At 72.8% G+C, this 54,949-nt stretch carries 55 protein-coding genes and 1 pseudogene (1 of these 56 cut by a window edge); 14 read left to right on the forward strand and 42 right to left on the reverse strand.

Annotated features, from left to right (window positions below):
- Nucleotides 1-214: hypothetical protein (locus F9B16_RS15855; RefSeq protein ID WP_225991665.1), on the reverse strand; the 214-nt coding region annotated here is incomplete at its 3' end.
- A gap of 140 nt (nucleotides 215-354) precedes the next feature.
- On the opposite strand from F9B16_RS15855, the gene F9B16_RS15860 reads away from it, so the two are divergent.
- On the forward strand, nucleotides 355-1,290 hold the full coding sequence (locus tag F9B16_RS15860) for an NADP-dependent oxidoreductase (RefSeq protein WP_151540838.1): 936 nt from the start codon (nucleotides 355-357) through the stop codon (nucleotides 1,288-1,290).
- Nucleotides 1,280-1,714: a VOC family protein gene (locus tag F9B16_RS15865; protein WP_151540839.1), complete on the forward strand. Its 435-nt coding sequence runs from the start codon at nucleotides 1,280-1,282 to the stop codon at nucleotides 1,712-1,714. The genes F9B16_RS15860 and F9B16_RS15865 overlap by 11 nt, the downstream gene beginning before the upstream one ends.
- Here the strand turns inward: F9B16_RS15865 and F9B16_RS15870 are convergent.
- Together F9B16_RS15870 and F9B16_RS15875 are read right to left on the reverse strand one after the other, a co-directional pair.
- Nucleotides 1,711-2,076: a hypothetical protein gene (locus tag F9B16_RS15870; protein ID WP_151540840.1), complete on the reverse strand. Its 366-nt coding sequence runs from the start codon at nucleotides 2,074-2,076 to the stop codon at nucleotides 1,711-1,713. The two genes, F9B16_RS15865 and F9B16_RS15870, sit on opposite strands and share 4 nt — an antisense overlap.
- Before the next feature lie 83 nt (nucleotides 2,077-2,159).
- The gene (locus F9B16_RS15875; protein WP_151540841.1) at nucleotides 2,160-3,035 is read right to left on the reverse strand and encodes a LysR family transcriptional regulator; all 876 of its coding nucleotides are present in this window, start codon (nucleotides 3,033-3,035) and stop codon (nucleotides 2,160-2,162) included.
- Between the two features lie 103 nt (nucleotides 3,036-3,138).
- On the opposite strand from F9B16_RS15875, the gene F9B16_RS15880 reads away from it, so the two are divergent.
- The 4 genes from F9B16_RS15880 (at nucleotide 3,139) to F9B16_RS15895 (ending at nucleotide 6,337) form a co-directional block, all read left to right on the forward strand.
- Nucleotides 3,139-4,068 carry an MBL fold metallo-hydrolase gene (locus tag F9B16_RS15880; RefSeq protein ID WP_151540842.1) on the forward strand — a complete coding sequence of 310 codons (930 nt, stop codon included), beginning with the start codon at nucleotides 3,139-3,141 and terminating at the stop codon, nucleotides 4,066-4,068.
- 24 nt (nucleotides 4,069-4,092) lie between these two features.
- Nucleotides 4,093-4,536, forward strand: coding sequence for a MarR family winged helix-turn-helix transcriptional regulator (locus F9B16_RS15885; RefSeq protein ID WP_151540843.1), 444 nt, complete (start codon nucleotides 4,093-4,095; stop codon nucleotides 4,534-4,536).
- A 110-nt stretch (nucleotides 4,537-4,646) separates the two neighbouring features.
- Complete coding sequence (locus F9B16_RS15890; RefSeq protein WP_151540844.1) at nucleotides 4,647-5,504, forward strand: helix-turn-helix transcriptional regulator; 858 nt, start codon at nucleotides 4,647-4,649, stop codon at nucleotides 5,502-5,504.
- Nucleotides 5,501-6,337: an oxidoreductase gene (locus tag F9B16_RS15895; RefSeq protein ID WP_151540845.1), complete on the forward strand. Its 837-nt coding sequence runs from the start codon at nucleotides 5,501-5,503 to the stop codon at nucleotides 6,335-6,337. The genes F9B16_RS15890 and F9B16_RS15895 overlap by 4 nt, the downstream gene beginning before the upstream one ends.
- Here F9B16_RS15895 and F9B16_RS15900 read toward each other — a convergent pair.
- The 6 genes from F9B16_RS15900 to F9B16_RS15925 form a co-directional block, all read right to left on the reverse strand.
- Nucleotides 6,309-7,919, reverse strand: a complete 1,611-nt coding sequence (locus F9B16_RS15900; protein ID WP_151540846.1) for an AMP-binding protein — start codon at nucleotides 7,917-7,919, stop codon at nucleotides 6,309-6,311. The two genes, F9B16_RS15895 and F9B16_RS15900, sit on opposite strands and share 29 nt — an antisense overlap.
- Before the next feature lie 75 nt (nucleotides 7,920-7,994).
- Nucleotides 7,995-8,807, reverse strand: coding sequence for an SDR family NAD(P)-dependent oxidoreductase (locus tag F9B16_RS15905; protein WP_151540847.1), 813 nt, complete (start codon nucleotides 8,805-8,807; stop codon nucleotides 7,995-7,997).
- Complete coding sequence (locus F9B16_RS15910; RefSeq protein ID WP_151540848.1) at nucleotides 8,800-9,264, reverse strand: nuclear transport factor 2 family protein; 465 nt, start codon at nucleotides 9,262-9,264, stop codon at nucleotides 8,800-8,802. The genes F9B16_RS15905 and F9B16_RS15910 overlap by 8 nt, the downstream gene beginning before the upstream one ends.
- Entirely contained in the window at nucleotides 9,261-10,142 is an 882-nt protein-coding gene (locus tag F9B16_RS15915; protein WP_151540849.1) for an LLM class F420-dependent oxidoreductase, read from the reverse strand. Before F9B16_RS15915 ends, F9B16_RS15910 begins: the two co-directional genes overlap by 4 nt.
- A complete protein-coding gene (locus F9B16_RS15920) occupies nucleotides 10,139-11,626 on the reverse strand; it encodes an FAD-dependent oxidoreductase (protein WP_151540850.1) in 1,488 nt (495 codons plus the stop codon). Before F9B16_RS15920 ends, F9B16_RS15915 begins: the two co-directional genes overlap by 4 nt.
- A 4-nt stretch (nucleotides 11,627-11,630) precedes the next feature.
- A complete protein-coding gene (locus tag F9B16_RS15925; RefSeq protein ID WP_151540851.1) occupies nucleotides 11,631-12,539 on the reverse strand; it encodes a VOC family protein in 909 nt (302 codons plus the stop codon).
- A gap of 146 nt (nucleotides 12,540-12,685) precedes the next feature.
- Between F9B16_RS15925 and F9B16_RS15930 the strand changes: the two genes are divergently transcribed.
- Nucleotides 12,686-13,513 carry an SDR family NAD(P)-dependent oxidoreductase gene (locus F9B16_RS15930; RefSeq protein WP_151540852.1) on the forward strand — a complete coding sequence of 276 codons (828 nt, stop codon included), beginning with the start codon at nucleotides 12,686-12,688 and terminating at the stop codon, nucleotides 13,511-13,513.
- Between the two features lie 66 nt (nucleotides 13,514-13,579).
- On the opposite strand, the gene F9B16_RS15935 is transcribed toward F9B16_RS15930, so the two are convergent.
- The 4 genes from F9B16_RS15935 to F9B16_RS15950 are packed head-to-tail and all read right to left on the reverse strand — an operon-like array spanning nucleotide 13,580 to nucleotide 18,379.
- A complete protein-coding gene (locus F9B16_RS15935; RefSeq protein WP_151540853.1) occupies nucleotides 13,580-14,764 on the reverse strand; it encodes an acyl-CoA dehydrogenase family protein in 1,185 nt (394 codons plus the stop codon).
- A 20-nt stretch (nucleotides 14,765-14,784) separates the two neighbouring features.
- A complete protein-coding gene (locus F9B16_RS15940) occupies nucleotides 14,785-15,819 on the reverse strand; it encodes a ferredoxin--NADP reductase (protein ID WP_151540854.1) in 1,035 nt (344 codons plus the stop codon).
- The gene (locus tag F9B16_RS15945) at nucleotides 15,816-17,513 is read right to left on the reverse strand and encodes an FAD-binding protein (RefSeq protein ID WP_151540855.1); all 1,698 of its coding nucleotides are present in this window, start codon (nucleotides 17,511-17,513) and stop codon (nucleotides 15,816-15,818) included. The genes F9B16_RS15940 and F9B16_RS15945 overlap by 4 nt, the downstream gene beginning before the upstream one ends.
- Nucleotides 17,510-18,379 carry an alpha/beta fold hydrolase gene (locus F9B16_RS15950; protein WP_151540856.1) on the reverse strand — a complete coding sequence of 290 codons (870 nt, stop codon included), beginning with the start codon at nucleotides 18,377-18,379 and terminating at the stop codon, nucleotides 17,510-17,512. The genes F9B16_RS15945 and F9B16_RS15950 overlap by 4 nt, the downstream gene beginning before the upstream one ends.
- A 236-nt stretch (nucleotides 18,380-18,615) precedes the next feature.
- Between F9B16_RS15950 and F9B16_RS15955 the strand changes: the two genes are divergently transcribed.
- Nucleotides 18,616-19,215 carry a flavin reductase family protein gene (locus F9B16_RS15955; RefSeq protein ID WP_151540857.1) on the forward strand — a complete coding sequence of 200 codons (600 nt, stop codon included), beginning with the start codon at nucleotides 18,616-18,618 and terminating at the stop codon, nucleotides 19,213-19,215.
- A gap of 19 nt (nucleotides 19,216-19,234) precedes the next feature.
- Here F9B16_RS15955 and F9B16_RS15960 read toward each other — a convergent pair whose 3' ends face one another.
- A complete protein-coding gene (locus tag F9B16_RS15960) occupies nucleotides 19,235-20,128 on the reverse strand; it encodes an IclR family transcriptional regulator (RefSeq protein ID WP_151540858.1) in 894 nt (297 codons plus the stop codon).
- A 177-nt stretch (nucleotides 20,129-20,305) separates the two neighbouring features.
- Here F9B16_RS15960 and F9B16_RS15965 point away from each other — a divergent pair, with 177 nt between their 5' ends.
- Complete coding sequence (locus tag F9B16_RS15965; RefSeq protein ID WP_151540859.1) at nucleotides 20,306-21,181, forward strand: LLM class F420-dependent oxidoreductase; 876 nt, start codon at nucleotides 20,306-20,308, stop codon at nucleotides 21,179-21,181.
- Nucleotides 21,178-21,672 carry a nuclear transport factor 2 family protein gene (locus F9B16_RS15970; RefSeq protein WP_151540860.1) on the forward strand — a complete coding sequence of 165 codons (495 nt, stop codon included), beginning with the start codon at nucleotides 21,178-21,180 and terminating at the stop codon, nucleotides 21,670-21,672. The genes F9B16_RS15965 and F9B16_RS15970 overlap by 4 nt, the downstream gene beginning before the upstream one ends.
- 47 nt (nucleotides 21,673-21,719) lie before the next feature.
- On the opposite strand, the gene F9B16_RS15975 is transcribed toward F9B16_RS15970, so the two are convergent.
- The 7 genes and pseudogenes from F9B16_RS15975 to F9B16_RS16000 form a co-directional block, all read right to left on the reverse strand.
- The gene (locus tag F9B16_RS15975; protein WP_151540861.1) at nucleotides 21,720-22,775 is read right to left on the reverse strand and encodes a phosphotransferase; all 1,056 of its coding nucleotides are present in this window, start codon (nucleotides 22,773-22,775) and stop codon (nucleotides 21,720-21,722) included.
- Nucleotides 22,772-23,752 (reverse strand): DUF7064 domain-containing protein, encoded by a 981-nt coding sequence (locus F9B16_RS15980; RefSeq protein ID WP_151540862.1) that lies wholly within the window; start codon nucleotides 23,750-23,752, stop codon nucleotides 22,772-22,774. The genes F9B16_RS15975 and F9B16_RS15980 overlap by 4 nt, the downstream gene beginning before the upstream one ends.
- Nucleotides 23,753-23,779: 27 nt before the next feature.
- Entirely contained in the window at nucleotides 23,780-25,261 is a 1,482-nt protein-coding gene (locus tag F9B16_RS15985; protein WP_192808815.1) for a class I adenylate-forming enzyme family protein, read from the reverse strand.
- A 10-nt stretch (nucleotides 25,262-25,271) separates the two neighbouring features.
- Nucleotides 25,272-25,382: pseudogene (locus F9B16_RS52675) on the reverse strand (acyl-CoA dehydrogenase family protein); the annotation flags it as partial.
- A gap of 45 nt (nucleotides 25,383-25,427) precedes the next feature.
- Nucleotides 25,428-26,516: a hypothetical protein gene (locus F9B16_RS15990; RefSeq protein ID WP_151540864.1), complete on the reverse strand. Its 1,089-nt coding sequence runs from the start codon at nucleotides 26,514-26,516 to the stop codon at nucleotides 25,428-25,430.
- 116 nt (nucleotides 26,517-26,632) lie between these two features.
- Nucleotides 26,633-27,436, reverse strand: a complete 804-nt coding sequence (locus F9B16_RS15995; RefSeq protein ID WP_151540865.1) for a maleylpyruvate isomerase family mycothiol-dependent enzyme — start codon at nucleotides 27,434-27,436, stop codon at nucleotides 26,633-26,635.
- Between the two features lie 176 nt (nucleotides 27,437-27,612).
- Entirely contained in the window at nucleotides 27,613-28,464 is an 852-nt protein-coding gene (locus tag F9B16_RS16000; RefSeq protein ID WP_151540866.1) for an SGNH/GDSL hydrolase family protein, read from the reverse strand.
- A gap of 100 nt (nucleotides 28,465-28,564) precedes the next feature.
- Between F9B16_RS16000 and F9B16_RS16005 the strand changes: the two genes are divergently transcribed.
- The gene (locus tag F9B16_RS16005) at nucleotides 28,565-29,893 is read left to right on the forward strand and encodes a PucR family transcriptional regulator (protein ID WP_225991666.1); all 1,329 of its coding nucleotides are present in this window, start codon (nucleotides 28,565-28,567) and stop codon (nucleotides 29,891-29,893) included.
- 9 nt (nucleotides 29,894-29,902) lie between these two features.
- Here the strand turns inward: F9B16_RS16005 and F9B16_RS16010 are convergent, their stop codons facing one another.
- The 3 genes from F9B16_RS16010 to F9B16_RS16020 all read right to left on the reverse strand — a co-directional run bounded on the left by F9B16_RS16010 (nucleotide 29,903) and on the right by F9B16_RS16020 (nucleotide 34,884).
- Nucleotides 29,903-31,672 (reverse strand): hydroxysqualene dehydroxylase, encoded by a 1,770-nt coding sequence (locus tag F9B16_RS16010; RefSeq protein ID WP_151540867.1) that lies wholly within the window; start codon nucleotides 31,670-31,672, stop codon nucleotides 29,903-29,905.
- Between the two features lie 230 nt (nucleotides 31,673-31,902).
- Nucleotides 31,903-33,933: an elongation factor G gene (fusA, locus tag F9B16_RS16015; protein WP_151540868.1), complete on the reverse strand. Its 2,031-nt coding sequence runs from the start codon at nucleotides 33,931-33,933 to the stop codon at nucleotides 31,903-31,905.
- A 126-nt stretch (nucleotides 33,934-34,059) separates the two neighbouring features.
- Entirely contained in the window at nucleotides 34,060-34,884 is an 825-nt protein-coding gene (locus F9B16_RS16020; RefSeq protein WP_151540869.1) for an SCO6745 family protein, read from the reverse strand.
- 192 nt (nucleotides 34,885-35,076) lie between these two features.
- Here F9B16_RS16020 and F9B16_RS16025 point away from each other — a divergent pair, with 192 nt between their 5' ends.
- Nucleotides 35,077-36,381 (forward strand): phosphodiester glycosidase family protein, encoded by a 1,305-nt coding sequence (locus F9B16_RS16025; RefSeq protein WP_225991667.1) that lies wholly within the window; start codon nucleotides 35,077-35,079, stop codon nucleotides 36,379-36,381.
- An 18-nt stretch (nucleotides 36,382-36,399) separates the two neighbouring features.
- Here the strand turns inward: F9B16_RS16025 and F9B16_RS50895 are convergent, their stop codons facing one another.
- From F9B16_RS50895 to F9B16_RS16105, 17 genes are all read right to left on the reverse strand, one after another.
- Nucleotides 36,400-37,479 (reverse strand): FUSC family protein, encoded by a 1,080-nt coding sequence (locus tag F9B16_RS50895; protein ID WP_192808816.1) that lies wholly within the window; start codon nucleotides 37,477-37,479, stop codon nucleotides 36,400-36,402.
- A gap of 77 nt (nucleotides 37,480-37,556) precedes the next feature.
- A complete protein-coding gene (locus tag F9B16_RS50900) occupies nucleotides 37,557-38,354 on the reverse strand; it encodes a VOC family protein (RefSeq protein ID WP_192808817.1) in 798 nt (265 codons plus the stop codon).
- A 2-nt stretch (nucleotides 38,355-38,356) separates the two neighbouring features.
- Nucleotides 38,357-39,154, reverse strand: coding sequence for a VOC family protein (locus F9B16_RS16035; RefSeq protein ID WP_151540871.1), 798 nt, complete (start codon nucleotides 39,152-39,154; stop codon nucleotides 38,357-38,359).
- A 116-nt stretch (nucleotides 39,155-39,270) separates the two neighbouring features.
- Nucleotides 39,271-39,828, reverse strand: coding sequence for a hypothetical protein (locus F9B16_RS16040; protein WP_225991668.1), 558 nt, complete (start codon nucleotides 39,826-39,828; stop codon nucleotides 39,271-39,273).
- A gap of 41 nt (nucleotides 39,829-39,869) precedes the next feature.
- Nucleotides 39,870-41,123 (reverse strand): alpha/beta hydrolase, encoded by a 1,254-nt coding sequence (locus F9B16_RS16045; protein ID WP_151540872.1) that lies wholly within the window; start codon nucleotides 41,121-41,123, stop codon nucleotides 39,870-39,872.
- Nucleotides 41,124-41,361: 238 nt separating this feature from the next.
- The gene (locus F9B16_RS16050) at nucleotides 41,362-42,567 is read right to left on the reverse strand and encodes an MFS transporter (RefSeq protein WP_192808818.1); all 1,206 of its coding nucleotides are present in this window, start codon (nucleotides 42,565-42,567) and stop codon (nucleotides 41,362-41,364) included.
- 51 nt (nucleotides 42,568-42,618) lie between these two features.
- On the reverse strand, nucleotides 42,619-43,422 hold the full coding sequence (locus tag F9B16_RS16055) for an amidohydrolase family protein (RefSeq protein ID WP_151540874.1): 804 nt from the start codon (nucleotides 43,420-43,422) through the stop codon (nucleotides 42,619-42,621).
- 88 nt (nucleotides 43,423-43,510) lie between these two features.
- On the reverse strand, nucleotides 43,511-44,230 hold the full coding sequence (locus F9B16_RS16060) for a maleate cis-trans isomerase family protein (protein ID WP_151540875.1): 720 nt from the start codon (nucleotides 44,228-44,230) through the stop codon (nucleotides 43,511-43,513).
- Nucleotides 44,227-45,651 (reverse strand): MFS transporter, encoded by a 1,425-nt coding sequence (locus F9B16_RS16065; protein WP_151540876.1) that lies wholly within the window; start codon nucleotides 45,649-45,651, stop codon nucleotides 44,227-44,229. Before F9B16_RS16065 ends, F9B16_RS16060 begins: the two co-directional genes overlap by 4 nt.
- 108 nt (nucleotides 45,652-45,759) lie before the next feature.
- Nucleotides 45,760-46,620 (reverse strand): fumarylacetoacetate hydrolase family protein, encoded by an 861-nt coding sequence (locus F9B16_RS16070; protein WP_151540877.1) that lies wholly within the window; start codon nucleotides 46,618-46,620, stop codon nucleotides 45,760-45,762.
- A gap of 11 nt (nucleotides 46,621-46,631) precedes the next feature.
- Nucleotides 46,632-47,411, reverse strand: coding sequence for an SDR family oxidoreductase (locus F9B16_RS16075; protein WP_151540878.1), 780 nt, complete (start codon nucleotides 47,409-47,411; stop codon nucleotides 46,632-46,634).
- Between the two features lie 54 nt (nucleotides 47,412-47,465).
- Nucleotides 47,466-48,476 carry an amidohydrolase family protein gene (locus F9B16_RS16080; RefSeq protein ID WP_151540879.1) on the reverse strand — a complete coding sequence of 337 codons (1,011 nt, stop codon included), beginning with the start codon at nucleotides 48,474-48,476 and terminating at the stop codon, nucleotides 47,466-47,468.
- A gap of 27 nt (nucleotides 48,477-48,503) precedes the next feature.
- Nucleotides 48,504-49,436 (reverse strand): VOC family protein, encoded by a 933-nt coding sequence (locus F9B16_RS16085; RefSeq protein WP_151540880.1) that lies wholly within the window; start codon nucleotides 49,434-49,436, stop codon nucleotides 48,504-48,506.
- 17 nt (nucleotides 49,437-49,453) lie between these two features.
- A complete protein-coding gene (locus F9B16_RS16090) occupies nucleotides 49,454-50,368 on the reverse strand; it encodes a substrate-binding domain-containing protein (protein ID WP_151540881.1) in 915 nt (304 codons plus the stop codon).
- On the reverse strand, nucleotides 50,365-51,309 hold the full coding sequence (locus F9B16_RS16095) for an ABC transporter substrate-binding protein (protein WP_151540882.1): 945 nt from the start codon (nucleotides 51,307-51,309) through the stop codon (nucleotides 50,365-50,367). Before F9B16_RS16095 ends, F9B16_RS16090 begins: the two co-directional genes overlap by 4 nt.
- A gap of 11 nt (nucleotides 51,310-51,320) precedes the next feature.
- The gene (locus tag F9B16_RS16100; RefSeq protein ID WP_151540883.1) at nucleotides 51,321-52,181 is read right to left on the reverse strand and encodes an HpcH/HpaI aldolase family protein; all 861 of its coding nucleotides are present in this window, start codon (nucleotides 52,179-52,181) and stop codon (nucleotides 51,321-51,323) included.
- A 10-nt stretch (nucleotides 52,182-52,191) separates the two neighbouring features.
- The gene (locus F9B16_RS16105; protein ID WP_151540884.1) at nucleotides 52,192-53,232 is read right to left on the reverse strand and encodes a WD40/YVTN/BNR-like repeat-containing protein; all 1,041 of its coding nucleotides are present in this window, start codon (nucleotides 53,230-53,232) and stop codon (nucleotides 52,192-52,194) included.
- A gap of 203 nt (nucleotides 53,233-53,435) precedes the next feature.
- Here F9B16_RS16105 and F9B16_RS16110 point away from each other — a divergent pair, with 203 nt between their 5' ends.
- Both F9B16_RS16110 and F9B16_RS16115 read left to right on the forward strand, forming a co-directional pair.
- Complete coding sequence (locus F9B16_RS16110; protein WP_225991669.1) at nucleotides 53,436-54,095, forward strand: GntR family transcriptional regulator; 660 nt, start codon at nucleotides 53,436-53,438, stop codon at nucleotides 54,093-54,095.
- A 63-nt stretch (nucleotides 54,096-54,158) separates the two neighbouring features.
- Complete coding sequence (locus F9B16_RS16115) at nucleotides 54,159-54,701, forward strand: NUDIX domain-containing protein (protein ID WP_192808819.1); 543 nt, start codon at nucleotides 54,159-54,161, stop codon at nucleotides 54,699-54,701.
- Between the two features lie 16 nt (nucleotides 54,702-54,717).
- On the opposite strand, the gene F9B16_RS16120 is transcribed toward F9B16_RS16115, so the two are convergent.
- A protein-coding gene (locus tag F9B16_RS16120; protein ID WP_151540887.1) for a hypothetical protein crosses the window boundary here: on the reverse strand, nucleotides 54,718-54,949 show its 3' portion. 83 nt of this gene lie beyond the right edge of the window; 232 of the gene's 315 nt are visible here — the last part of the coding sequence; its start codon lies off the right edge, out of view — the gene reads right to left on this strand; the stop codon is at nucleotides 54,718-54,720.

Genomic DNA, 54,949 nt, shown 5'->3' on the forward strand with positions numbered 1-54,949 from the left:
CGTCGCTGCAGAACCGGGACGCGCCGGGCGGCAGCGGGCCCGCGCAGTGCTGGCAGATCCCGGGCTCGGGTCCGCCGGCGGCCGTTTCGCCGGCCGCCTCGGGGGCCGGGTCGTCGCCGCCCGCCGGGTCGTCGGGCAGCGGCCGCAGCGGCGCGGTCGCCAGGTCGAGGGCCTCGGTGCCGGCGGCCGGAGGGCCGTCTTGATCGTCGCGCACGGCAGCATCCTAGTGAGATATGACAAATCCGCACGTGACCGAGCGAATCGGGCATCACTGTTCCGGCCGGGGCGGCGGGGTTGACCTCAACATTGGTCGAGGTCCTAGCGTGCTGCGTGATCGACTCTGAGGGAGGAATCATGCGGGTCGCGGGGTTCGGCGCGCCGGGCGGACCGGACGTGCTGAGGACGATGGAGATCGCGACGCCGGAGGCGGGGCCCGGCGAGGTCCGGGTCCGCGTCCGCGCGGCGGGGGTGCAGCCGTTCGACCTGGCCGTCCGGGAGGGGTGGACGCCGCCGGGGACGCCGGAGGGGTTCCCGCGCGTGCCGGGCAACGAGTTCGCGGGCACGGTCGACCAGGTCGGCGACGGGGTCACGGGGTTCCGGCCGGGCGACGAGGTGATGGGCAACTGCCGGCTCAACGCCTACGCCGAGTACGTCGTCGTCCCGGCCGCGGCGGTGACCGCGAAGCCCGCGGGCATGCCGTGGGAGGTGGCGGGCGGCTTCCCCGCGGCGGTGATGACGCCGCACATCGCGCTGGAGGAGATGAGCGTCGGCAGTGGCGACACCCTGCTCGTCCACGCGGCGGCGGGCGGGGTCGGCGCGGTCGCCGTGCAGCTCGCGCGGATCGCCGGCGCGACCGTCGTCGGCACGGCGAGCGAGGCCAACCACGACTACCTGCGCTCGCTCGGCGCGATCCCGGTCGCCTACGGCGACGGCCTGGAGGAGCGCGTCCGGGACGCGGCGCCCGGCGGGATCGACGCGGCGCTGGACGGGGCGGGCGGCGACGCGCTGGAGGTGTCGCTGAAGCTCGTCCGGGACCGGAACCGGATCATCACGCTGGTCGAGCACGCGCGGGCCGCCGAGCTCGGCGTGCGCGTCACGCCGGACAAGCGGTCGTCGGCGCGGGTCGCCGAGGCCGCGCGGTTCTACGCGGAGGGACGGCTGAGCCTGCACGTCCGCGCGACGTTCCCCCTCGGCCGGGCGGCGGACGCGCACCGGGAGGTCGCGACCGGCCACGGGCGGGGCAAGGTCGTCCTCATGGTGCCGGACGAGGGCCGGGACGATGTGGCCTGAGCACCTGGACGTCGGGGCGGTGCGGTTCGCGAGACCGACGGCACGGTTCGAGGAGATCCTCGTCTTCTACCGGGACGTGCTGGGCCTGCCCGTGCTGGCCGAATGGCGGGATCACGCGGGCTACGACGGCGTGGTGTTCGGGCTGCCGGGGACGCCCGTACACATGGAGATCACCCAGAGCGGCGCGCCGCCCCGGATCCCTGAGCCGCACCCGGAGAACCAGCTCGTCCTCTACCTGCGGGGTCCCGAGGCGCGGGACGCGGCGGCGGCCCGCCTCGCCGGGCACGGGCACCGGCCGGTCGCGCCGGAGAACCCGTACTGGTCGAACCATGGGGCGGTGGTGTTCCAGGACCCGGACGGGTGGCAGATCGTCCTCGCGCCGTGGGTGTTCGGCGCGGAACCACCGCCGGACGGGCCGCGCTAGTGGGTGGCGTACCAGGGCGCCGACAGCAGATGGACCACGGCTAGGACGCTCGCGCCGGCCACCATGCCGGGGACGCGGCGCAGGACGCCGAGCGCCGCGTCCCCGGCCTGGATCACCCCCGCCACGACGAGGAGCGGCACGACGGCCGACGCGTCGGCGACGAGCAGCACCGCGACGACGGCGATGCTCAGCGGTATCGCGCGGATGGCGTAGACGCGGGCGTAGAAGTCGACGCCGGAGGTGACGGTCTCCCCCGAGGCCAGCATCAGGCCGGGGCGGGCGGCGCCCAGCACGCTGGAGGCGCCCGCCGCAAGGGCCGCGGCGGCGTTGGCCGCGATCAGCATCGTCTCGACGGCACTCATCTTTCACGCTCCAAATGATTCAGACTCTGAATGATTGAGGATGAGTATCGTCGGCGCCGTGGGCGGCGTCAAGGCCCGCCGGGCTACGGCTTCGCGGCCTCGGAGCGGAAGAGAGCGGCGGCGATCTGGACGAACGAGCGGATGAGCGGGCCGGGATCGTCCCCCGCCCACGCGACGACCAGCCGGCTCGGCGGCATGTCGGTCACCGGGACGGACGTGAGGCCCTCGGGCAGCGCGTCGGCGAGCGGGCCCAGCCCGATCGTCCCGCTCCACAGGACTGCTTGCAGGCACTCGTTAACGGTCCGCACCACGGGGCCGTCCGCCGGCGAGCCCGCCGCGGGACCCGTCCAGTAGGCGGACCAGATCGGGTCGGTCCCGTCCGGGAACCGGAACCACCGGCGGCCGGCGAGGTCGTCCAGGCGCAGGGCGCCGCGTCCCGCGAGCGGGTCGTCGGCGCGCAGGACGGCCCCGACGGGGTCGGCGCGCAGCTCGTGGACGGTGATGCCGGTGGTGTCGAAGGGCGTCCGGGTGAGTGCGACGTCGACGAGCCCGGCGCGCAGCCCGGTGGTCGGGTCGGTGAGGTCGGCCTCGCGGACGCGGACGTCGACGCCGGGATGGCGGCGGCGGAACGCGGCGGCGAGCCGCGTGCCCGCCTGCTGCGCGCTGTCGGCGAGCGTGCCGATCGTCAAGGCGGCGGCGCCGGACGCGGCGGTGACGCGGGCGCGCAGGTGATCGGCCTGCTCCAGCAGCAGGCGCGCCTCGTCGTAGAGGGCCGTCCCGGCGGCGGTCAGCGCGACCCCGGCGGGCGACCGGTCGAGCAGGACGGCGCCGAGGTCGGTCTCCAGCCGCCGGATGGCGCGGCTCAGCGGCGGCTGCGTCATGTGCAGCCGCGCGGCGGCGCGCCCGAAGTGGCGTTCCTCGACGACGGTCACGAAATAGCGCAGCGAGCGTAGGTCCATCACCGGCGACGATACCCGGACGGTATCGGGCGGACGGAACCGGTGTTGGACGCCCGCGGCGCCCCGGCGATGCACTGGAACCCCTGACGAAGGAGTTGTCGCCATGACTGAATCGCTGGAGCACACGGGCCCCGACCCGATCGTGGACGTCACCGGGGCGCGGGAGGTCGCCGACGACCTCGTGGTGATCCCGAACCACGGCGTGCAGCTGGTCCCGAACGTCGGCGTGATCGGCGGCGCGCATTCCGTGCTGGTCGTCGAGACGGGCATGGGCCCGCGGAACGCCGAGGCCGTGTTGAAGTTCGCCGACGAGTACGCCAAGGGCCGCCGGCTGTACCTGACCACGACGCATTTCCATCCCGAGCACGCGTTCGGCGCGCAGACGTTCGCCGGAGAGGCGACGTACCTGGTCAACGGCGCGCAGGCGGAGGACCTCGCCGCCAAGGGCGACGGCTACCTCCACATGTTCCGGGGACTCGGCGCATCGGTGGCCCGGCAGCTCGAAGGCGTCGAACTGCGCGCGCCCGATGTCGTCTACGGCGAGGCGCACGACCTCGATCTGGGCGGACGGGTCGTGCGGCTGCGCGCGACGGGCCGCGCGCACAGCCGGGGCGACCAGGTCGTGACCGTCCCGGACGCGGGCGTGATGTTCACCGGCGACCTCGCCGAGACCGGCCAGTTCGCGATCTTCCCGTGGTTCCCGCCGCACGACACCGACGTCTCCGGGACGCGCTGGATCGCGGTGATGCGGCGGCTCGCGGCCGAGGCGCCGCGCGTGGTGGTGCCGGGGCACGGGGACATCGGCGGCCCGGGGCTGCTCGCCGACGTCCGCGACTACCTGGAGCTGCTGCGCGACGAGACCTGGGCCCGCCGGGACTCCGCCGCGAGCGAGGAGACGATCGTGGAGGAGGTCCGGGCGCTGATGATCGAGCGGCACCCCGAGTGGGCGGGACGGGAGTGGATCGAGCGGGGCGTCGGCTGCCTCTGCGCCGAGCACCCCGACCACGACCCCGACGGTTCACACGCGGAATGATTCAAGCCGAGTAACATCGGCGCCATGAGCGATGCCGGCGGCCTGCCCGCGACGGTGGCGTTCCGGCTCGGGACGCTCGGCGCGATCTACGGCGACCGGCTCGCCGCGAAGATCGCCGTCCACGACCTGAAGCTCAAGCACGCCGGGCTGATGACGGCGCTGGAGGCGGGCGTCGCCGCGTCCCAGCAGGACCTCGCCGCGCGGATGGGCGTCGCGCCGAGCCTGGTCGTCGCGCTGGCCGACCACCTGGTGAGGCTCGGCGCGATCGAGCGGCGCCGCGACCCGGCCGACAGGCGGCGCCAAGTCCTCACGCTGACCGGCCACGGCCGCGAGCTACTGCGCCGGTGCGCGGAGGCGGCGCGGGAGGTCGACGAGGAGATCTCCGCGCCCCTCGGCGCGGACCAGCGCGCCGCCCTGCACGATGCGCTCGGCGCGATCGCCGAGCGCGCGGGCCTGCCGACCTCCTAAGAGCGGGCCTGCCGACGTCCTGAGGAAGGGCCCCGCACCGCGTGAGGGTGGGTGCGGCGGAGCCACCTTGACGGCACCGGAGCCGCCCGGCCGCGCCTAGCCTCGAAGGCATGGACAGGGAGAACGCGCTCGGCGAGTTCCTGCGGGCACGGCGCGGGCTCGTCCCGCCGGAGGACGCGGGGATCGAGCCCGGGCCGCGGCGGCGGGTCGCCGGGCTGCGGCGCGAGGAGGTCGCGCGGCTCGCCGGGGTCAGCGCCGACTACTACGTGCGGCTGGAGCAGGGCCGCGAGCGGAACCCGTCGGCGCAGGTCGTCGACGCGCTGGCGCGCGCGCTGAACCTCGAGGAGGACGCGGTCGCGCACCTGCACAAGCTCGCGGGCCCCCGGACCAGGGGACGCCGCGCGCCGCGCAGGGAACGGGTCAGCCCGAACCTGATGCAGATGCTGCACGCCTGGCCGAACACCCCGGCGGTCGTGCTCGGCCGCACGCTCGCCGTCCTCGCCTGCAACCCGCTCGGCAAGGCCCTGTTCGACGGCCACGCCTACAGCGGCGACCTCGTCCGGCTGGTGTTCCTCGACCCGGACGCGCGCGACTTCTACCCCGACTGGGACCGCGTCGCGGTCAACACCGTCGCCGGGCTGCGGGCGTCCGCCGGGCTCGACCCGGACGACCCGACGCTGGTCGAGACGGTCGGCGAGCTGTCGGTGAAGAGCGCCGAGTTCCGCCGGCTGTGGGCCCGCCACGACATCCGCCAGAAGACGCACGAGACGAAACGCTTCCAGCATCCGCTCGTCGGCGAGCTGACGCTGACCTACGAGTCGCTGACCGTGAACAGCGCCCCGGGGCAGCAGCTGGTCGTCTACCAGGCCGCCCCGGGCAGCGCGTCCGAGGAGGCGCTCGCCCTGCTCGGCAGCCTCACCGCGGGCGACGCGCCGGAAGCCACGCCAACGAAGGAAAGACAGCAATGACCGTCTGGTTCATCACCGGCTGCTCGACCGGGCTCGGACGGGCCCTCGCCGAGGCCGTCCTGGAACGCGGCGACAGCGCCGCCGTCACCGCCCGCGACCCGCGGGCCGTGGCCGACATCGTCGGCGAGCACGGTGACCGCGCGCTCGCGCTCCCGCTCGACGTCACCGACAAGGAGCAGGTCGCCGCCGCCGTCAAGCGCGCCGAGGACGCGTTCGGCCGCATCGACGTGCTGGTCAACAACGCCGGGTACGGCTACCTCGCCGCCGTCGAGGAGGGCGAGGACGCCGAGGTCCGCGCGCTGTTCGACACGAACGTCTTCGGGCTCGCGGACGTCACCAAGGCCGTCCTGCCCGGGATGCGCGCGCGCCGCTCCGGCCACGTCGTCAACGTCTCGTCGCTCGGCGGCCTCGCCGCGTTCGGCGCGACCGGCTACTACCACGCGACGAAGTTCGCGGTCGAAGGGCTCTCGGAGTCCCTCGCCGCCGAGGTCGGGCCCCTCGGCATCCACGTCACGATCGTCGAACCCGGAGCCTTCCGGACGAACTGGTCGGGGCCGTCGATGCGGCAGTCCCCCGTCTCGATCGACGACTACGCCGCCACCGCCGGGACCCGCCGGACGTCCACCCTCGCGACCTACGGCAGCCAGCCGGGCGACCCGGCGCGCGCCGCGCAGGCGATCATCACCGCCGTCGAGGCGGACGAGCCGCCGCTGCGGCTGCTCCTCGGCCAGGTCGCGTTCGACGTCGCCAACGCGCGGCTCGACCGGCTCCGCACCGAGTTCGCCGGCTGGCGCGACGTCACCCTCAGCGCGGACTACCCGGCGACCGCCTGACGTAGCCGCCGCCGCGGCGCTCGTAGACGGGCTCGGCGGTGTTCCACGCCTCGTCCCGCAGCGGCCGCTTGATCACCTTGTTCGTCGGGGTACGCGGAAGCTCCGCGACTATCCGGACGTAGCGCGGCGCCCACTTCGTCCCGAGGTCGGGCTGGGCGGCCAGGAACGCGGCGAAGGCGGCGGGGTCGAACGCGCGCCCCGGCGCCATCGCGACCGCCGCCATCACCTGGTCGCCCACGTGCTCGTCCGGCACCGCGTAGACGGCGACGTCGGCGAACGCGTCGAACCGCGCGAGCAGCCGCTCGACCGGCGCGGCGGCGAAGTTCTCGCCGTCCACCCGCAGCCAGTCGCTGTCGCGGCCGGCGAAGTACCAGTAGCCGTCGGCGTCGCGGTAGGCGAGGTCGCCCGACCACGTCCAGCCGTTGCGGACGCGCTTCGCCGTCGCCTCGGGGTTGTTGTAGTAGCCCTCGAACTTGGCGGCGCCCTTCATGTCGACGATCTCACCGATCGCCTCGTCGGCGTTCAGCAGCTCGCCGTGCGGGCCGAACTTCGCGGGCGGGCATTCGCGCAGCGTGTCCGGGTCCATCACGACGGTGCCCGCCTCCGCGACGCCCAGCGAGCCGGGCGGCGTGCCCGGGACGCGGGTGAGCCGGATCTCGCCCTCGCTCGACCCGTACGAGTCGATGACGGTGCAGCCGAAGCGGCGCGCGAACTCCTCGATGTCGCGCTGCGCCGCCTCGTTGCCGAACGCGATCCGCAGCGGGTTGTCGGCGTCGTCCGGCTTCTCGGGGACGGCGAGGATGTAGTTCAGCGGCTTGCCGACGTAGTTGAAGAACGTGACGCCGTAGCGGCGGACGTCCGGCAGGAACCCCGACGCGGAGAACCGGCGGCGCAGCGCCACGCATCCGCCGGTCGCGACCGCCGGGGCGATCCCGGCCATCAGCGCGTTGGAGTGGAACATCGGCATCACGACGTAGAACACGTCGTCGCGGGTGAGCCTCCGCCGGTCGCGCTGCTGCACCGCGATCCGGCCGAGCCGGCCCTGCGTGCAGACGACCGCCTTCGGCGCGGACGTCGTCCCGGACGTGAACACCAGCGAGAAGATCGTCTCCGGGGCGACGGGCCCGACCGCGCCGGGCCGGGCGGCGGCGAGCGCCTCACCGTATTCGGCGGAGTCCACGGTCAGCACCGGGACGTCCGGGACGAGTCCCTCGACCAGCGGCGCCCGGGACGTCTCGGTGACCAGCAGCGCGCAGTCGGTGTGCGTGATGTCGCGGGCCAGCTCGGCGCCGCGCCGCGTCGGGTTCAGCTCCACCACCGGAATGCCCGCGAGGGCCATGCCGAGCAGCCAGAACAGGTGCTCCGGGCCGTTCTCCAGGAACAGCCCGACATGCCAGGGCCCGGGCCTCCGCGCGTCGAGGGCGAGCCCGGCGCGCAGCCGCGCCTCCGCGACGACCTCGCGCCACGTCCACGAGCGGTCCTCGAACCACAGGCCGGTCCGGTCGTCGTCCGCGCGCGCGGCGACCAGCTCCGCGAACGTGACCTCCTCGGGCGGCCGGTCGTCCCCCAGCACCTCTGCCATCGATCCCTCCCAGCACCCAACCTCGACCAACGCCCGCCCCGGCCACGCCCCGCGTCCCACTCACCGGGACCCGGGTCAGGCGCGGTGGGGGCGGTTCGTCCAGCCCTGGTCGTCGGCGCGGACGAACCAGCCGGACGCGGCGAGCGTGCCGCCGTCGACCGGGATCGTGTGGCCGGTGACGAAGCGGGCGTCGCCGGACGCGAGGAACGCGACGACGGCCGCGTAGTCGTCGGGCTCGCCGAACCGGGCGAGCGGCACCCAGGTGTGCTCCAGCCCTTCGTCGTAGCCGCGCCGCATCCACGCGACCGGGGTCTGCTCGGTGTTGGCGAGGTCGGGCGCGATCGCGTTGACGCGGACGCCGTGCCGGCCGACCGCGACCGCGAGGCTGCGGGTGAACGCCGACACGCCCGCGTTGAACGCCGAGTACACCGGGTGCTGCGGGATGCCGCGGAACGCCTCGACCGTCGAGTTGTTGACGATGCTCCCGGCCTTCTGCTCGATCATCGTGGGCAGGAGCGCGTGGGTCAGCTTGAAGACGTGCAGCAGGTTCAGCTCGTAGAGCCGCTGCCACTGGCCGGGCGTGCTGTCCTGGAAGGACGGGGCCGACGGGCGGAAGTCGCCGACGTTGTTGACCAGCACGTCCACGCGGCCGTGCTCCAGCGCGGCGGCCGTCACCCGCGCGACGGTGTCGTCCTCGGCGATGTCGCCGATCACGGTGACGCAGTGCCCGCCGGACGCCTCGATGTCGCGCCGCGCGCGCTCGGCGGCGTCCGCGTCGATGTCGTTGAGGACGACGAGGTCGCCGCCGGCGGCGAGGCGGCGGGAGATCGCTCCCCCGATGCCGAGCGCGCCGCCGGTGACGACGCTGATCCGGGTGCCGTCAGCCATCGCGGCGCCTCCGCACCGGCCTGGTCTCGATCGAGTCGATGCGCTGCTCGCGCCGGGCGATCCGCCACGTCCCGCCGTCGAGCCGGTAGGCGTCGGTGTAGCGGCAGTTCCACACGAGGTCCGACGTCGTGCCGTCGTCGCGTTCGGTCAGGTGGTGCGCGACGCAGGCGATCTCCCCGGTGGCCGTGCCGGGTTCGGCGCCCGCGTCGAAGACCTGCCCGACGAGGGCGTGGAACGTGACCGGGATGCCGTTCAGCACCGACAGCGTCGCGGTGATCTCCTCGCGTCCGGTGAAGGTGCGCACCGGGTCGAGCACGTCCGGGGCGGACGGCAGGACGAGCACCGCGTCGCCGGTGAACAGGCCCGCCATCGCGCCGATGTCGCAGCGGTCGGCGTACAGGGCGTAGCGGGCGACCAGATCGCCGAGGGCGATCCGGTCGCCGGTTCCCAGCGTCATGACAGGCCGAGGCGCTGGGCGCACGCCGACAGCTCGTCCTTCGCCTCGTTCAGGTCCGTCGTCACGGTCCCGCGCAGGACGAGCCGTCCCGCGCCCAGGTCACCGAGCCGGCCCGCCTTCTCCGGGGTGACCGCCGACAGCGAATGGCCGAGCGTGAGCTCCAGCGCGTCCGGGTCGCGGCCGTTCTTCTCCGCCTCCTCGCGCATGAGCGCGACCAGGCCGCGCAGCTCATCGCCCGCGACGCCGAGCGGCTGGAGGCCGTCGCCGTAGCGGCCGGCGCGCCGCGCGGCGGCCTTCGTGTGGCCGCCGACGTGGATCGGCACGCCGCCCTCCTGCACCGGCTTCGGGTAGCTCATCGCCCCCTTGAAGTGGAAGAACTCGCCGTCGTGCGACGCGCCTTCCGGCCCGGTCTCCGCCCACAGCTTCCGCAGCACCTGGAGCTGCTCGTCGCCGCGCCGGCCGCGCGAGTCGAAGTCGGCGCCGCACGCCTCGATCTCCTCGCGCATCCAGCCCATGCCGACGACCAGCCGCAGCCGCCCGCCGGACAGCGCGTCGATCGTCGCGAGCCGCTTGGCGAGCACCACCGGATGGTGGTTCGGCAGGACGAGCACGCCCGTGGCCAGCCCGATCCGGCTGGTCCGGCCGGCGAGGTACGCGAGCAGGTCCAGCGGATCGGGGATGTCCAGGTCGTCCGCCAGCTCCATCCTCCCCGAGCTGTCATAGGGGTAGACGGAGGAGTAGCCGCTCGCCACCACCGCGTGCTCGACCGCGCCGACGGACTCGTAACCGCAGTCCTCGGCGTGCCGGACGTACTCCCCGATCCACGCGGGATCGGCGGTCACGCCCGCCGCGACCGGCAGCAGGACGGCGTACTTCATGCAGTCTCCTTGTTCGTCGATGCGGCGGCGGCGCGCCCGGCGCGGCGGCCGAAGAACGTGCCGTCGCCGAGGGACGTCCCGCTGACGTATCCCTCGCCGTGCATGCCGGACGCGGCGCGGCCCGCCGCGTACAGGCCCGGCACCGGCTCGCCCGAGTTGTTCAGGACCTCGCCGTCGGCGGTCGTGTGCAGCCCGCCGAGCGTGAACCCGGACGCGCCGCTCGCCGGCCCGCCGGTGCCGCCGAAGAAGCCCGCGCCCGGGTCGATCGCCGCGAACGGCGGCTTCAGCGGCCGCAGCCACTTCGGGTCCTTGTGGAAGTAGGGGTCCTCGCCCTTCGCGGCGTGCCGGTTGTACGTCTCGACCGTCGCCTCCAGCGCGCCGGGCGGCATGCCGAGCGACTCCTCCAGCTCGGCGAGGGTCTCGGCGGCGTACTTCGGCAGCACGCCCCACCGGTCCGCCTCGGGGACGGACTCGTACCCCTCCTCGTCGATGATCGTCCAGTAGGGGCCGGGCTGGTCGCGGACCGCGTGGACGCTCCAGTGGCCCGGGTAGACGTCCTCGTTGAGGAACCGGCGGCCGAGGCCGTCCACGAGCATGCCGCGGCAGACCATCGCGGGCAGCGCGGTCAGCGCGATCTCGACCACGCCCATCCGCCGGGTCGCCGCGCCGATCGCCGCCGCCATCCGGATGCCGGACCCGTCGTCGAGGCCGTCGCTGACCTTGCCGTGCCCGAGCAGCACCGGCGCGTGGTCGGCGAGCATCTCCTCGTTGTCGACGAACCCGCCGGTGGTCAGCACCACCGCGCGACGCGCCCGGTAGGTGACCCGCTCGCCGTACTTGCGGGCGACGAGCCCGGCGACGCGCCCGTCCGCGTCCAGCACGAGGTTGGACGCGACGGTGTCGACGTGCGTGACGGCGCCCGCGGCGGTCGCCGCCGCCGACAGCTTCTCCATCAGCACGGCCCCGCCGAACCCGCTGGCGGCCGGGCGGTGCCCGCGCGGGACGGGACGCGCGACCGTGTTGTACGGCCAGGAGTTCTCGCCCAGCCACATCAGCCCGTCCTCCGACATGGGCATCCACGTCGGCTGGTCGTAGAAGCTGGGGTTGAACGTGACGCCGCACTCGCGGAACCACTCGAAGTGCTCGACGCTCCCGTCGCAGTACAGCCGGATCTTCGCGGTGTCGGCGTTCGGGCCGAGCGCCTTCACCAGGTAGGCGTACATGTTGTCGGGGTCGTCGTCGAACCCGCAGGCCTTCTGCACCTCGGTGCCGCCGCCGAGGTACAACTCGCCGCCGGACTGCGCCGACGACCCGCCGGGCCCGCTCGCCCGCTCCAGCACCAGCACGTCCGCGCCGGCGCGCGCCGCCTCGAAGGCCGCCGCCGCGCCCGCGCAGCCGAACCCGACGACGAGCACGTCGCACTCGTGGTCGAACGCGCCGATCTCCGCGACCGGGACGGGCTCGACCGAGGAACGAGGGCTCACCGGCTCACTTCCCGGGCGGGACGAAGGCGGCCAGCGGCTCGGACCCCGACCAGTCGTGGCCCCAGTAGCTGTCCTTGGTGATCTCTTCGGCGGTGTAGTACGCCTCGTCGACGAGCATGCCCTCGCAGCCGTACTCGATGTCCCAGCCGCCGGGGGCGCGCACGTAGAACGACACCATCTTGTCGTTGGTGTGCCGGCCGAGCGTCGAGGAGATCGAGAAGCCGCGCTCCTTCACCGCGTCGAGCGCGATGCCGACCGCGTCGAGGGAGTCGACCTCCACCATCAGGTGGACCAGGCCGGGCGCGCCGTCGTGCGGGGCCGGGCAGATCGCGGCGCTGTGGTGCCGCTGGTTGACGCCCATGAAGCGGATCCGCACGGGGCCGCCGCCGACCTTCATCGCGCCGCGCGGCAGGAAGCCGAGGACCTCGTTGTAGAACGTGACGGTCTCGGCGAAGTTCGGGGTGGGCAGCACCACGTGGCCCATGCCCATCGCGCCGGTGACGAACTTCTGCGCGAACCCGGTGCGCAGCGGGCTGTGGTCCAGGACGGGGCCGAAGAACACCTCGACGGGCGTGCCGCCGGGGTCGGTGAACGCGATGACCTCCTCGGCGTCGCGCTCGGCGGACTCCTTCGCGGTCAGCGCCGTCACGGCCGTGCCGGACTTCTCGACGGCCTCGCGGACGGCGGCGAGCGCGTACTGGTCGCGGACCTCCCAGCCGACGGCCAGCACCTTGTCGGAGTCGCCGGGCACCAGCTGCAGGCGGGACCGGCGCTCGTCCATGCGCAGGTACAGGCCGTCCGGGTCGGGGCCGCTGCCCTCGGCGAACCCGAGCCCCTCGAGGGCGAACTCGCGCCAGCGGTCGATGTGCTGGGTCTGGACCTTCAGATAGCCCAGCCCTCGGATGTGCGTCACTGTCCTCGGTCCCTTCGGTGTTCGGCCCGTACGGCGGCGCGGCCGACGCGGCGGCCGTCTCCGTCAACCTGCCAAATCCCACCCGGCGCTGCGGAGACCTTCCCGCTCAGTGAGAGTCTTTCGGCGTGACTCACCAAGGAGGTCGGATGGCGAAGGTCGCGCTCGTCACGGGGGCCAGCCGCGGGATCGGGCGGCGGACGGCACTGGCGCTCGCGGGCGCCGGGTACGACGTCGCGTTCACGGCGCGGACCGTCGAGGAGGGGCAGGGCACGATCCCGCCCCGCTACGGGCACGCGGACGCGATCCCGGTGCCGGGCAGCCTGGCGCGGACGCGGGCGGAGATCGAGGCGCTCGGCGTGCGGGCGCTGCCCGTCCGGATGGACCTGCTCGACCGGGCGAGCGTGACGGCCGCCGCGGCGACGGTGCTGGACGCCTGGGGCCGCGTGGACGTGCTGGTCAACAACGCGGTGGCGCACCTCGCGGGCACCCACGAGCGGTTCCTCGACCTGGACGTCGACGTCGCCGAGCGCGTCATGGCCGGCAACTACCTGAACCAGATCGCGCTGATCCAGGCGGTGCTGCCGGCGATGCTGGAGCGCGGCGCCGGGACGATCGTGAACCTGTGCTCGGGGTCGGCGACCAGCGACCCGCCGGGACCGCCCGGCGAGGGCGGCTGGGGCGTGGCGTACGCGGCGTCCAAGGCGGCGTTCGGCCGGCTCGCGGGCGCGGTCAACGCCGAGTACCGGGGCCGCGGGATCCGCGCGTTCAACCTCGACCCCGGCTTCGTGATCACCGACGCGGGCGCGGCGCGCGGCGGCCTCACCACCCTGCAGGACGAGGGGTTCGAGGCGACGCCGGAGGAGGCGCCCGGAGCCGCCGTCGTCTGGCTCGTCACCGCGCCGGACGCCGACGCGTTCCTCGGCCGGGTGATCTGGACGCCGAAGCTCGTCGCCGAGCGGGGCCTCCTCGGTTGAGGAGCGCGGCGCGCCGCCCCCTCGGGACGGCGGCGGGGCGGCACGCCGCGAGAACCGCCGGACGGCTCAGATCATCGAGCGCATCGGGCCCTGCGGGGGCTCGATGTCCAGGTCGGTCAGCGCGGAGACGTGGTAGACCGAGCCGGGGACGTGGATGGCGTGCGCGAGCCCGACGTGCGCGTCCCGCCAGAACCGCTGGATCGGGTTGTCGGTGCGCATCGCGTTGCCGCCGGACCGCACCACGATCTCGTTCATCGCGTGCACGGCGCGCCACGCGGCGCGGACCTGCGTGCGGCGGCCCGCCGCCCGGTCGGCGAAGCTGATCTCCTCGCCGGCCGCGACCCGGTCGTACATCCGCGAGCAGTTGTCCAGCAGCGCGGTCCGGGACGCCTTGATCTCCTCGGCGGCCTCGCTGATCGCGTACAGCACGTACGGGTCGTCCTTGATCTTCGTGCCGGTGATCTGGACGCGGTTGCGCTGGTAGGCGAGGTGGTGGTGCAGCGCGCCCTCGGCAATGCCGATCACGGCGGCGGTGATGCCGAGCGGGAACACGCACGAGAACGGCATCAGGTAGGCCGGGTTGGTCAGCCCCGCCTCGCGCGGCGCCGACCCGTCCACGACCTTGTCGTACCAGAGCGTCCGGTACGACGGGACGAACGCGTCCTTGACGATGATGTCCTTGCTGCCGGTGCCCTTGAGGCCCGCGACGTCCCACGAGTCGGCGACGATCTCGTAGTCCGAGCGCGGCAGGATCAGGTGCAGCGACCGCGGCGGCTGCGCCATCTTGCCTTCCTCGTCGCCGAGCATGCCGCCGAGGAAGATCCAGTCGCAGTGGTCGGTGCCCGACGAGAACTGCCAGCGGCCGTTGAAGACGTAACCGCCGTCGACGGGCCGGGCGATGCCCATCGGCGCGTACGGGGACGCGATCCACGTGTCGGGGTCCTGGCCCCAGATCTCCTCGCGGACCTTCGGGTCGGCGTACGCCATCTCCCACGGGTGGACGCCGACGATCCCCGCGACCCAGCCGGTCGAGCCGTCGAGGGACGCGATCCCCATCACCGTCTCGGCGAACTCGCGGGGATGCACCTCCAGCCCGCCGTGCGCGCGGGGCTGCAGCTGGCGGATCACACCGGAGTCGCGCAGCGCCTTGGCGGCCTGGTCGTCCAGCCGGCCGAGCGACTCGTTCGACGGCCCGAGCGCGCGGATCTCCTCCGCCCGCTCCATCATCGCGTCGAGCACGGGATTGGTCATCAAGTCCTCCGATGTGTCCGTCAGCCGTCGTAGCTGATCCTGAGCCGGTCGCTGACCGGCCTCGCCTGGCAGGCGAGGATGAGGCCGTCGGCGAGATCCTGCTCGTCGAGGACCGAGTTGGCGTCGAGCGCGACCTCCCCTTCCAGGGCCACGCAGGCGCAGGCGGAGCAGTTGCCCTCCCGGCAGGAGAACGGGGCGTCGACGCCCGCGCGCAGCAGCGCGTCGAGCAGCAGCTGCGACTTCGGCCAGGGCACCGTCTGCGTCTCGCCGTCGATCTCGACCTCGATCTCGGCGACGCCGGCCTCGTCGGCCTCGTCGGCCTCGGTCGGCGGCTCCTCGTCCGGCTCCTCGAACGGGTCGCCGGTCAGCGAGAAGAAGCGTTCGACGTTCACCCGCACGCCGAGGCCGGTCAGCGCCGCCTCCGCCATGTCCATGAACACGCCGGGGCCGCACACGAACGCCTCGCGGCCGGTGAAGTGCCGGGCGAGCGAGTGGAACGCGGCGGGCGTCGGCAGGCCCTGCACCGACTCCAGCCAGTGCACGACCGTGAGCCGCTCGCCGTGCTTCTCGGTGAGCTCGCGCAGCTCCCCCGCGAAGATCACCGAGCGTTCGTCGCGGTTGGCGTACAGCAGCGTGACGGTGCCGGTGCCGCCCGCGAGGACCGACTTCAGGATCGACATCACCGGGGTGATGCCGCTGCCGCCCGCGACGAGCAGCAGGTCCTCGTCCAGCGAGTGCGGGGTGAACGCGCCGGCGGGCCGCAGCACCTCCAGCACGTCGCCCGCGGCGACGTTGTCGCAGATCCAGTTGGACCCGATCCCCTCGGCGACCCGCTTCACGGTCACCTTGAGCCGCTCGTCGCAGACCGGCGAGCTGCACAGCGAGTACGAGCGCGCGACCCAGCCGTCCCCGGCGGGCACCCGGACCGTGAGGAACTGGCCGGGCCGGTAGTGGAACCGGCCCTCCTCGCCCTCCGCGGGTTCCAGGACCAGCGAGTTCGCGTCGGGCGTCTCCCGGACGACCTCGACGACGCGCGCCTTGAGCGATGCGGTCATGCCCGTCCCGAAGCCTTGTCCCCGCCCGCCGTGCCGAGACCGGCGGCGTGCCGGGCCGCGATGTAGCCGAACACGATGGACGGGCCGATCGTCGCGCCGGGACCGGCGTACTCGTTGCCCATCACCGACGACGACGAGTTCCCCGTGACGTACAGGCCGTCGATCACCGAGCCGTCCTCGCGCAGGACGCGGGCGTGCTCGTCGGAGACGAGGCCGCCCTTGGTGCCGAGGTCGCCGACCTCCAGCCGGAACGCGTAGTACGGCGCGGTCTCCAGCGGGTCGAGGTTCGGGTTCTTCAGGTTCGGGTCGCCGTAGTAGTGGTCGTAGGCGGAGTCGCCGCGGCCGAAGTCGGGGTCCTTGCCTTCGCGGGCGTAGCCGTTGAACGTGCGGACGGTCTCCTCCAGCGCGTCCGCCGGGACGCCGATCTTCTCCGCCAGCTCCTTCAGCGAGTCCGCCTTGAACGCGATGCCCTTGTCGTAGAACGCCTTCGGGATCGGCGCGCCCGGCAGGATCTGCGCGAACGGGTAGCGGGCGCGGGCCTTGGCGTCCATCACGAAGAAGGCGGGGACGTGCCCGCCCTCCAGCTGGTCGTGGACGAAGTTGACGTACGGGGCGGCCTCGTTGGTGAACCGCCGGCCCTCCGCGTTCACGATGACCTGCCGCGGGATGGCGCGCTCGGACACCAGCGGGATCACCGCGCCGAGCGGGTGCCGGACGGCCGGCATCCACCACGCGTCGTCCATCAGGTCGATCGCGGCGCCGAGGCCCTCACCGAGCCGGATGCCGTCGCCGGTGTTCTCGCGGGCGCCCATGGCGAAGTCCTCCTGGCCGCCCTTGGGCAGGTACTTGTCCCGCATCTCCTGGTTGTGGTCGAACCCGCCGGTCGCCAGCAGCACGCCCTTGGTGCCGCGGATCCGCAGCGTCTTGCCGTCCCGGGTCTGCGCGACGATCCCGATCACGCGGCCGTCGCCGTCGGTGACCAGCTCGGTCATCGCGGTCTTCAGCCACAGCGGGATCCCGGCGTCCTTCAGCGCCATCCGCAGCCGCGCGACGAGCGCGCGACCGCCGGTCGCCATGTGCCGGCGCCGGACCAGGTTGGACGACACGCGCCACGCCGCGACCAGCGACGCGCGGCGGCCGGCCCACGTCCGCTTGGCCATCGCGAGGTCGTGGTAGTCCTTCGCGGTCACCCAGAGCCCGAGCGGGCCCTTCATGTTGTTGGGCCGCTGGTACTGCTCGTCCTCGCCGAGCTTGCGGGTGTCGAACGGCTTGGCCTCGATGGACCGGCCGAGCGGCCGCCCGCCCTCCAGCTCAGGGTGGTAGTCGGCGTAGCCCTTCGTCCAGAAGAACTTCATCCACTTGCTGCGGCAGATGAGCTCCATCGCGGCGGGGCCGTTGTCGACGTAGGCGTCGAGCCGGGCCGCGGGGACCTTGCCCTCGGTGAGCAGGTCGAGGTAGCGGCGGATCGACTCGCGGCTGTCGTCGTGGCCGCGCGCCTTGAGCGTCGGGTTGTTCGGGATCCAGATGCCGCCGCCGGACAGCGCGGTGGACCCGCCGAACTTCTTGCCCTTCTCGATGATGAGCGGCTTCAGCCCGGCGTCGTGCGCGGTGAGCGCGGCGGCCATGCCGCCGCCTCCGCTGCCGACGATGACGAGGTCGTACTCGCCGTCCCAGGAAGCCTCCCCGCCGCTCATGCCTCGTCCTTACGGGTCAGGAACGCGAGCACCGCGCTCTCCCAGGCGGCCTTCTGCTCGATCATCACCCAGTGCCCGCAGTTCGGGAAGATGTTGACCTGCACGTTCGGGATCGTCCGCATCGGGACGAGCATCATGTCGACGGGGCTGACCCGGTCGTCACGCCCCCAGGTGATGAGGGTCTCGGCCTTCAGCCGGTGGAGCATCGCCCAGTAGGGCGGCTCGGGCGAGCGCGCCTGCATCTTGAAGTTCGCGGTCATCGCGGCCGTGGAGTACATGCGGCGCGCGGAGGCGAGGGTGTCGGGGTCGGTGGCCTGCTGCCACCGCTCCTCGATCAGCTCCTCGGTGACGATCGCCGGGTTGAAGACCATCGAGTGCAGCCACCGGACGAGGCCCTCGCGGGTCGGGTTGTCGGTGAACTCCATCAGCAGCTTGATGCCCTCGCCGGGGCCGGGACTGAAGATGTTGCGGCCGATCCCGCCGATGGTGACCAGCCGCCGCACCCGCTCGGGGTGCGCGAGGGCCATCTGGGTGCCGACGATGCCGCCCATCGAGTTGCCGATCACGTCGACCTGCTCCAGGCCGAGCCCGTCCAGGAAGCGGATCGCGGCGCCGGACGCGGCGGCCATCGGGTGCTCGTCGGTCGGGTCGCTCACGCCGAAGCCGGGGAACTCCAGCACCAGGCAGCGGAAGTGCTCGGCGAACCGCGCGAGGTTGCCGCGGAAGTTGCGCCAGCCCGTCACGCCGGGGCCCGAGCCGTGCAGCATCAGCAGCGGCGGCCCGTCGCCGGCCTCGTGATAGCGCAGGACGCCCTGGTCCGTGGCGAGTTCGCGCAAGGTCGACTCGTAGGTCAGCTCCGTGGGCATGTTCTCAGTCCTTCTGGGTGGCTTGCCGGAAACCTAACGGGCGTTTGGTCGGGACCGTCCAGTGCATTCCCGATCAGCGGGACGTTCGCCGGAGGGGCGCCGCGAAGCCCCGCTTGACGGCGTGAGCGGCGCGGGCTTCCACTCATTGGGATCCGGGGGCGCGCGCGGCGCCGCGCGTGCCTACCTTCCGGTGCATCGAGACCGGCGACAGCGCCCGACAGCCGCGAGGTGACCTCATGCCAGCAGAGCCAGCGCTCACCGCAGAGACCGGCGGGCCCGCGGGGCCCGCGGACTCCCCCGACCCCCTGGAGTTCCGGCGGGCGATGGCGGAGTTCGCCACCGGCGTCACCGTGGTGACCGCGCTCGACGGCGACGAGCCCGTCGGGTTCGCCTGCCAGTCGTTCGCGTCGGTGTCGCTCGAACCGCCGCTGATCCTGTTCTGCGCGGACCGGCGCGGCCGGTCGTGGCCGCGGATCCGCTCCGCCGGACGGTTCTGCGTGAACGTCCTCGGCGAGGAGCAGGCCGACCTGTGCGCGCGCTTCGGGTCGAGCCGCGGCCTGAAGTACGAGGGGCTCGACTGGGACCTGTCCCCGCACGGCACCCCCCAGCTCCGCGACGTCCTGCTGAACGTGCACGCCGCCGTCCACGACGTACACGAGGCCGGCGACCACGACGTGGTGATCGGCCGGGTCCTGTCGGTCCGGGTACACGAGGCGCCGGGCGGGGTGTGGCGGCGCCCGATGCTGTTCTTCCGCAGCCGGTTCGGCGTGCACCCGCCGGAGGTGCCGTTCGCCCCGGACCCGTGGGGCGAGGGCGACCGCTGGGGCTGGGGCTGAGCTCACCCGGATCCGCGGGTCACATCCAGTCGCCGCGGCCGTCGACGGCGAGCAGCCGGTTCATGGTGGCGGCGGACCAGGTGTGCTCCGGGACGGGGCGGTCGGCGTGCGCGCGGCGGGTCCGGCCGCCGCGTCCGGCCGCCGCGGAGCCGGGGAACAGCACCTGCGCGGTCTCGCGGGCGGCGGTGACGACGAGCGGCGCGACGTTCTCCAGCGGCGTGTGGATGTCGCCGACCAGGGAGATCCCGGCGACGGGGCCCTCGGCGCCGCGGATCGCGGCGGCCACGCAGGCGATGCCGGGGAACGACTCGCCGCGCTCGAACGCCAGGCCGCGGCGCTGCCGGACGCGGTGCAGCTCCTGGTGCAGGGTGCCGAGCTCGCCGATGGTGCGGCTGGTCAGCCGGGTGATGCCGGTGCCGAGCAGCGCGTCGACCTGCTCGGGCTCCAGCCAGGCGAGCATCGCCTTGCCGAGCGCGGTGGAGTGCGCGGGGGCGCGGCCGCCGACCCGGGACGGCACGGAGGCGGCGAGCCGCCCGCCGAGCTTGTCCAGGTAGAAGACCTCGGCGCCGTCCAGCACCGCGAGGTGCGCGACGAGGCCGGTGGTGACCTGCAGCTCGTGCAGGTACGGCGCGGCGGCCTCGCGGATCTTGCCGTGCCCGCCGTCCTGGCCGCCGAGGCCGAGCGCGCGCTGGCCGAGGCCGTAGCCGAAGGAGTGGTGGGCGAGCCACCGCTGCCGGACGAGCTGGTCGAGGATCCGGTGCGCGGTGGAGCGCGGCAGCCCGGTGCGGCGGGCCACGTCCTCCAGCGTGAGCCGGGCCGACGGCCCGTTGAAGGCGTCGAGGATCAGCGTCATCCGCTCGATCATCGACGGCGGCGCATCGCGCCGCACGGGCGCGGCCATGGTCTCGGTCATCGCACCTCCCGGGAACACGACTGAAATGAATTCTTGTTGAGTGGAATCTAGCAAGTCCTGGCGCGGACCGGAAGGGGTAGCGTCAGGCCAGGTCACGCAGGAGCAGCGGGGATCGGCCCGGAGCTCGGACGACGGCGGGGCCACGAGTAGAACGTTTTTCTGTCGAGAGGGGACGCGATGCATGTCGGCATCGTCACGCCGGTGGTGGCCCAGCCGCCGCTCGGGCACGCCGGCTGGGAGCGGGACGCCGGCATCGAGGAGATCGGGCGGATCGCCGAGACCGCCGACCGGCTCGGCTACCACCACCTGACCTGCAGCGAGCACGTCGCGGTCCCGGTCGAGGCGGCCGAGCAGCGCGGCGGCGTGTACTGGGACCCGCTCGCCACGTTCGGCTACCTCGCCGCCCGCACCGCCCGGATCCGGCTCGCCACGCAGGTGCTCGTCCTCGGCTACCACCACCCGCTCGCGATCGCCAAGCGGTACGGGACGCTCGACCGGATCAGCGGGGGCCGGCTCACGCTCGGCCTCGGCGTCGGGAGCCTGGGAGAGGAGTTCGACCTGCTCGGCGCCCCGTTCGCCGGACGCGGCGCGCGCGCGGACGACGCCATCGCCGCCCTGCGGGCGTCCCTGGCGAAGCGGGTGCCGGAGTACCACGGCGAGCACTACGACTTCTCCGGCATGGTCGTCGAGCCGCACGCCATCCAGGAGCACGTCCCGTTCTGGATCGGCGGTCGCACGGCCCGCTCCCTGCGCCGCGCGCTCGCCGCCGACGGGTGGGTGCCGTTCGGGCTGCCCTTGGCGCAGCTCGCCGGGATGCTCGCCGAGGCCGACGTCCCGGACGGCTTCGACGTGGTGCTCGGCCCGTCCCGCCCGCTGGACCCGATCGGCGACGCCGAGGTCGCGGGCAAGGCGCTCGTCCGGCTGCGGGAGGCGGGTGCGACCGTCGCCGGCGTCCGCATCACGGCGGAGTCGGCCGCGCACTACTGCGAGCAGCTCGCCGCGCTCCGCGACCTCGCCCCTACGTACGGCCTGACCTTTGGAGACACGCTGTGACCGACGTCGAGACCCGGCTCGCCGCCCTGGAGGACCGCCTCCGCGCGCTGGAGGACGAGCGGGAGATCACCCGGCTGATCCTGTCCTACGGGCCGCTGGTCGACAGCGGCTGCGCCGGGGCCGTCGCCGCCCTGTGGGACGAGGACGGCGTGTACGACGTGGACGAGCTGATGATGGACGGCCGTCCCGCGATCGACGCGATGGTCCGGTCGGCGAACCACCAGCGGTGGATCGCGGGCGGCTGCGCGCACTTCGTCGGCCCGCCGCACGTCACCGTGTCCGGCGACGAGGCCACCGCCGTCGGCTACACGCTGATGATCGTGAACAGGGACGGCGGGTTCACGCTGCGCCGCGCCACCGCCAACCACTGGACGCTGCACCGCACGCCCGCCGGCTGGAGCGTCACCAACCGGACGAACCGGGTGCTCGACGGCCGTCCCGAGTCCCCCGACCTGCTCGCCTCCCACTTCCCGGGCGCCGAGCGCGCCTGACCCGGGCCCGTCGTGGCGCCCCCCGGACGCGGCGCCACGGCGGGCCGTCAGGGCAGCAGCGACGCGGCGTCGAGGTCGAGCGCGTGGTGCGCGTGCCGCGTGGTCATCGTGCAGAACATCTCGTCGCCCCGGTCGGTGCGCTCGACCAGCATCGACGCGCCGATCGCCATGACGATGCCCTGGAAGGCGTGCCGGCGGTAGCCGTCCCAGCAGTCGTCCCAGGCCAGCTCGACACCGCGGCCGGTGAGGGCGGCGTGGTAGCGGCGGACGAGCGCGCGCTCGTGCTCGCGCCGCGCCTCCACGGGCAGGCTGGAGCCGAGGAAGTACGCGAGGTCGGCGGCGCCCGGCCCGTACGCGCAGGTCTGCCAGTCCAGGACGACCGGGCGCGGCCCGCCGAACAGCAGGTTGTCGGCGCGGAAGTCGCCGTGCATGAGGGTGGACGCGCCGTCCCGCGCGGCGAGGTAGCCGCCCATCGACGGCAGGAACTCCTCGATCAGGCCGATGACCTCGGGTTCCAGCCGTTCCGCGTACCGCTCCTTGAATCCCTCGTACAGGCCGGTCACCATCGCGGTGGTGAACTCGGCGGCCTCCGCGCTGTGCCGGTTGAGCCAGGGCAGTGCGGCGAGGTCCGGATCGTTCCATCCGGCGGCGTGCAGCGCGGCCATCTCGTCGACCGCGGCGGCGGCCTCGCCCGGTGAGACGCCCGCGAGCTGGTCGCCCGCCTGCGCGGGGGCGAGGTCCTGCAGCAGGACGACGTAGTCGTCCTTCTCGGCCTCGTAGGCGGAGAAGTAGCAGGCGGGCACGCTGGCGTCGAGGCCGCCCGCGATGCCCGCGTAGAAGCTCGCCTCCACCTCGTAGGTGCGGATCGCGCGGGCCGCCGCGCGGCTCGCCTCGTCCGCCGCCGGAACCTTCGCGATCATCGTCGCGGGCAGCCCGACCGGGCCGTCGTAGGTGAGGCGCAGGCGCAGGCTGTCGGAGACCTGGCCGGTGCCGACCGGCTCCGCGCCGACGGCGGTGACCGCCGCGCCGTCCAGGTCGCGCGCGAGGGCCTCGGTCAGCCAGGACGCGGTCAGGCCGGCGCCGCCCGCGACCGGCCCGGTCACTCGGCGCCGCCTTCGGCGAGGTAGGACCAGCCGTGGTCCTGCCAGCCGGGCGGCTGGTGCCATTCCGTCCAGCCGTGGCCGGTGCGGCCGTCCTCGGCGTCGAAGCGGCAGAGCGCGCGCGGGAAGTGCGCGGTGCGCCCGTCCGGCGAGACGACGGCGACGGGCGCGAACGCCAGCGGCGTCGCGGTCATCGGGACGCCCGGTACCCGCAGGTGCGACGACGCGGGCAGGTCGTCGCCGCCGAAGCGGGTCTCGGCGGAGAAGCCGTCGCGGTGCTCGATCTCGCCGCCCGGCGGCACCGCGAACGACGGCCACGGGATCGCGAACCCGATGTTGGCCTGCATGCAGTGGAAGAACGTGCCGTCGCCGAGCCGCCCGGACGACCAGAGCCACGACGTCTTCCACCAGTCGCGCTCGCCCCAGCTGTGGTCGCGCTCGCCGGGCGCGTCGACGGCGATGGTCTCGTCCCCGACCGTGACGGTGCCGGACACCGTGCACGGGATCTCGTAGCGCGGGATGTCCTTGTAGGGGTAGACGCCGCTGACCGTGTCCCATCGCAGGTCGAACGTGAGGCGCGTCGTCTCGGCGCCGGACGTGTCACCGTACGCGGCGGTCGGGTCGGTCAGGATCGCGGCCTGGCCGTCCAGCCCGATCTTCACCGGCCCGAACGGCTCGGCGATGGTCTGCGTCGCGTCATAGGTGCCGGTGTGCACGTCGGTCGTGCCCGGCTTCGGGAGCGGCGCGTCGTTGTCGGCGATCAGGACGAGCGGGCGGTCCTTCCCGGTGACGCACGCCCAGTACCAGGCGCGGTCCCAGTTCGGGTACAGGCCGAGCCGCACGTACCCGGCGACGGACCCGTCCGGGGCGGCGAAGTCGAAGTAGTAGGACTCGTTCCACAGCACCTCGGGTCCGGGCTCGTGCAGCCCCTCGTCCTCGGGCCGCAGCTGCCAGGTGCCGTGCTCGATGATCTTCGCCATGGGCGAACCTCCGGGGGTGGTCGGGGGTCAGGGGGCGGCGAGGCCGCGCAGGCGGCTCCTGGAGATCTTCCCAGTCGGGGTCCGCGGAAGCGAGGGCACGACGATCACTTCGGACGGGCACTTGTAGTGCGCCATCCGGGACCGGCAGAACCCGATCACCTCGGCCGGGGTGAGGCCCGCGTCGGTGACGACGGCGGCGCAGACCCGCTGCCCCCAGTGCTCGTCCGGCACGCCGAACACGGCGGTCTCCACCACGCCCGGCAGCGCCATGATCGTCCGCTCGGTCTCGGCCGGGTGCACGTTCTCCCCGCCGGTGATGATCATGTCGTCGGCGCGGCCCGCGATGTGCAGGTAGCCGTCCGCGTCGAGGTGGCCGAGGTCGCCGCTGCGCAGCCGGCCCGCCGCGTCGAGGACCTCGCCGGTGCGGGCCGGGTCGCGCCAGTAGCCGCGCATCATGAAGTCGGACGCGATCACGACCTCGCCCTGCTCGCCCGGCGCGCACTCCTCGCCGGTGCCGGGACGGACCACCGTGAACCGGACGCCGGGGATGGGCCGTCCGGTGGCGCCGAGCCGGCCGTCCGGGTCGTCCAGGACGTGGTCGGACGGCTCCAGGTGCGCGCAGAGCCCGCCCGCCTCGGTCAGCCCGTACGCCTGCGTGAACCCGACGCCCGCGAGCACCTTCACCGCCGCCTCCAGCAGCGGGCGCGGGATCGGCATGCTGCCGTAGGCGATGTGCCGCAGGTCCGGGAGGGCGGCGCCGGTGCGGGACAGCTCGTCCAGCACGGTCTTGATCAGCGTCGGCACCATCAGCGCGTGCGTCACCCGGTGGTAGCGCAGCGCGCGGACGATCGACGCGGGCGCCGCGTCCGCCAGGAACAGCTGGGTCGTGCCGGACGCCAGCGCCATCTGCACCCAGCACGACCCGGCGACGTGGAACACCGGCGGGACGATCAGCGCCGTCGACGACGGCGCCATCGCGAACGGCATCGGCATCGTGTAGCAGGCGTCGTTCGGTCCCCGGTCGAGGAGCACGCCCTTCGGGGCGCCGGTCGACCCGGACGTGAAGAACAGCAGAGCGGCGTCGCCGGGCTCGGGGACGAGGATCGCGTCCGGGTCGATCGGCCCGTCCGACCAGGGCGGATCGCCGTCCGGGACGACGTGGTCCGGCTCGGCGAGGCCGGCGCTCCTCGCGTCGGCGACGAGCAGGGCGGGCTCGACGGAGTCCAGCACGGGCCGCAGCTCGGACGGGTCCAGCCGCCAGTTCAGCCCGGCGAGCACCGCGCGGCGCCGCCACGCGCCGAGCAGCAGGACCGGGTAGGCGACGTCGTTGCGGCCGAGCCAGCCGACGCGGTCGCCGGGCCCGACGCCGCGCCCCGCGAGGAACGCGGCGGCGCGGTCGGCGGCGGCGTCCAGCTCGCCCCAGGTGATCGAGGTGGCGGTGCCGATGACGGCGACCCGGTCCGGTTGCGTCCGCGCGAACTCCCGCACGCGGTCGTCGATGCTGGGCACGGTGCCCTCCCTAGGCTCGGGCGCGGTCGGGGGTGCCGAGAAGCACATGGTCCGCCTTGGCCCGGCGGTAGTACAGGTGCGCGGGGTGCTCGAACGTGAACCCGATCCCGCCGTGGACGCGGGCGTCCCGGCCCCGCCGTCCGGGCGGCGGGGCCGGAGCGCCGGATCAGCGGAACCGGTCGATCAGCAGCCGGTCCCCGGCGCCGGGCCCGACGCCCCGCACCGACGCGGTGCGGCCGACCTGCGCGAGGTCGTAGACCTGCGGCCAGCCGCCCAGGTCGTTGACGGGACGCGGCACGCTCGTCCAGGACGTGCCGTCGAAGTGCCGGTAGTAGGCGGTGCGGCTGTCCTGCAGCCACACGCCGCCCCGCCCGTCGGGCGCGATGTCGCCGAGGAACCCGACGTCCTGCGCGTAGGTGCGCACCGTCGCGGACGGCGACGGCGTCTTCGTCACGGTGAACGCGGTCCCGTCCCAGTGGACGAGGGTCGGGCCGGAGAACAGCGGGTCCTGCGGGAGCGTGTAGAACCAGACGTCGTCCGGCGACAGCGCGGCGACCTGCAGCACCCAGTGCGGCCAGTCGCCGGGGATGTCCATCTGCGTCCAGCTCGTCCCGTCGTAGTGCCACAGGCCGTCGCCGGACGAGGTCGCGCCGCCGGCCCAGACGTCCTTCGGTGTGCGCGCGGCGAGGGCGTCCAGCAGGGTTCCGCTCGCGAGCGCGAGCCCCTTGTCCGTCCAGGCGCCGCCGGTGCGGCGGAACACGGCGGCACCGCTGCCGTCAGTGTTGGAACCGATCGACCAGGCCCTGCCCCGGGAGTCGACCGAGACCGCCATCGGCAGCGGGCGCGGGTAGGCGACGGCCTTCCACGCGCGGCCGTTCCAGTGCAGTGCCTTCGCCGTGGCGTCGCCGCCGCCCTGCCCGACGGCCCACACGTTGGACGGCCCGCCGGACGCGACGTCCACCAGCTCGGGCGCGGTTCCGGCGGGTGCGGTCTGCGGCGTCCAGGCGCCGTGCCGGTAGCTCAGGATCAGCGGGGCGGACGAGGACGACTGCGTGCCGACGGCCCAGGCGTGCCCGAGGTCGGGCGCCGTGACCCCGTAGAGCGCCGGGGCGGCCAGTCCGGTGATCTCGGTGGCGGTCCAGGCGCCGGGCGGGGCGTCGGCTCGCGCGGCGCCGGTCAGGCCGGTCATGCCGGCGCCCGCAAGGGCGGCGGCGAGGGCGAGCGACGCGGTCCGGCGGGCGGGCAGGGTTCTCACGGGGCGGTCTGCTCCCAGGCGGGGACTCGATCGTGCCAGCATTCACTGGCATGATCGGGCTGTAAAGCCGTCCGGGCCGCCCGTGGCCGGAACCGGCTACCCGCCGGTAGCTCGCCTCACGGGGTCAGCGCCATGCCGTCCAGCACCCGGCCGGCCAGCTCCGCGTCCCCCTTGACCCGCACCTTCACCGCGTCCGGCCCGCACCGCCCGGCGGTGAGCCGCACGTAGCACTCCCAGTCCATGTCCAGCTCGGCCGTCGCCGCGTCCGGCACCTCGCCCGCGAACGCGCCGCGCCCCTCGCCGTCCACCATCACGGCCACCCGGTGCTCCACCGGCCCGCCGATCCGGAACAGCACCGACTGCCCCGGCTCCGCCCCCGCCTTGCGCGCGACCACGAGCGGCAGCCCCTGGGCGAGGATGTCCCAGAAGCAGCCCGCCGCGGGCGCGTCGAGGTTGCCGGGACGGCCCACCGCGCGCCGCACGTCCTGCTCGTGCGTCCAGCAGTCCATCGCGCGGAACCCCATGAACAGCGCGTACGTGCCCTGCTTCCCGTTCGGGAGGGTCGTCGGCTCGTCCGGGTCCTGGCCCGGCAGCTGGGCGAGGCGGCGCTCCAGCACGTCCGCCAGCTCGGCCGCGACCTGCGGCCCGGGAACGGACCGCCGCGCGTGCACGCCGGCCTCCAGGTACCGCCCGAAGTCGTTGCGGACGTGGCCGAACTCGGGGACCTCGACCTCGGGGGCCGGGTCGCCGAGCAGCGCCGCCTCCACCGAGACCAGGTGGGAGAACTGGTCCTTGACCGTCCAGCCCGGGCAGTCGGTCGGGCGGTCCCACTCGGCCGCCCCGAGCGTCGCGGCCAGCGCGAGCGAGGAGCGGACCGTCTGCTCGAACGCGGCGACGTTCCCGCGCATCTCGTCGTTCATCCCGGCGTCCTTCGGCGAGGGGGAAGAGGCGCCCTCAATGTACCGAGACGCCCCGGACGCGCCCGGGCGCCGCCCCTTGGAGGAGAGGCGGCGCCCGGGCAGGGAGGCGGCGCCGTGTCGCCGAACACGGCGCCTGCTGGTCTACGGGCTCTGCTGGTCTGCGGTGCGTGCTGGTCTCAGGACGCGTCGATCGTGTTGCGGATGACGGTGGCGTACGCGGCCTCGCCGGACGCGTTCGGGTGCAGCGGCGCGGCCGCGTGTACCGGGACGTAGCCCTCCAGCCAGCGCTGGGACGCCGACTGGCACGAGTCGTGCCCGGCGCTCGGCGTGACGAGGTCGATGTAGGTGTCGCCGTGCGCCTCGGCCTGCCGCTTGATGACCGCGTTCATGCTGTTCACGGCGCCCTGAAGGAAGTTGGCGTCGGTCGGCAGCACGGGCTGCACCGGCCAGCAGCCGTTCGGCTTGATGTAGAGGCCGTAGCCGGTGACGACGATCCGGGCGTTCGGGGACCGCTGCCGGATACCGTCGAGCACCGCCGACAGCTTCGGCTCGAACTCCGCCGTGCGCTGCGCGACCTGCGCCTCGTACGTCCCCTTGCAGGGCGTCGCCGTCGGGTCGAGGGTGGCGCAGTTCTGCGCGACGCCGACGAGGCCGACGTCGTTGCCGCCGATCGTCAGCGTGACCAGGGAGGTGTCCGCGGTCAGCGCGTCGAACTGCGGCGGGACGGTCCCGGTGTCGACGCCCGCGACGCTGGTGCTCTGCGACTGCGTCATGTGCTTGGTGGACGCGCCGCTGCACGTCACGTCCGCCAGGTTCAGGCCCATCGCGGAGGCGAGGTCGTGCGCGTAGTTGCGGGTGGACCGGCCGCAGCCGACGTTGCCGGTGATGTCGGGGATGAGCGGGCCGGACGCCATCGAGTCGCCGAGCGCGACGTACCGTCCCGCCGCCGCGTGCGCGGGCCCGGCGACCGCCAGGGCCGCGGCCGCCGCCACGATCGAGCCGACAACGCCGCCGAACAGACGCTTCATCAGTTCTCTCCCTGGCCGTCATGGACGATGTCGCCGTGATCGTCCAGACTTTTGACACACCGTTCAATTGGTGCGCGCGCAGAGTTTCCCGGGAGCCGTTGTGCCGGAGGACAACAAGGGGCCGCTGAGCACGGCCGGGCCGCCGTCGGGCGCGCCGGGACCGCCTTCGGGCATGCCGGAGCCGCTGTCGGGCGCGCCGGGGCCGCCTCCGGGCGGGGCCGGGCGGGCGCTGTGCATGGGCGGGCGCCCGCTCGCCGCGCATCTGCGGGCGCGCGCGCCGGAGCTGACCCGCCGCGTCCTGGCACGGCTGCTCGACGAGCTGCCCGCCTACGCCGAGCTGCCGCAGGAGGAGATCGCCGGGGACATCGCCGGGATCGTCCAGCACAGCCTCCGCCAGTTCGCGGACGTGCTGGACCGCCGCCGCCCCGCCGATCCCGGCGAGTTCGGGCGGCAGCGCGACTCGGCCGCTCTGCGCGCCGAGGAGGGCGTGCCGCTGGAGGCGATCCTCACCGCCTACCGGATCGGCGCGGCGATGGCCTGGGACGAGCTCGCCGCCGGCGCCCTGCCGTCCGACCTGCCCGACCTGCAGGAGGCGCTCGGCTACTTCGTCGACTTCCAGGCGCGGCTGACCACCGCCGTCAGCGGCTCCTACCTGGAGGTCCGGCAGGTCCTCGACAGCCAGGAGCAGGGCGGGCGGCACGCGCTGATGACCGCGCTGCTCGCCGGGGAGCCGCTGGAGAGCATCGCCGGCCGGACCGGGCTGCGGCCCGCCGCCCGGTACGCCGTGCTGACGCTCGCGTTCACCCGGACGCCCGACGAGCGCGGCACCGGCCAGCGCGCCCGGGTCGCCGCCCGCCGCAAGATCCGCCGCGTCCGGACGGTGCTGGACCGGTTCGCCGGGGAGCCCGCGCTCACCGCGCTCGACGCGGCCGGCGGCACGGCGCTGCTGCCGTTCGCCGCGCCGCCGTCCTGGGACCTGGTGGACGACCTCGTCGCGCAGGCCGGGAAGGCCGCCGACACCCGCGTCACCGCGGCGGCGGAGATCACCGGGCCGTCCGGGATCCCCGCCGCCGTCACGCAGACCGCCGAGATCATCGACCTCGTCCGCGAGACGGGCCGCCCGCCCGGCCTGTACCGGCTCGCCGACGTCCTGCTCGACTACCAGCTCAGCCGGCCGAGCGGCGCGCTGCCCCTGCTCGCCGGGCTGCTCGAGCCGCTCGACCGCAAGCCCGAGCTGCTGCACACGCTGCGCCGCTACCTGGCGGACGGCCTGGACCGGCGCGCCACCGCGGCGGCCCTGCACGTCCACCCGAACACGGTCGCCTACCGCGTCCGCCGGATCTGCGAGCTGACCGGCCTCGACCCGGCCCGCCCGGCCGACCTGCAGCTGCTGAACGCGGCGCTGGTGGCGCGCCGGTCACTCGGCTAGGACTGGCCGCTAGGGCCAGCGCGGGTCGAGGATGTCGAACTCGTGCGGGAGGCCGAGCGCGTAGCGGGCCTTGTCGTTGGCCTTGAAGAGCGTCCACAGCGGCGACTCGTAGAGCTGGTGCACCGAGCAGCGCGACGCGGTCGACCCGGCCGCGTCCAGCAGCGCGTTCACCGCCTGCCGGCCGCCCTGGTTGGCGCCCTCCATCGTCGTCACGTTGATCGGCGTCTTCACCCAGTCGCCGGCGAGGAACAGGTTCGGGATCTTCGTCTTGGCGTCGGGGCGCAGCTTCCACGAGCCGGGCTGCTGGATGAACAGCGGCGTGTCGTTGGTGACGCCGCTGCCGCTGCGCACGATCGCCGGGTCGAGGAACCACGAGTGCAGCATGTCGTCGGTGAGGACGGTGCCGGTGTCGTTGAGGTGGGCCTTGATCTCGGCCCACGTCTCCGCGGCGATCTCGGCGGGCGTGCACTCGCTCGCCTTCTTCTTGTTGAACGTGCCGGGGGTGAACCAATCGGAGATGATGGACGACAGGCAGTCCTGCACGGTGCCGTCGCCGTAGGTGGAGAAGTCCCGCTTCCAGAACTGCTCCTGGCTGATGGACGTGACCGCCCACGCGGAGTCGCCGTAGTTGACGTGGCCGGGCGCCAGCGGCAGTTTCTTCTTGAGGAAGAATTGCAGGCCGGTCATCCAGTCGGTGCGCAGGCCCTTGATTCCGGCGAGCGACGGGTCCGCCTTGAGGATGTCGGTGCTGAGCAGGTTCACGGCCCGCTCGCACGGCATGGAGACGATGTAGTAGTCGGCCGTGACCGTGCTGGAGCTCCCGTTCGCGGTGACCCCGGCGCCGGTGATGGCGCCGCCGGAGATCTGCAGCGAGTCGACGTTGTAGCCGACGTGGAAGGTGACGCCGAGGCTCTTCAGGTGCGCGATCCATGGGTCGAGCCACATCTCCGACGTCGACCCGTCCAGGACCCGGTCGACGGTCCCGCCGGGCTCGTTGCCGAGGTCGAGGATGCTCCACACCGTCGCCTCGCCGACCTTGGCGATCGAGTGGGTGCTGGCGTCCTTGGACTTGGTCGCGGCCAGGTTGCGGATCGTCCCGTCGGCGATGAACTTGTTGTACTCGTCGGAGAACCGGTCGGCGCGGATGTAGTCCGACCACGTGATGTTCTCCCACTGCCCGAGCTTGCGCGCGTCGCAGCTCGTGACGTAGACGAGCAGTTTCTGCGCGGCGAACGCCGCCTCCGTGAGCGACAGTTTCGCGACCGTCTGCAGCCCGGACTGGATCGTCGCCAGGAAGCTGGCCTTGTCGTAGATGCTGGAGTTCGGCGGCAGCGGGAACGGGAACGGAATGGTCAGGTCGGGCCGTCCCTGCCGCGCCATCATGTACGCGTCGGCGCGGACGAGGTTGTCCCAGCATCCGTTCTTGTTGCCGGGGAACGGCGTCCGGCGCATGTTGTCGGTGAGGTTGAAGTAGAAGCCGGGGAAGAACCGGAACCCGTGCTCGCCCGGGAGGTCGAGGCGCCCGCCCGTGCCGGTGCCGGGCGGGAAGATGCTGCGCGCCTTCCCGCCGAGGGCCGTGCGTTCGTAGACGTCGACCTGGAAGCCGCGGTCGGCCAGTTCGTGGGCCGCGCTGAGCCCGGCGACGCCGCCGCCGAGGACCGCGACCCGTTTCCCGCCGGCGGCCCGCGCCGGCGCCGGTCCCATCGCCATGACGCCCGCCGTGGCGGCGCCCACCAGTCCGGCGTCGCGCAGGAACCGCCTGCGCGTGGTCTCACCCATGGTGACCTCCTCTGGCGCTCCGGCTCTCCCGGAGCCCGCAGGGCGCCCCGCGCCCCCGACCGGGCGCTGCATAAGTGTTGAGTTACTTGTAACACGCTATTAACGCGCCGCCAATAGCAACTGAAAGCACGCCAACACCGGCCACACGCCAACACCGGCCACGCGCCGCCGCCGCGTCCGGCCGCGCTGAGGGACCGGCCGCACGGGCGGGGCCCGTGCGGCCGGTCGGGTCAGGCGGCCGCCACCACCTTGGCGGCCACGGCGGGCGGGACCTCGGCGTACGAGTCGAACTGCATCGAGTGGACCGCGCGGCCCGAGGTGGCGCCGCGCAGGTGGCCGACGTAGCCGAACATCTCCGCGAGCGGGACGAGGGCGCGGACGACCTCGGCGCCGCCGCGCGGGCGGGTGCCCTCGACGCGGCCGCGGCGCGCGTTGAGGTCGCCGATGACCGCGCCCATGTGCTCGGCGGGCGTGGTGACCTCGACGGCCATCACCGGTTCGAGCAGCGCGGGCGACGCGCGGCGGACCGCCTCCTTGAAGGCCAGCGAACCGGCGATCGCGAAGGCGAGCTCGGACGAGTCGATCGTGTGGTGGTCGCCGTCGAGCAGGGTGACGCGCACGCCCGTCATCGGGAAGCCGGCGAGCGGGCCGGTGCGCATGGCGTCCTGGCATCCGTCGTCCACGGACGGCACGAAATGCCGCGGGACGTGCCCGCCGGTCACCTGGTTGACGAACTCATAATGCCCCTCGATCGGCTCGATGGAGAGCTGGACTTTCGCGAACTGCCCCTTTCCGCCGTTCTGCTTCTTGTAGGTCACCTCGACCTTCGAGGCGGCCCGGCGAATGGTCTCCCGGTAGGCGACGCGGGGACGGCCGACCCGCTCGTCGACGCCGTGGTCGTCGCGGAGCCGGTCGACGAGGATCTCCAGGTGGAGCTCCCCCATCCCGCCGATGACGGTCTGGCCGGTCTCGGCGTCGGCGTGCACCTGGAAGGACGGGTCCTCCTCGGCGAGCCGCCGGAGGGCGGCGCCGAGCCGCTCCTGGTCGCCGTTCGAGCGGGGCTCGATGGCGACCTCGATGACCGGGGACGGAAAGTCCATGGACTCCAGCACGACCGGGTGCGCGGGGTCGCAGAGCGTCTCGCCGGTCGTGGTCCGCTTGAGGCCCATGACCGCGACGATGTCGCCCGCGCCCGCCGACGCGATCTCCTCGCGGCTGTTCGCGTGGACGCGGTAGATCTTGCCGATCCGCTCCCTTCCGCCGACGACGCTGTTCAGCACCTGCGTGCCGGTCTCCAGGCGGCCGGAGTAGATCCGGACGAAGGTGAGCCGGCCGAGGTGCCGGTCGGTCATGATCTTGAACGCGAGCGCGGACAGCGGCGCGGCGTCGGACGCGGCGCGCGGGCCGCCCGCGACGTCCAGCGGCGAGGGCAGGTACCGCGCGATCGCGTCCAGCAGCGGCTGGACGCCCTTGTTCCGGTACGCGCTGCCGCACAGCACCGGCGTCGCGATGGACGCGACGGTGAGCCGGCGGATCGCCTCGTGCAGCCGCTCGGCCGGCGGTTCCGCGCCGGCCACGTACAGCTCCATGATCGTGTCGTCGTGCTCGGCGAGCGTCTCGACGAGCCGGGCCCGCCACCGCCGCGCGTCCGCCGCGAGGCCGGGCGGGACGTGCAGGACGTCCGGTTCGCCGCCGTCCGGCCAGACGAGCGCGCGCTCCTCGACCAGGTCGACGACGCCGGTGAAGCCGGCCTCGGCGCCGATCGGCAGCTGCAGGACGAGCGGGACCGCGCCCAGCCGGTCGGCGATCATGTCGACGCAGCGGTGCAGGTCGGCGCCCGGCCGGTCGAGCTTGTTGACGAAGCAGACGCGCGGGACGCCGTACCGGTCGGCCTGCCGCCACACGGTCTCCGACTGCGGTTCGACGCCGGCGACGCCGTCGAACACGGCGACGGCGCCGTCGAGGACGCGCAGGCAGCGTTCGACCTCGATGGTGAAGTCGACGTGGCCCGGGGTGTCGATCAGGTTGATCGTGTGGCCGCGCCAATGGCACGTCGTCGCGGCGGAGGTGATGGTGATTCCGCGCTCGCGTTCCTGGTCCGTCCAATCGAGGGCGGTATTGCCGTCGTGCACTTCGCCGATGCGGTGCGAGACGCCGGTGAAGTAGAGGATCCGCTCGGCGGTGGTGGTCTTGCCGGCGTCGATGTGCGCCATGATCCCGATGTTGCGAACGGTCGTCAGGTCAAGGAAGGTCGCGGTCATCGGGAATCACTCCTTTTCTGGCTCTCGCCGGCAGCGCCGCGGAAATGTTCCGCGGCCACGCGACGATAACCGCGGGCCCGGAATCGGCGCCAAGGGTTTTCCGGCGCTTTCCGGGCCCGGGAGCGATCAGCGGGCGGGATTCAGCAGGCCCGCGGAGACGACGGCGCGGCCGATCGGGCGGGCCAGCTCGGCGAGTCGCTCGCAGCCGGCCTCGCCGAGGGCGGTGTAGGCGGGCAGCGCGAGCTCGTCGGTGCGGTCCTCGATCCGCTGCCGGAACGCCTTCCCCTCGGCGGACAGCTCGTCGCCGTCGAGGAGGCCGCGGGCGCGCAGCGCGTCCTCGGCCGCGGCCCACTCGTCGGCCGGCCACGCGCGGGTGGCCTTGAGGAACGGCGTCGGGACGGTGCCGGTGGCGGCGTGCAGGACGAGGGCTTCGACCGGCGCGACGCCCGCGTCCGTCAGGGCGGCCACGTGCGTGTCGCCGCGGAACTCGCGGAGCAGGGTCTGGGCGTGCCAGAGCCGGTCGATCGGCTCGTCCGGCCAGGGCAGGGCGGCGTGCGCGGCGAACAGGGGGCGGCCGTGCAGGTGGTCGCGGGCGGCCTCGGCGGCGCGGGTGGCGAGGCCGAGGGCCTCCTCGACGCCGTCGACGCGGTCGATGCCGGCGCGGCGCAGGGCGGCGCCGGCCGCGTCGAGGCGGGCGGCGAGCACCTGCTCGGGGGACGCCTTGTCCCAGGCGGCGGGCAGGGCGGCGCGGACGAGATCGGGGTGGAAGTTGTAGAAGGTCGCGATGACGACCTCGGCGGACGCCCGGCCGAACGCGGCGGACCGGGAGGCGAAGTAGCCGGCCGCGCCGTCCAGGCCGAGCGCGGCGTAGCGCTCGGGTCCCTCCGGCACGAAGTAGATCATGCCGTGCACCGGTTCCAGCCGGCGCCAAGCCTCGCGCGCTGCCCGCATCGTCCGTCCTCCGTACCGACCAGTAGGAATTCGAACGTAATTCTAGTTTCCGGCGGCCGTCAATCCCCCGCTTCCCCCGGCCCACCCCCCGACCAGGAAGATCATTGACGAAAGTTCGCACCGCCGGCACCACCGGTTCACCCTCGCCACGCCATGATCAACAGGCTGTCCCCGCAGAGAAGGGTGTCACCGGTGGTGAAGACGCGGACGGCCGCCGTCGCGGCGGTCATGAGCACGGCGGTCCTGAGCACGGCGGTCCTGGGCACGGCCCTCACGGCGGTACCGGCGGTCGCCGCCCCGGCGCCCCCGGGCACCGACGGCGCCGGATCCGGCGAGCGGCCCGCCGCCCGCGCGATGCCGCGCGCGGCGGCGGTCGGGGAGCTGCGCTACACCTCGGCGCTGCCGCTGTCGCCCGGGGTCGTCGCGCGGACGTTCGAGACGTCCGGGATCGGCGGCAAGGCGGTCGGCGACCTGCTGGACGTCGACCTGCGCGCCCCGCACGTCCGGGTCGGCCTGCTGTACCCCGGCGTGGTCGCCCAGCGCGCCACGGTGTCGGACATGGCGAACGCCCAGCACGCGATCGCCGGCGTCAACGGCGACTTCTTCAACATCAGCGAGACCCACGCGGGCGTGCCGCCGACCGGCGCGCCGTCCGGCCCGGAGGTGGACGGCGGCCGGGCGCTGAAGGCCGCCGTGCCGGACGGCCAGCGGTTCGGGCCCGCGCTGCCGCCCGGGACGTCCGCGCGCGACGTGATCGGCGTCGGCGCCGACCGGCGCGGGCACGTGGCGAGCCTGCGGCTGGCCGGGACGGTCCGGGCCCGGCTCGGCACGCTGAAGCTGCGCGGCCTCAACCAGTACGCGCTGCCCGTCGACGGCGTCGGCGCGTTCACGAGCGAGTGGGGCACGGTGTCGCGGCAGCGCGCGGTCTGCGGGACGGACGACGCCCGCAACGACCCGTGCAGCACCGACACCGCCGAGGTGGCGGTGCGGCGCGGCGTCGTCACGAACGTGTCGGACACGGTCGGCGCCGGTGCGATCCCCAAGGGCACGACGGTGCTCGTCGGCCGCGACGGGGGCGCCGCCGCGCTGCGGAAGCTGCGCACGGGCGACCGGGTGAAGATCGGCTACCGGCTCACCGGGAAGGTGCGGTTCCGGTTCGCGGTGGGCGGGTTCCCGATCCTGCGCGGCGGCCGCCCGCTGGACGGCCTGGACGCGGCCGGGCCCGCGCCGCGCACCGCCGCCGGCGTGAGCCGCGACGGCCGCCACCTGTACCTCGCCGTGGTGGACGGCCGGTCGGAGACCAGCGGCGGCGTCACCGTCGCCGAGCTGGCGTCGCTGCTCGCGCGGGCGGGCGCGTCCGCCGGGGTGAACCTCGACGGCGGCGGGTCGTCCGCGTTCGTGGCGCGCGGGCCCGGCGAGGCGTCGGCGACCGTCCGCAACGTCCCGTCCGACGGCCGCGAGCGCGCGGTCGCGAACGGCATCGGCGTGTTCTCCTGACCCGCGGGCGGGGAGAGGTCAGCGGGGCGGGGTCGGGCACAGGTCGTCCAGCATGAGGCGGCTGAGCCGGAGGACCTCCTTCTGCGGGTCCCACAGGCCCGGCGCGTCCGTGCCCGGCCCGTGGTGCGGGCGCTCCAGCCGCCGCTGCAGGCGCTCGGCGTCCGCGAGCTCCTCCTCGCCGGGCGCCTCGGGCAGCCGCCGGACGAGCCCGGCGAGCATCCCGATCATCCGCGCGTGGTCGCGCCGGAACGCCGCGGAGAACCGCAGCTCCGCGGCGTCGGCGTCCATCGCCTCCGCGTGGGTGCCGGCGATCGACCGGACGTACGCCGTCGCGTTCTCGAGCGTGTTCATCAGCCGGGTCGCGGGCCAGCGCTCCGGCTCGTCCCGCCAGCGCAGCGGGTAGCCGCGCAGCTTCGCGCGCGGGTTGGCGCGCATGCTGTCGCGGCCCTGCTCGTAGGCGTGCCGCGCCTGCTCCCGGACGGTCCGCAGCCGCTCGTCCGCCTCGTCCCAGCGCGGCCGCTCGGCGGGGTCGGTGATGGCGGCGGCGAGCGCGTCCATCGCCTCGGCGAGGACGTCCCGCAGCCGCTCCACCGCGTACTCGGCGCGGCGCAGGTAGAGCGGCGGGAACACCAGCGCGTTCACGGCCAGCCCGACCACCAGGCCGACCGCGACGTCCGCCAGCCGCGGCAGCGTGTACCCGACGGCGTCGTGGCCGCCGAGCAGCAGCGCGAACAGCGCGGTGAACGGGACCTGCGACGACTGCCCGCCGAGCCGCCGCCACCCGGACGCCATCATGGAGAGGAACAGCACGACGGCGATCCCGAGGACGTTCGGCCCGATCCAGAGGCCGACCGGTATCGCGAGCGCGGCGCCGAGGACGAACCCGGCGCCGTACGCGAGGCTCTCCCGGACGGACCGGACGACCGACGGGTACACGCCGAGCAGCGCCGCCAGCGGCGCGAAGTACGGTTCGGAGTGCCCGACGGCGTACTTCGCCACCGCCCACGCGACGACGCCCGCGACGACCGCCTTCGCGGTGAGCTTCAGCCGCTCCCGCCAGTACCGCCGCCCCGCCCAGGACAGCACATACCCCCGCAACCCGCTGATCCGCACCGCTGTCCGATTCCCGAAGATCGTCCCTCGAACCGCCCGTATCGGGGCGTGGCCGGGCGCGGTCACATGCCGGGGCCGGTGGCGATCCTCGGGGTGATGACGGCGAGGCGGGCGCCGGTCGGGTCGGTCATCATCGAGTAGCGGCCCGGCTGGACGTCGGCGGGCGGGATGCGGACCGTCGCGCCGAGCTCGGCGGCCCGGGCGGCGGTGACGTCGCAGTCGTCCACCCAGAAGTACGGGATCCAGTGCGGCGGGTAGTGCGGCGGCCACGCGTCGTCCATGGAGACCATGCCGCCGACCGACCAGTCGTCCAGCTTCCAGTTCGTGTAGACCGAGCCGAAGTAGTCGCGGTCCACCGCCTGCCAGCCGAACACCCCGCCGTAGAAGCGCCGCGCCCGCTCGACGTCGCGGGACGCGAGCTCCGCCCAGCACATCGTGAGCGGCCGGTTGACGATGCCGAACTCGATCGCGTTGCCCGGCGTCGCGATGCCGAAGTCCGCGCCCTCCGGGTCCATGCACAGCGCCATCGAGCCGATGCCGGCGTAGTCCGTCGGCGGGATCAGCTCCCGCCCGCCGCCCGCCTTCACCGCGTCGACCGTCGTCTGCAGGTCCACCACCTTGAAGTAGCAGGTCCACGACGGCGGCTGCGCGTCGTCGGCGAGCGACTGCATCCCGGCGACCTCCGGGCCCTGCACGTCGTCGAGCGTGAACATCGTGTAGTCGCCGTAGCCGGGGACGCTCAGCGTGTAGGAGTACCAGCCGAACAGCTCGGTGTAGAACGTCCGCGCGGTCTCGGGGTGCGGGCTGGCCAGGTCGATCCAGCCCGGCCAGCCGGGTGCGGGTCGCGTCGCCTCGGGCATCGTCAGGCCTCCGGTGGGCCGCCGCCCGGCGTGATCACGGCGAGCCGGGCGCCGGCGGGGTCGGCCAGCACCGCGTACCGGCCCGGCTGGATGTCGGTGGGCGGGAGGAGGACGCGGCCGCCGAGGTCGGCGGTCCTCGCCGCGGTGGCGTCGCAGTCCTGGACCCAGAAGTACGGGATCCAGTGCGGCTCGGCCTGGTACCCGTTCTGGCGCAGGTCGTCGATGTCGATGATGCCGCCGAACGACCAGTCCCCCAGCTTCAGGTTCGTGTACGGCGAGTAGTACCGGCGCTCGGCCGTCTGCCAGCCGAAGACCTTGCCGTAGAAGCGGCGGGCCAGGTCGACGTCGTGGCAGGCCAGCTCGACCCAGCACATCGCGCCGGGCTCGTCGACCACGCCCGCGCCCTTGAGGCTGCCCGCCACCCAGAGCGCGAAGTCGGCGCCCTCCGGGTCGGCGCACAGGGCCATCTCGCCGAGGTCGGCGACGCGGATGGGCGGCACCAGCTCGTGCCCGCCCGCGGCCTTGACCGTGTCGAGCGTGGCCTGGAGGTCGTCGGTGCGGAAGTACACCGACCAGGACGGCGGCTGCGCGTCGTCGGCGAGCCGCTGCATCCCGGCGACCTCGGGCCCCTGGACGCCGCCCAGGGTGAAGATGTCGTAGTCGTCGTAGTCCGGGATGGTCAGCGTGTAGGCGTACCACCCGAACAGGCCGCAGTAGAACTCCCGGGACGCCTTCGCGTCGGGGCTCGCGAGTTCCGCCCAGGACGGTCGTCCGGGCGCGTGTCCGTTCACTTCGGGCATGGGGCCGCCTTCAGAGCGCACATGCCCACCACGTTATGGGCGGATATGCCATCGTCACGGACGCGGCGATGCCAGAATACCCCAAAGACCACCCAAAATTGCCCCAACCCGGCGAGCTAGACGCTCACCACGTCCTGCAGCAGACCCCACACGAAGTGCGCCACATAGGACGATCCGTCGGGCGCGGCGAAGCCCACGTGCCAGCGGCTCGGCGCGTCGCCGTCCTGGTGCGCCAGCCCGTCCCAGCGGGCGGCGAGGTCGCCGACCACGCACGTCCACGGGACGAGGTCGTCGACGGTGCGCAGCGCCGGCACCGGCGATCCCGGGTCCCGGACGAGCCACTCCTGCGCCACCGACCCGTCCGGCGCCATCGTGATCTCGAACCGGAGGCCGGGCCACAGCGGGAACGGCGGCCACGACGCCACCTCGCACACGACGTCGCCGACGCGCCGCTCGCCGGCGTCCGCCGGCGGGCCGAGGACCGCCTCGTAGCGGCGCCGCCCGCGCGGGAACGTCCGGGACCGCAGGATCCGCTGCCAGCGCGCGTTGACCTCGCGCATCTCGGTGCGCGTGCCGTCCAGCGCGCGCACCGCGTCCTCGACGAGGCCGGGCTGGTAGTCCGCCATCCGGCGCAGCAGCACGAACTGGAACTCGCGCCGCGCCAACCCCTTCACGCGGCCACGCTACCGCGCGGCCCGGGCGGGCTTCGCCGCGGTCAGACCTTCTTCGCGCCGATCGCCGCCATGATGGTGGGCCAGCTGAGGTTCACCTCGCGGCGCCAGTACTTCCAGTTGTGCATGCCCGGCCCGTACAGGTGGGAGGTGACGGGGACGCCGGCCTGCTTCGCGGCGTTCACGAAGTTGACGGTCATCTGCCCGGCGAGGTCCTCGCCGACGCGGCCCGCGCTGCCGGGAGGGGTGTCGGGGTCGTCGTAGGGGCCGGGCTTGCCGTTGCCGGACGAGACGTACACGCCGGTGCCCTTGAGCCTGCTCACGTTGACGGTCGCGTCGTGCGCCGCCCAGTTCGACCGGTTCAGGATCGGGTCGCCCCAGATCGCGGTGGTGTTGTTCATCAGCGTCAGCACCGCGGGCATGCCGGGCGCGCTGATGTTGAGGGGGCCGCTGTAGGCCGCGGCGTACTTGAACATCCCCTGGTGGCGCTCGGCGTAGGTGATGGAGCCCTGCCCGCCGGACGACAGCCCCATCGCGGCGCGCGAGGACCCGGCGTGGAAGTTGCGCTCCATCAGCGGGATGACCTCGGAGATGTGGAAGCTCTCCCATTCCGGGATGCCGCCCTTGCCGCCGTTCCACCAGTTGCTGTACGAGCCGTTCGAGCCGCCCTCGGGCATGACGACCATCGCGTTGTAGTACTTCGCGACGTTCTCGATGTGGCCGTCGTGGCTCCACGACGTGTACTTGTTGTTGCCGCCGTGGTAGGCGTACACGACCGGGTACGTCGTGGTGCCGCTCGCCTTCCAGCCCTTGGGGACGAACACCCGCGCCTGCACGACCGCGCCGAGCGCCGGGGAGGCGATGCTGACGTCGAACTCCTGCGCGTGCACCTTCTTGATCGCGGTGATGGTGGCGCCGTCGGGGGCCTTGGCGTACTTGCCGCTGCCGATGCCGGGGGGCAGGTGCGGCTTCTCGCCGTGCGAGCCGCTGTTCTTGTCGGGGTCGTTCGAGGCGGGCGTGCCGCCGGTGCCGAACGGGTTGTCGCCCCTGGTGAGCGGGACGTTCGGGACCTTGATCGGCTTGGATGGGGAGGCGCTCGGCGAGGGCGATCCGGTGACCTGCGAGGGCTGGGTGGGCGGTCCGAAGGAGGGGATCGGCTGCGCGTTGCCGGCGGCCTGCGGCTTGCCCTTCGGCACCCCGACCCCGGCCTGGGCGAGCCCGACCATGACGGCGGGCAGGATCACGGCCGCCGCCGCCGTCCCGGCGATGGCGATCTTCCTGTCGGTACGCTTCTTCATGGACTCCCCAGCCGATCAGACCCGAGCCGGACCGCGCGCCAGCCCCGGCCTTGCGCTCACTCGCCCGAAGAAACTACTGTCCCGGCAGTCACATTCGCAAGTATTGACAAAAAATACAATAAAAGTGCCCCCTTCCGGGCATCCCGAAAACCGGGCACCGAAGACCACGGCGAGCCTCCGGTGCCCGTCCCCCTTTTCCCAGGTCGTCCGCGTCCGCGGGCCGCTCGCTTTCGCGGGCTTACTCCGCCGCGGGACCGCCGGGCACTTTTCGGGCCGCCCGCGCCCGGCTCACCGCCAGGCCGATCGGCAACGGGGCCACCTGCAGCACCACCATCACCACGACGAGCCCGGCCCGGGTCGTCCAGCCGCCGTCGTGCAGCGTCGAGAAGATCGCCGGCGGACCGAGCAGGACGCCCAGGTAGGTCACCTGGGACACCAGCCCGCTGGTCGCGCCCATCGTCTCCGGGCTCGGCGCGACGCCCGGGACGCACGTCCAGATCAGCCCGTTGACGAGCCCGATGCCGAGGGAGAAGGCGCAGACGGACGCGCAGGCGCCGAAGTACTGCGTCGGGGGCAGGTAGAGGACGATCCCGCCGACGAGCGTCACCGCGCCGCCGATCAGCGCGAGCCGCCGCGCGCTCTGCCCGGCCTTCAGCAGGTGGCCGACCGACAGCGAGCCCACGATGACGAACCCCTCGGCGATCGTGCCGGCGCCGGCCGCCTCCGACGTCGACACCGCGAACCGGCCGGTGAGGTAGGCGGTCAGCGCGTTCATGATCCCGGTCTGGATGAACGCGGACGCGCCGGAGGCGAGCGCCACCCGGTAGGGCGGCAGCCTCCGCAGCACCGTCCAGATCTCCGACAGCTGCCGGACGGGCGCGCCGGCGTCCCGGGCCGGCAGGAGGAACGCGGTGGCCGCGAGGACGGCCAGCAGGATGGCGTGGCCGCCGAACGCCCAGCGCCAGCGCTCGCCGTGCCCCGCGAGGGGCGCGATGAGGCTGAGCGTCAGGCTGATGCCGACCGCCGTGTGCGACGCCCAGACGCCGAGCGCGACGGCGCGGCGCGCGCCGGTCGTCGTCCGCATGATCATCGTGACGGCGCCGACGGTGAGCGTCAGGTACCCGACGCCCTCCACCAGCCGGCCGGCGAACAGCGTCGCGGTGTTCTGCGCGAGCACGACCACGACGTTGCCGGCCATCGCGAACGCCGACCCGCCGACGATCACCTGCTTGTCGCCGACCCGGTCGATGATCCAGCCGCCGAAGACGGCGGCGACCGCGGTGACCAGGGACGGGATCGAGATGACCCAGCCCGAGACGGTGTGCGACAGGTGGAACCGGTCGGACACGTCCCCGATGACGGGCGCGGACTGCGTCACCAGCGACGTGGCGACGACGCCGTAGACGTAGAGAAGAATGATGCAGGGCCATTTCCCAGGACGCATCGTGAACCCCACTCCGAAGGCTGATGCCCTCATGACTCGGACCGAGAACCGTCAGCGCCAGCCGAGCAGGCGGCGGATATTGCCTCCCATGACCATTTCGAGTTCCGCCTCCCCGAGTTCGGGCAGGGCCGCGGCGAGATGCGTGACGCACCGCCGGTACGGGTGGTGCAGCCGGGACAGATCGCTGGCCCACACGATCCGTTCCGGCCCGAACGCGCCGAGCACCCGGCGCAGCGTCCCGTCCAGGGACGGGAAAGGATAGGCATCGAGGGCGTAGTCGCCGACTCCGGCGGCCTTCACGTGGACGTTCGGATGCGCCGCGAGGGCCAGCAGCTCCGGCAGGTGCGCGAACGCCGACGGGCCGGAGGCGCCGCGGGGCACGCCCAGGTGGTCGACGATGATCCGCAGGTCGGGGTGCCTTCGGGCGATCCCGGTGACCCGGTCCAGCGCGCCGGGGATCAGCAGCGCGACGGTGAGCCCGGCCTCCTCGGCGGCGGGCCAGACCGCGTCCAGGGCGCCGTCCAGGAGCGGTTTGACCCGCTCTTCGGTATTGAGCAGGAAACGCATTCCGAGCATGCCCGGCTGCTCTTTCCAGGTACGCACCGCTTTCGCGGGTTCCGCGATTCCCGGATCGAGCAGGCCCATGACGGCGAAACGGTCGGGGGCGTCCTGTGCGAGCCGCAGGGAATAGTCGTTTCCGGATGGGTCCCAGAGCGGCGGGACGAGCACGGCGCGGTGGACGCCGGCCTCCGCCATTTCCTTTTCCAGGACCGCGCGGGTGATGGGCGGCCGGCGGTGGTGCCCGGTCGATTCACCGTCCGACCACGCGTGGACCTGCGCGTCGACGATCAGCATGGGACTCCTGTCGTGCGGGGTGGGATGGCCGGCCGGCCGCGGGGTGGAGGCCGGTCGGCGGTGGGGTGGGATTCCGGCGGTGGGCCGGTCAGGCGAGGTCGAACAGCCGTCCGGCGCCGGGGATGCGGCCGGTCCATCCGGCGGCCTTGAGCACGGCCCAGAGCATCGCCTGGTTGCTGGTGACCACCGGCCGGCCGATCTCGCGCTCCAGCCGCCCGGCCGCCTCGAACGCGCGGACGTTCGCGCAGGACAGCAGCACCGCGCCGTGCGCGTCGTCGATGCGGTCGCGCACGAACCCGGCGATCTTCCCGGGGTCCATCAGCGCCGCGACCTTCGCGTCGGTGAAGTCGAGCGAGACGGTGTCCTTCACGCCGACGCCGGACGCGACCAGCGAGTCGCGCTCGATCCGCGAGAACTCGTTGGTGAACGGGCAGACGTGCAGCACGTCGCCGGCGTCCAGCGCGGCGAGCGCCTCCTTGATCGCGACCATCGTGTTGGTCGACGGGACGCCGAGCGCCTCGGTCATCCGCCGGGCCAGCCGCGCGTCGCAGTCGCCGCCGAGCGCGACGCTCGCCCCGGTGCAGTTGAACGCGATCGCGTCCGGCGCCATGTCGGCGGCGTAGGCGGCCTCGTCCACCGCCTCCAGGTGCGCCCGCATGAGGCTCTCCATCGTCACCCGCCCGGCTTCCTTGCGCAGCCGGATCCGGTGTACGTGGTAGGCGACGTCGCGGGGGCAGAAGGCGCGGAAGTCGTCCTCGGCGATGGTGTTCAGGGACGGGACGACCATCCCGACGCGCAGCGTGCTCACTGGGCCTCCTTCAGGCTCGCGGTGGCGGCCGCCTCCTGCGGCGGCGGCCCTTCGAGTCCCTCGTCGATCGCCTCCAGCGACCGTCCGCGCACGTCGATCCCGCCGGCCAGGTACGTCACGCCGCACACCAGCAGGCAGGCGCCCAGGAAGGCGAAGGCGGGGACGACCGCGGACATCGTCGCCTGCGGCCGGACGATGTCGCTCGACCCGACCAGCAGCGCCAGCCCGAGCGGCCCGAGGATCTTGCCGACCGACCCGGTCAGCCCGGCGTAGCCGGAGCCGCTGCCGCGCAGCCGCGACGGCCAGATCTCCGTCGAGTACAGGGCGCAGACCGAGAAGCCGCCGTCCGCGAACACGAACGCCAGCAGCAGCGGCAGCCAGAACAGCGAGGACGACAGCAGGTCGCCGTGCCCGACGAACCCGGCGAGCAGCGTGGCGACGGCGGCGGCGACCGCGAAGTACCCGCCGGTCGGGCCGCGGCCGATCCGGTCCGCCAGCCGCGCCGCGGCCAGCCGGGACGCCATGCCGAGCACGCTGAAGACGATCATGATGCGGGACGCCTCGTCCGGGTCGACGGACAGGATCTGCGACAGCAGCATCGGCGCCCACAGGACGATCCCGTAGTACCCCGTCATCAGGCCGAGGTTGATCAGCGTGGTGGTGGTGACGTGCCGCGGGAAGCGGAAGATCCGCACCCACCTGTCGTCGCCGGCGGGCCGTGACACGTGGATCTCGCCGGTGTACTCGTCCTGGCCGAGCGCCCACGCGACCGACCTGCGGGCGGACGCGTCGCGGCCGTGCAGGCTGAGCCACCGGGCGGACTCGGGGATGAAGAACGCGCCGATCAGCGCGACGACGGCCGGCAGCGCGCCGAGCGCGAACGTCCACCGCCACCCGATCCACGGGATGATGTAGGACCCGCTGAACGAGCCGAGCAGCAGGCCGCCGGTCGTGATGGCGGAGACCACGCCGGTGAGCAGGCCGCGCCGCTTCGGCGGGATGAACTCCTGCACGAGCGCGACCTGGATGAAGTACCCGGCGGTGCAGAACCCCATGACCGTGCGCAGCACGGCCATGTACTGCCAGTTCCCGTCCGGCGTGAACGCGAGACCGAGGCTGGAGAACGCCAGGATCAGCAGCGACACGACGAGGACGGGCTTGCGGCCGAACCGGTCCGCCACCCGGCCCCACACGACGCCGCCGACGACCGCTCCGGCGCCGGACGCGAGCAGGACCACCCCCATCACGCCGTAGGTGAGCCCCCAGGGCTTCACGAGGAAGCCCATGATGAAGCCGATCAGGTACGCGTCCCAGAACTCAAGCATGCTGCCGATGCCGACGATGCCGAGCAGCGTCCACTGGTTCCGGGAGAGCCGCGTTTGGTGCTGGAATGGGCTGATCCCCATTTCCGGTGCCTGCATGGTGAGCCTCCGAATCCGCCCCGATTCCGTTGGCGGGTTTCTGTTCCCCACTGGTGAAGCCGTGCGCCGGCGGCGTCGCCCCGCCGCCGGCGCGGTCGAGACGGGAGCTCAGCCTTCCTCGACGCGGTTGCGCAGGACGCCGACCCGGTCGATCGAGATCTCGCAGACGTCGCCGGGCCTCATGAACACCGGCGGCTTGCGGGAGAACCCGACGCCGCTGGGCGTCCCGGTGGCGAGGATGTCGCCGGGGTACAGCGGCGCGATCGACGAGGCGTACTCGATGAACGCCGGGATCTTGTGCACCATGTGGCCGGCGGTGTCGTCCTGCATGACGCGGCCGTTCAGCCTCGTGACGATGCGCAGATCGTCGACGTCGCCGACCTCGTCGCGCGGCACGATCCACGGGCCGATCGCCCCGCTGCGGTAGAAGTTCTTGCCCGGCGTGATCTGCCGGGTGTGGAACTGCCAGTCGCGGACGCTGCCCTCGTTCATGACGGTGTAGCCCGCGACGTGCGCGTACGCCTCGTCCTGCGGGATCCGGTGGCCGGGCTTGCCGATGACGACGGCCAGCTCGCCCTCGAAGTCGAACTGCTCGCTGACGCCGGGGTGGCGCAGCGGCTGCTCGTGCGCGGCGAACGAGTCGCGCGCCCGCGCGAACATCGCCGGCTTCTTCGGCAGTTCCTGGACGCGTCCGGCGTTCTGGACCTCGTCGTGGTGCTCGACGTAGTTCAGCGCCAGGCACCAGATGTGGACGGGGTCGGCGATCGGCGCCAGGTAGGCGATGTCGTCGAGGGCGTAGTCGGCGGGCTCCCGCGCCGCCGCGACCACCTCGTCGGGGAAGTCGCCGGCGATGAGGTCCTTCAGCGTCGCGAACCGGTCGCCGAACCGTTTGCCGAGGTCCACCACGCCGTCGCCGGAGACGGCGCCGTAGGTGTCACTGCCTCCGACCGAGAAACTCAGGTACTTCACGGCGTCCCTCCTCAGACCAGGCCCGCGTAGGATCCGCCGTCGAGCTGCAGGTTCTGCCCGGAGATGTAGCCCGCCTGCGCGCTGCACAGGTACGCGCACGCGTCGCCGAACTCCGCCGGGTCGCCGAGCCGCTTGGCGGCGATGGTCGCGGCGATCCGCGCCTTCGCCTCGGCGGTGGTGATGCCGTCGCGCTTGGAGATCCGCTCGGCCATGAACCTCTGCCGGTCGGTGTCGAACCGCTCGGGCAGCATGTTGTTGATCGTCACGTTGTCGACGACGCTGTCGCGCTGCACCGACTTGCTGAGCGCGGTCAGCCCGGCGCGGACCGCCGCGGACAGGCCCATCGTCGCGCTCGGCGACTTCACCATCGCCGAGGTGATGTTGACGATCCGGCCGAACCGGCGCGCGCGCATGCCCGGCACGTAGGTCTTGATGAAGAAGATCGGCGCGAGCATGTTCGCCTCGACGCCGGCGAGCCAGTCGTCCCGGTCCCAGTCGGCGATCTTCCCCGGGGTGGGGCCGCCGTTGTTGTTGACCAGGATGTCCGGCTCGGGGCAGGCGGCGACGACGGCCGCCCGCCCCTCCTCGGTGTTCAGGTCGGCAACGATGATCTCCGGCCGCTTGCTCGCGACCGCCTCGACCTGGTCGGCGGCCTTCTCCAGGGCGTCGCGGTCGCGGCCGTTGATGAAGACGTGGCAGCCCTCGCGGGCGAGGGCGGTCGCGCACGCGAGGCCGAGGCCCCGCGACGAGGCGCAGACCAGCGCCGTCTTTCCGGAAATTCCCAGATCCATTGTTCAGTCCTTGTTCGGGCGTCTATGTCAGGCGTCTCGTTCGGGGTGCGCCCCTCAGGCGGCGACGGCGGTCTTGAGCCGCGGATAGACCTTCAGGTGGTTGTTGAAGAACACGTCCTGGCGCTGCGCGCCGGAAAGGTTCGGCGTGCTCGCGACGTACCGCCTGGTGTCGTCGTAGTTGTGGCCGGTCTCCGGGTCGATCCCCTTCACCGCGCCGATCATTTCCGAGCCGAAGACGATGTTCTCGTGCGGGACGACCTTGGTCAGCAGGTCGATGCCGGCCTGGTGGTAGACGCAGGTGTCGAAATAGACGTTGCGGAGGATCCCCTCGTCCAGCGTGCCGAGGCCCATGTCCTGGGCGAGGCCGCGGTAACGTCCCCAGTGGTAGGGGACGGCGCCGCCGCCGTGCGGGATGACGAAACGCAGCGTCGGAAAGTCCTTGAACAGCTGCGGCTCCAGCAGGAACTGCATGAACACCGTCGTGTCGCCGTTCAGGTAATGGGCGCCGACATGGTGGAAGCAGGGGTTGCAGGACGCGCTGACGTGGATCATCGCGGGGACGTCCAGCTCCACCATCTTCTCGTAGAGCGGGTAGTAGACCCGGTCGGTGAGCGGCGGGTCCGTCCAGTAGCCGCCGGACGGGTCGGGGTTCAGGTTGCAGCCGACGAAGCCCAGTTCGGTGACGCAGCGCTCCAGTTCCTTGACGGACGCGGACAGGTCCTGGCCGGGCGACTGCGGCAGCTGGCAGACGGCCGCGAAATTGTCCGGGAAGAGCGTGCACACGCGGTGGATGAGGTCGTTGCAGAGCTCCGACCATTCGATGCTCTTCCCCAGGTCGCCCAGATGATGGCCCATCTGGCCCGCGATCGGGGAGAAGAGCGTCAGGTCGAGGCCGCGCTCGTCCTGCTCCTTGATCTGCCTGCTCCGCAGCGCCTCGCGCAACTCGTCGTCACCGATGCCGAGCGGTGCCCCGTAAACGCCGCCCTCGTGGTCGAGCTGGCGGCGACGCCATTCGTGGAGCGTCTTCGGCACGGTGGTGAAATGTCCGTGACAGTCGATGATCACTGCCGTCTCCTCGGTCGTCGGTAATGGCTAGGGCAGGGGCGGGACGAGCGGGGAGGCCTGCTCGACGAACCGTTTCGAGGGCTTCTCGCCGGTGTCGTAGCTCATGCCCTCGCCGATCCGGATGAGGTTGAACTTGCTGTTCGCGGTCAGCCGCTCCTGCGAGATCCAGTGCTCGTGCATCTGCTCGAACGGGCTCATCCAGTAGTTGAAGATCTGGCTGCCGAGCGCGTGCCGCCCGATGCCGCGGACGTGGTCGCGGCCCGCCCCCGCCATGTGGTCGAAGCCGAAGAAGATGTCGTCCACGCCCTCCACCTCGTAGGAGACGTGGTGCATCCCGTCCTTCCGGCCCCGGAGCAGGAAGATCACGTGGTGGTCGACCGGCTCCTCCCCGAGGTCGACCCGGTTGAACTGGCCGAGCGTGTTGCCGGTCTCCCCGACGAACAGCTCGTCGCTCGGGATGACGCCGAGGGTGCGCTGGTACCAGTCGATGACCTCCGGCAGGTTCCGCGACATGTACGCGGTGTGCGCGATCCGCCTGATCCGGGCCGGTCCGGTCGTGCGGCTCTCCCCCTCGGGGCCGCGGACGAGCGGTCGCGGCGGGAGCGGGGCCACGCGTTCGCGGCCCGCCACCAGCTCGATCCCCAGGCCGTCGGGGCCGCGCAGCCGGACGCGCTCGCCGCCGCCGGGCGCGTCCAGCGGCTCGACGGGCCCGGCGCCGGGCAGCTTCGCCGCCTCCGCCAGGCGCTCCGGGTCGGCGAGGTCGTAGGCGAAGCCGGCGGCGCCGGGGTCGCCCAGCTCGGTGACGTGCAGGAACGGCGAGTCGCCGATGCCGCGCATGTAGAGCCGCCGCGCGTCCCGCGCCACGGTGACCATCCCGAAGTCCTCGAGGAACGCCTGCATGCGGCCGAGGTCGGGAGCGCTGAGGCGGACGTAGGCCATTCCTGAGATCAATGAGGGCACGTGCGCCTCCTTTCCTTTCAGTGCGCGGCCGCGGTGAGGGCGCCGAGCACGGCCCCGTACAGCTCGTCGGCCGCGTATCTCCTGCTGATCAATTGCTGTTCGCGGGCGAACCGGACGCCCATCTCCAGTGCGGCATGGACGTCCTCGAAGCCCACCGGTTGCAGAACCGGGCCGTTCCTCGGCGGCGTGTCACCCGCCGCCGTCCTGCTCTCGCGCAGCATCCGGAACACTTCGCGGACGATTCCGCCGTCGGACTCGGCGATCTCCTTGCGGATCGCGACCATGTGGTTGATGGGGACCACGCCGGTCCGGGCGTGCCATTCCAGGGCGGCTTCCTTCGGCTCGGGAATGAGCGTCCGGATGCGCGGGTCGCCGGACAGGCCGCCGCCCGCGATGATGGCGTCGGCCTCACCGGAGAACAGCATCTCCTCCAGGCCGTCGCCGCTCTCGGAGCGCGCGACCCATGCGGGGTCGCGGTACTCCTCGACGTGCGCGCCCTCCCTGGTCAGCCATTTCACGTCCTCGACGCGCACGCCGTACTCGTCGGACAGGACGCCGCGCACCCACGCCGGCGTGGTCTGCGAGTAGGAGCGCATCGCGACCCGCTTGCCCGGCAGGTCCTCGGGGCGGAGGTCGGAGTCGGCGCGGCACAGGATGCTCTTGTGATGGAATCCGCCGTTCATGACGAACGGCAGCAGCACGTACGGCTTTCCGGCCTCGTACGCCAGCAGGAACGTCATGAGCGCGAGTTCGGTGACGTCGAACTTCAGCTTCCTGACCGCGTCCTTGAACCCTTTTTGCGCGACGTCGATGCCGGCGAAGTCGAGTTCCACAAGCGGCGACGAAATGCTGTGGCTCTTCAGCGCCTCCGTCTTGGGATACGTCCCCATCATGGCGGTGAGCGTCTTCACTCGGTCCCTCTCATTCGTCATGCGGACGCCCCTCGGGGATCCCGGAAGACGCGCTCGATCGGCGGCCGTTCGGGAATGAGGCCCTGCCGGTGGGCGTAGCGGACGAGCGCCTCCAGCGACGCGGCGTTCTCCTCCAGCCCGTAGGGCAGGGGGTCGCCGACCAGTTCGGCGAGCCGCGCGTAGCGCCGGTCCTCGGGCCCGGACGCGGCACCCGACTCGATACGGGCCAGGTAGTTCCGCTTGGCCTGCGTGAACGCCTCGAACAGCGCCATCGCCAGTGCGGGGTGCCGGTCGAGCACGTCGTCACGGACGACGATCACGCCGTGCAGGGGGTAGACGCCGGTCTTGCGGAACCACTCGTGTTCGAGCTTCTCCGCGTCCTCGACCAGGTCGACGAGCTGCCCGTCGAGGTCGGGGCCGGCGCCCGCGAGGCCGCCGAAGACCGCGTCGATCTCCCCCGACGTCACCTTGCCGGCGAGCGTCGCGCCGTCCTCGATCCGGTGCACGTTCGGCGGCGCCGGGTCGATCGGGACGTTCTCGTCCTCCTGGGTCAGCCAGGTGACCTTGTCGAGGTCGACGCCGAACTCCTCGGCGTAGATCCCGCGCGTCCACACCGACGCCGTCACCCCGTAGGCGCGGACGCCGACGCGGCGTCCCTCCAGGTCCTTCGGGTGCCGGACGCCGGAGTCCCTGAGCCGCTGCACGCCCGAATGCCGGAACCGGCGCGTCATCGGGATCGGCAGCGCGGTGATAGGCGCGCCCGCCGCGGCCGCCATCAGGTAGGACGTCGGGGCCATCTCACAGATGTCGTACGGCTGGGTCCGCGCCATCGCCCGGTACGCGTCCGGCATCCGCTGGACGTCGACGAACTCCAGGTCGCAGCCCTCGACGGCGACGGCGCCGTCCCGCAGGTCCTGGACCTGGCCGTGCCGGCCCAGCACGATCGACAGTTTCCCGGTCATCTCCGTCCCCCTCACGCGCGGCCGGCGAGCCGGCGTCCCTCGCGCAGGGCGGAGAAGTCCCGCCGGGGGAAGGTCATGAGGAACCGGTATCCCTCGTCGATGACCCGGGACACGTTGTTCTCGTTCACGTGCGGGTGCCCGACCGGGACGTCGAACGCCTTCCCGAGCTTCAGGACGTGGTCCATCATCTGGAGCAGTTCGGGGTTGTCGTACTGCCGCGGGCAGCCGAGCTCCTGGGTGAGGTCGCCCTCGCCGATGAGCAGCGCGCCGATGCCGGGGACCTCTTTGAGGATCGTCTCGAGGTTGTCGATCGCGGTGATGTCCTCGATCATCAAGATCACGAGGATCTCGCCGTCCGGCGCGAGCGGCCAGACGTCGGCCTTCCTGTAGTACTGCTGCTGCGACAGCCCCCAGTAGCGGGCGGCGGCCATCGGCGCGTCACCGCGCAGGCCCGCCGGCTCGCGCAGCGGCGCCCCCGGACGGCGCGGGTACCGGCACGCGGCGACGGCGTTGTACGCCTCTTCCGGCGTGCTGATCCGCGGCCACACGATCCCGTAGGCACCGAGGTCGAGGGCCTGCTTGGCGAACCACTGGTTCATCTCGCTGCCGCTCGGCGGGATCCGCACCAGCGGCGTCATCTGGCACGCGAGCGAGCCCGACCGGACGATCCGTTCCCGCAGCAGCAGGAACTGCATGGCCTCGCGCAGCGCGCGGATGTCCCAGGGGTTGTGCTCCAGCTCGAACACGACGCCGTCGTTGTCGGACTGCGCGAACGCGACCGCGTTCTCCACCTCCGCCTGGATGAAGGAGGTGAACGCGATCCGGCGGCCTTCGGTCAGCGCCCTGATGACGCCGTTCAGTCGTTCCGTCATGGCGCGCCCCTCAGAGGATCGCGCCGCAGAAGGCGTCGCCCGCGTCGGACGGCAACTGCTTCTCGTGCCAGGTCTCCGAGCCGTCCAAGGTGTAGAAGACCTGGCCGTGCCGCGTCACCGCGACGACGCCCGCCGGGTCGCTGACGTGTACGCCGAAGCCCATCATCGTGCTCTTCGCCAGGACGCCCGGGTTCGCCTCCTCCCACGTCTCGCCGAGGTCATGGGTGCGGTAGAGCGCGCCCGCCTCGCTCCGCGAGGAGATGCTGAAGCACGCGTACATCGACTCCGGCCGCCCGGCGACGACCCGGCAGTCCCGCGTGTAGGAGAACGGCGCGGACTTGCCGACTTCGAGGTCCCTGAGCGTCTTCCCCCGGTCGGTGGTCTCGAAGATGCCGAGCCGGCCGACGTAGAAGACGGAGTCGGGCCTGGCCGGCGTCGTGCACACCGAGTGCCCGTCGAACATCCCCTCCCGGTCGTCGTCGGTCAGCTCGGTGTTCTTCAGATGCGGCTGCGCCGCGAGGGCGAGGATGCCCTCCGCCTCACCGCGCCAGGTTCGGCCGCCATCCTCGCTGACGAGGAACCCGTTGACCTCGGACGCCGCGTACAGCACGTCCGGGTCGGACGGGTGGAACGCGATCCGCATCACCCGCGAGCCGCCAAACGACATGTCGAACCGCTCCGGATGGTCCGCCTCGCACTTCTTCCACGTCTCGCCGCCGTCCTCGCTGCGGTGGAAGCCGACCGGCGCCGTGCCCGCGAACAGGACGTCCGGGTCGTGCGGGCTCACCACCACGGTCCAGAACTGGACGTCCTCGTCGGTCACGTCGATCCGGCTCCACGTCTCCCCCGCGTCCGTGGACCGGTACAAGCCCTTGCGCGCCGCGGCGAACACCACGTCCTCCCGCGCCGGATGCGGGGTGACGGCCTGGACCGCGGCGTCCGCCGGGATCCCCTCGGCCGTCTCCCACTCACCGCCGGCCCGCAGCCGGTAGAGCGTTCCCACCGCTCCCGGCCGCGTCACGGCGGTCCCCACGAAGATCACATCCCGCATCGAGCACTCCCCAGATCGTCTGCATTCGGCGCGCCACGGCCCCGCCGGGGCGGAGACCAGCAGGTCAGCGCGCTGTGGCTCGGGTCACGTTAAGCCGGTGCTCGCAGGATTGTCAACATTTTCGCTAGCACAATCAGCCGACATGATCCCTGGTAGGATCGCGAGCACTACTGATGGCACACGAGCGGCGGGCGGGGGTCCCTGTGGCCGGGAAAGACCAGCTCAAGCAGGGCAAGGACGGGAAGAGCATCGCGGTGCAGGGGCTGCGCGGCGCCATCCTGCGCGGCGACATGGTGCCCGGTCAGCGCCTCGTCGAGACCGAGCTCGTCGAGCTGTTCGGCGTCACCCGCGGCAGCGTCCGCTCCGCCATCGACGACCTCGTCGCCGACGGCCTGGTCGAGCGCATCCACAACCGCGGCGCCCGGGTCCGCCGGGTCTCCCTGGACCAGGCGATCGAGATCATGGAGTGCCGCCGCGTCCTCGAAGGGCTCATCGCCGCCAAGGCCGCCGAGCGCGCCGGCCCGGACGACATCGCCCGCCTCCGCGTCCACGGCGAGCTGCTCCGGCAGGCCATCCGCGACGGCGAGATGGGCAAGTACTCGACCCTGAACCAGGAACTGCACGCGATGCTCGCCGAGATCTCCGGCCAGAGCACCGCCGCCGACCTCATCGGGCGGCTGAACGCGCAGATCGTCCGGCACCAGTTCCAGCTCGCCCAGCGCACCGCCTGGCCGCGCTCCTCGGTGGACGAGCACGGCACCATCGTCGAAGCCGTCGCCGCGAAGGACCCCGCCTGGGCCGAACGCGCCATGCACGAGCACCTCTCCCACGTCATAACGGCCCTCAAGAACGCCGGGGAATAGCCGCCGGGACCGCTTGTGGCCTGCCGCCCGCGATGCGCCCGCGCAACGGCGAGCATGGTGCGGATGGTCGAGCATCCGGCGCCCGAGGTCGTCTCGTCCCACGGCGTATACGAGAATCCGTGGATCTCCGTCCGCGAGGACCGCGTGATCCACACGTCCGGCGAGCCCGGCCTGATCGGCGTCGTCACGATGACGGACGGCGTCACGATCCTGCCGATCACCGCGGACGGCCGGGTGTTCCTGGTGCGCGAGTACAAGTACGCACTGGGCAGACCGTCGATCGAGCTGGTCAGCGGCGGCCTGGACGCCGACGAGGCACCGATCGCGGCGGCGCGGCGCGAACTCGCGGAAGAACTCGGGCTGACCGCACGCGAATGGATCGACTACGGCCACGTCGACCCGTTCACGTCCATCGTCCGGTGCCGCAACCACCTGTTCATCGCCCGCGACCTGACCGAGGGCGAAGCGACACCAGAACCCACCGAGCACATCGAACCCCTCGCCATGCGATTCGACGAGGCACTGCAGATGGCCCTAGACGGCACGATCACCCACTCCGCAACGTGCTGCCTGCTAATGCGCGCCCACATCCGCGGGATCGCCTGACGGCAGGGCGGGCTCGTCAGCCAGGAGCGCCCAGATATCCCTTGATCACCACCACGGCGTCGGTGACCCGCTCGGACTCGGCGATCGGCTGCCGCCAGGACGTGAAGTACCAGTAGCGCCCGCCGTCCCCGTCATGCGGACGGCAGCTGATCGTGTCACCGGCCACCTCCTGACCTGCGCAGCATCCGGCCCGAGACATGTTCCGGACGATCAGACCGCCGGCCACGGCCTCGACCGCGAACCCGTGC

It is taken from the genome of Actinomadura montaniterrae, assembly GCF_008923365.1.
Lineage (GTDB): Bacteria > Actinomycetota > Actinomycetes > Streptosporangiales > Streptosporangiaceae > Spirillospora > Spirillospora montaniterrae.

What these genes read in the sequence shown, in the direction of transcription:
- F9B16_RS15955 (WP_151540857.1), top strand. Translation starts at nt 18,616, where the DNA reads ATGCCAGCAGAGCCAGCGCTCACCGCAGAGACCGGCGGGCCCGCGGGG.
- F9B16_RS16105 (WP_151540884.1), bottom strand. Translation starts at nt 53,232, where the DNA reads ATGCGGGATGTGATCTTCGTGGGGACCGCCGTGACGCGGCCGGGAGCG.
- F9B16_RS16075 (WP_151540878.1), bottom strand. Translation starts at nt 47,411, where the DNA reads ATGGATCTGGGAATTTCCGGAAAGACGGCGCTGGTCTGCGCCTCGTCG.
- F9B16_RS16045 (WP_151540872.1), bottom strand. Translation starts at nt 41,123, where the DNA reads ATGAAGAAGCGTACCGACAGGAAGATCGCCATCGCCGGGACGGCGGCG.
- F9B16_RS15980 (WP_151540862.1), bottom strand. Translation starts at nt 23,752, where the DNA reads ATGGCGAAGATCATCGAGCACGGCACCTGGCAGCTGCGGCCCGAGGAC.
- F9B16_RS15930 (WP_151540852.1), top strand. Translation starts at nt 12,686, where the DNA reads ATGGCGAAGGTCGCGCTCGTCACGGGGGCCAGCCGCGGGATCGGGCGG.
- F9B16_RS15875 (WP_151540841.1), bottom strand. Translation starts at nt 3,035, where the DNA reads ATGGACCTACGCTCGCTGCGCTATTTCGTGACCGTCGTCGAGGAACGC.
- F9B16_RS16020 (WP_151540869.1), bottom strand. Translation starts at nt 34,884, where the DNA reads ATGCGGGCAGCGCGCGAGGCTTGGCGCCGGCTGGAACCGGTGCACGGC.
- F9B16_RS16000 (WP_151540866.1), bottom strand. Translation starts at nt 28,464, where the DNA reads ATGAAGCGTCTGTTCGGCGGCGTTGTCGGCTCGATCGTGGCGGCGGCC.
- F9B16_RS16050 (WP_192808818.1), bottom strand. Translation starts at nt 42,567, where the DNA reads ATGCGTCCTGGGAAATGGCCCTGCATCATTCTTCTCTACGTCTACGGC.
- F9B16_RS15895 (WP_151540845.1), top strand. Translation starts at nt 5,501, where the DNA reads ATGACCGTCTGGTTCATCACCGGCTGCTCGACCGGGCTCGGACGGGCC.
- F9B16_RS15885 (WP_151540843.1), top strand. Translation starts at nt 4,093, where the DNA reads ATGAGCGATGCCGGCGGCCTGCCCGCGACGGTGGCGTTCCGGCTCGGG.
- F9B16_RS16095 (WP_151540882.1), bottom strand. Translation starts at nt 51,309, where the DNA reads ATGACCGGGAAACTGTCGATCGTGCTGGGCCGGCACGGCCAGGTCCAG.
- F9B16_RS15950 (WP_151540856.1), bottom strand. Translation starts at nt 18,379, where the DNA reads ATGCCCACGGAGCTGACCTACGAGTCGACCTTGCGCGAACTCGCCACG.
- F9B16_RS15890 (WP_151540844.1), top strand. Translation starts at nt 4,647, where the DNA reads ATGGACAGGGAGAACGCGCTCGGCGAGTTCCTGCGGGCACGGCGCGGG.
- F9B16_RS16010 (WP_151540867.1), bottom strand. Translation starts at nt 31,672, where the DNA reads ATGGGTGAGACCACGCGCAGGCGGTTCCTGCGCGACGCCGGACTGGTG.
- F9B16_RS15860 (WP_151540838.1), top strand. Translation starts at nt 355, where the DNA reads ATGCGGGTCGCGGGGTTCGGCGCGCCGGGCGGACCGGACGTGCTGAGG.
- F9B16_RS15945 (WP_151540855.1), bottom strand. Translation starts at nt 17,513, where the DNA reads ATGAGCGGCGGGGAGGCTTCCTGGGACGGCGAGTACGACCTCGTCATC.
- F9B16_RS16090 (WP_151540881.1), bottom strand. Translation starts at nt 50,368, where the DNA reads ATGACGAATGAGAGGGACCGAGTGAAGACGCTCACCGCCATGATGGGG.
- F9B16_RS15960 (WP_151540858.1), bottom strand. Translation starts at nt 20,128, where the DNA reads ATGACCGAGACCATGGCCGCGCCCGTGCGGCGCGATGCGCCGCCGTCG.
- F9B16_RS15910 (WP_151540848.1), bottom strand. Translation starts at nt 9,264, where the DNA reads ATGACGCTGGGAACCGGCGACCGGATCGCCCTCGGCGATCTGGTCGCC.
- F9B16_RS15900 (WP_151540846.1), bottom strand. Translation starts at nt 7,919, where the DNA reads ATGGCAGAGGTGCTGGGGGACGACCGGCCGCCCGAGGAGGTCACGTTC.
- F9B16_RS15880 (WP_151540842.1), top strand. Translation starts at nt 3,139, where the DNA reads ATGACTGAATCGCTGGAGCACACGGGCCCCGACCCGATCGTGGACGTC.
- F9B16_RS15940 (WP_151540854.1), bottom strand. Translation starts at nt 15,819, where the DNA reads ATGACCGCATCGCTCAAGGCGCGCGTCGTCGAGGTCGTCCGGGAGACG.
- F9B16_RS15995 (WP_151540865.1), bottom strand. Translation starts at nt 27,436, where the DNA reads ATGAACGACGAGATGCGCGGGAACGTCGCCGCGTTCGAGCAGACGGTC.
- F9B16_RS15915 (WP_151540849.1), bottom strand. Translation starts at nt 10,142, where the DNA reads ATGAAGTACGCCGTCCTGCTGCCGGTCGCGGCGGGCGTGACCGCCGAT.
- F9B16_RS50900 (WP_192808817.1), bottom strand. Translation starts at nt 38,354, where the DNA reads ATGCCCGAGGCGACGCGACCCGCACCCGGCTGGCCGGGCTGGATCGAC.
- F9B16_RS16065 (WP_151540876.1), bottom strand. Translation starts at nt 45,651, where the DNA reads ATGCAGGCACCGGAAATGGGGATCAGCCCATTCCAGCACCAAACGCGG.
- F9B16_RS16115 (WP_192808819.1), top strand. Translation starts at nt 54,159, where the DNA reads ATGGTCGAGCATCCGGCGCCCGAGGTCGTCTCGTCCCACGGCGTATAC.
- F9B16_RS16055 (WP_151540874.1), bottom strand. Translation starts at nt 43,422, where the DNA reads ATGCTGATCGTCGACGCGCAGGTCCACGCGTGGTCGGACGGTGAATCG.
- F9B16_RS15865 (WP_151540839.1), top strand. Translation starts at nt 1,280, where the DNA reads ATGTGGCCTGAGCACCTGGACGTCGGGGCGGTGCGGTTCGCGAGACCG.
- F9B16_RS16100 (WP_151540883.1), bottom strand. Translation starts at nt 52,181, where the DNA reads ATGACGGAACGACTGAACGGCGTCATCAGGGCGCTGACCGAAGGCCGC.
- F9B16_RS15870 (WP_151540840.1), bottom strand. Translation starts at nt 2,076, where the DNA reads ATGAGTGCCGTCGAGACGATGCTGATCGCGGCCAACGCCGCCGCGGCC.
- fusA (WP_151540868.1), bottom strand. Translation starts at nt 33,933, where the DNA reads ATGACCGCGACCTTCCTTGACCTGACGACCGTTCGCAACATCGGGATC.
- F9B16_RS15935 (WP_151540853.1), bottom strand. Translation starts at nt 14,764, where the DNA reads ATGACCAATCCCGTGCTCGACGCGATGATGGAGCGGGCGGAGGAGATC.
- F9B16_RS15905 (WP_151540847.1), bottom strand. Translation starts at nt 8,807, where the DNA reads ATGGCTGACGGCACCCGGATCAGCGTCGTCACCGGCGGCGCGCTCGGC.
- F9B16_RS16035 (WP_151540871.1), bottom strand. Translation starts at nt 39,154, where the DNA reads ATGCCCGAAGTGAACGGACACGCGCCCGGACGACCGTCCTGGGCGGAA.
- F9B16_RS15965 (WP_151540859.1), top strand. Translation starts at nt 20,306, where the DNA reads ATGCATGTCGGCATCGTCACGCCGGTGGTGGCCCAGCCGCCGCTCGGG.